Here is a 57671-nt window from a genome sequence, read left to right on the forward strand (position 1 = left end):
AGGTTTGGCACATGGAGCACGCGTCCGGCGGAAAACTTCCCGATCTGGAACGTCTGGAGCGGGCAGCAAAAAACACGTTTTGGGATTTTATCGGTTGCGAAACCGTCGAAGTGAGCGATAAGAAAGTTGTCGTTGCGTTTGACATCCTGCCGCATCATTTGAATCTGATCGGGATCTTGCATGGAGGGATGCATGCCTCGGTCATCGATTCCGCAATGGGCATCGTCGTGATGCTGGCAAGGCCTGAAGCAAGCGTTGTTACCGTCGGTTTGAACATGAATTACGTAGCCCCGGTGTCCGAAGGCCGCGTCCTGGTCACAGCGGAGCTCATTCATAGCTCGCGCAAGCTGATGACCGCCCAGGCGTTTGCGCATAAGGAAAACGGCGATCTGCTCGCATTCGGCACGGGAACCTTCCGGGTAATGGAGCATAAACCCGTACCGACGGAACATTCCACATAAGGAGGTGACATATGTCTATTCGTGAGGAACTGAAGCAGCTCGCAGGCCGAATGAACGCCAGACCGGATGAAATCGAGTCGCTTCATGCGGTCTATCAGTTTAATATCGGGGAGTTTGATCCGATTCAAGTCGTTTTCGACAACGCGAGTGTCGAGGTCCTTGAAGACGCATCCGAAACGGCGGACTGTACGCTCACTTTATCGGAGAAAAATTTCCGCAAATTGCTCGAAAACGACCTTAATTCGACGATGGCTTTTATGACCGGCTCGCTGAAGGTTGACGGCAAGCTTGGTTTGGCCTTAAAGCTGCAGGAAATATTAAAGCAATTTATGGCGTGAATTTTTACCTTCTACGTCCATATTTGGACAAATAAGCAACCAAAGATCAAGCCCAGTTTCTTTGAAATCTTTCGGGAAACTGGGCTTGAAAACTGTCGAATATTAGTTAATGGCACTAAACATTAATAAGGTGAATAACGACAAAATAATATAAGTAATGCCATGAACTAATAAATATCGACGGCATCCGTCGGAAGTGAACGAACATGCTCCAAATAGGCCGTGACACGCTGATCATCTTGACGCAGATATGTAAACCCGAAATGTCCTCGACGAAAAGCGCGCTGTTTCGGAACAAACGGCGCATCGCAAACAAGGCGTTTCATGCCTCTTCGCAACTTCCGCTGCGGTATGTAAATATCGGCTCATCCTTTTGAGCAACGGATAAGGTGATGTCGATCATTTCCTTGTGCATTCCCATCTTATTTTCCTTTTCTGGTCAATTGGGCAAGGACGTCCCACTGCTCCTCCGTGACGTGACGGAGATCGTTGAATTGTCCCGCTCCTTGAAGCCATTCGCCGCCATCGATCGTAATCACTTCGCCGTTGATGTAGGCTGCGTAATCGGAAATGAGGAAAGCGGCCAAATTCGCAAGCTCTTCCGCTTCCCCGACCCGGCCGAGCGGAACCCGGTCCAACATTTTCGCTTCAAGTTCGGGCGTTGGAGAGAGCCGAGACCACGCTCCATCGGTCGGAAAAGGACCCGGGGCGATGGCAACCTGACGGATGCCGTATTTGGCCCATTCGACCGCAAGCGAACGTGTGAGGGCCAACACGCCGGCTTTGGCGGCTGCGGACGGGACGACGTAACCGGAGCCGCTGGAGGCGTATGTCGTCACAATGTTTAGCATGGCGCCAGGACGTTTGCGCTCAATCCAGCGTTTGCCGACTTCAAGCGTCGCGTAAAAGGTGCCGTGCAGCACGATGTTGAGCACCGCGTCGACGGCACGGGGGGAGAGGCGTTCGGTCGGACTGATGAAGTTGCCCGCAGCGTTGTTGACGAGGACGTCCAGCCCGCCGTAATGCTCCTCAACGGCATCGATCAAAGCGCTGATTTCCGCGGGATCCCGTACGTCGCAAGATTTGTACATCACCTCGTAGCCGAGCGAGGCGAATTCGTCCGCCGTTTGCTTTAGCACTTCTTCCCGGCGCCCGGCGATGACCAGCTTTGCGCCCAGCTTCGCGAATTTTTCGCCCATCGCCTTGCCAAGCCCGGTTCCGCCTCCCGTAATCAAAACAACCTTGCCTTGTAGCAAATCGCTCGTAAACGCTTCCATACGAAAGTCCTCCTTCAACGTGGTTTTGAATACTGAAACAAGTTTGAATTCCGGGCACGCCAGACCCAGGCATAAGACCGGAAAATTAAGCAAGGAACGGGAATGGATGCTTTCAAGAAAAATATCCCAATAACCTTGCATGTCACCATTGTACCTTATGCCGATTCGGTTCGAAAGGAAGGAATCGAAGTCCGTCAAACCGAATGATCGAACTCGTCGGATGTGCAAGCTATCATTTCAAACGTCATCTGAAAAGCTCAACAAGAATAACTCTAATGCCGTATTAAAAACGCTTGCATCATGACCAAAACGAATGGTTTTTGCCCGTGAAGCTATAAAAGCCGCAGCCCTCATCCGATTGCTGAGAGGGTGCGGCATTTTTGCGAAGTTTATCAGGCAGCAACATCAGCTGCCTTCCGGCGGTCAAATGCTGTCATACGAATCTAGCTGTCTGCATATCTATTACAATAAAGAAGAGGACAAACGTAAAACTGAATGCTTAATAGATCAAGAGACGATTATTTCAACAACCAAAGCGCAGGCACGTTCGGCGGCTCCCACCCAACGATCGATGTATGCGCTTGGCGGCATTCATACGTTTGGCCGCCATAGCTGACAAGGGTGCCCGGCGTGTAAGCGACGTTAGGCGCCCATGGAGCTGCTGACGAAGCTGGGGCTGTGGTCGCCGTTACGGCGTTGCTGTCGGCAGATTCGTTGCCGGCGGCATCAATCGCCCTTACGGTGAATGTATATGGGGTGTTTGCAGCCAAGCCGGTAACGGTGTAGCTCAGCGTCGTTCCGGAGACGGTTCCTGCAAGTGCCGTTCCTTTATAAATACGATATCCGGTTACGCCGACATTATCTGTGGCCGCATTCCAGGACAAAGAAACCGAAGAGGAGGTCGGCGTTCCGTTCACCTTCAAGCCCGTCGGAGCGGTTGGGGCTTGATTGTCGGCCGGAGGATTGGAGGCCGTCGTGAACGTAACCGGATTGCTGGCTGCGGAAGTGTTGCCTGCGGCGTCAACGGCTTTAACCGTAAACGTATAGGACGTGTTGGCGGCAAGTCCTGTGACGTTATAGCTAGTTTGGCTTGTTGTCGTTACCAGCGCAGAACCGTTGTATACTTTGTAGCCCGTTACGCCGACGTTATCCGTGGAAGCTCCCCAGGTAAGCGTGGCGCCCGAGCTGGAAATGTTGGAAACCGCGAGGTTGGAAGGCGCGCTTGGAGGCGTTGTGTCGGCAGGATTGCCGCCGCCGCCAAAGTCTGCGTCAATGACATTGTAGAAAGCATTGGCCGTGTCTGCGATTTCCCATACCGCGAGAATGACTTGATAACCGGTTCTGTTCGGTACCGTGCATGTATCCGAATAGGTGCCCGGAGGTTGTTTTCCGCCGTACCCAACGGAGCAGAACGGTGTCAGATCAAAGGAATCGCGCGTCAGCGGGGCGTTTGGATTCCAGTTTTGTTTGGTAATGTAGTATTTCCAGCTTGTCGTGGCATGTGCGGCCGACAAATGCCAAGTAAAGGTGTTCGTGCCGGGAGTCATGCTGACTTTCGTCCAACGTGTGGCGGATTGCTGGTCCAATTCCGGAAATGCGCCGTTTGCGCTGGCGATTTTGCCGTCTTCAGGTCCCGCTGCCGGAAATCCTTTTTTGGCTTCAAGGCTTTGAGGCTCATACTGGATCGCCCCGCAGTTGGTATTGGCGCCTGTTTTGCATAGATAACCACGGCTGCCCGGCGATTCGATGTAGCCGTGTGCGGAAGCGCGGTCGGCGATCAGAAGCATAAGGGCAGTCATCACGAAAAACATTCCACCGACAATCAGCCATTTCATAACGCTGTTGTTCGGCAAACGAAGCGTTGTCATCGAAATCTCCTCCTATTTTTGGCATTGAATGAACAAGACGGCAAAAGACAACTAGAAACCAATGTGTAAAAGATCCGTTTTTACGCAACACCTCCTTGATTTGTACGAAGACGAAAAGAAGGACCGGGAACGTATGCTTCATGGATGAAAGATTTATATAAACTCATAAAATGAGTCTATATCGGATAGTTAAAGCGGTTACATTTTGGACCGGGATGGATGATTCCGTATGAAAGAATTTGATGATGCGAATCAATGCAATTAGAAGCAGAAGTGATCCATGATTGTGTTACGTTAACAACGAGCGCGGGGACTGAAGGGACTTGTAGAACCCGTTGACTCTTCTTTCTTTTGCCGAAATGATTAATATAATTAAAGTTATTTTTGTCAATTAATAGTATTTGCAATATTAAAATAAACCATATTTCCAGGATCTACAATGATATAAAACTACGATTTCGTATACTATTCGACGATTTTCAATGTTTGTGCAGCGAAAGTTCCAAATTTGACCATGAAGTAGCTCGATCATCAAGTAAACAACATAAATGTTATGTAAACCATTGTTTAACGTCTAAGATCTTATACATTAAAACGGGTCGGGATTGGAACGATCTCCGGTGTCGACACATGGCGAAAGAACCCTTTTTCCAGCCGCTTTTCATGCGGTCCGATGCTGAAACTTGTTCATCCGCTCAATTCAAGCTATAATATAGCAGTGTATTTATTAGACCGAAGTCAAGAATCAATAGCGAAAGAGAGCGGAAAAGTATGGGTCGTAAGTGGAATAATATCAAAGAGAAAAAAGCTTCAAAAGACGCAAATACAAGCCGGGTTTACGCTAAATTCGGCCGCGAGATTTATGTCGTGGCCAAGCAGGGCGAGCCGGATCCCGAATCCAACCGCGCGTTGAAAGTCGTACTGGAACGCGCGAAAACGTATAACGTGCCGAAAGCCATCATTGACCGTGCACTCGAAAAAGCGAGAGGCAACTCCGATGAGGTATATGACGAGCTTCGTTACGAAGGTTTCGGACCAAACGGTTCGATGGTCATCGTCGATGCGTTGACCAACAACGTCAACCGCACGGCATCCGAAGTGCGCGCCGCATTCAGCAAAAACGGCGGCAACCTCGGCGTGAGCGGTTCCGTTGCATACATGTTCGACCAAACGGCCGTCATCGGCATCGAAGGCAAAACGGAGGAGGAAGTGCTCGAGCTGTTGATGGAAGCCGACGTCGACGTGCGCGATATCGTGAGCGAAGAAGACGCCGTGATCGTATACGCCGAGCCGGATCAATTCCAGGCGGTTCAAGATGCGTTCAAAGCGGCAGGCATTACGGAGTTTACGGTTGCGGAAATTACCATGCTGGCGCAAAACCATCTGACGCTTCCGGCAGACGTCCTGCCGCAGTTTGAGAAAATGATCGATGCGCTCGAAGATCTGGACGACGTGCAGCATGTGTATCATAACGTCGAATTCGAAGAATAAACTCCTCATTGGATGATTCTGACTCACCCGGAAGGCATATTGCCGGTGAATCGAAAGACCCGCAGCGGATAAACCGCTGCGGGTCTTTTTTTAAAGAGATGAGAAGGTTTCGATCTGCCCCCTTTTCTTGTGGACGGCCTAACACTTGCTGGATTCATGCATCATCGTATCGTTTAGAAAGTGTGTTTTCTTTATGAAGATCATCGAAATTTGTAGTTCTCCCGAATTTTTGCATCTTTTCGCAAAGCAAATTATGATATGATCTAACAAGAGGAATTTTTGGCTCCAAAAATAGACAAAGAGAGGAGAGGGAGCATTGGCGAAACTAAAGGATATTGCAGAGCGTGTCGGCGTTTCCATTTCGACCGTTTCCCGGGCGATCAGCAACGATACGAGCCGGCCGGTCAATGAGGAAACCAAGCGGAAAATCCGCGAAGCGGCGCAGGAGCTCGGATACCCGCTTCAGGAAGAAACGGTATCCGGCCGGCCGGGACACGCCTCCCATAAACGGATCGCCTGCGTCGTGCCTCAGCAGTTGATCGAAAATCATCCGTATTTCAGCGAGGTGCTCGCAGGTTTCCATGACCGGATGAACGAGCTCGGACATCCCCCGGCGATCGTGCGGACGCTGGATGAAGTGAGCGATGCGGAGCAGATCAGAAATCTTATCAAGGAAAACGGGATCGAGGGCGTCGTCATCATCAGCTGGTATGACCAATCGCTGATCGAGCAGCTCGAAAAAGAATCCGTGGCCGTGCTTGGCGTAAGCCTGAACGATGAACGTTTAACGGTGCCGGTCGTCGATTGCGACCGCATTTTTTCGGCCCGAACCGCGGTTCGCCACCTTATTGAGCAAGGACACCGCCGGATCGGCTTTATCGGAGGACCCGCTTATTCCCGGAAAATGGACAACGACGAACGCTATATCGGCTATAAATTCGCGATGATGGAAGCAGGCCTTTCGATGCCGGAGGATTTGATCATCAATACCAACTGGACCGTGGATTTAAGCTACAGCATGCTTACCGAGCTGCTTACCGGCCGTCCGAAAAGCGAATGGCCGACGGCTATTTTTTGCGCGAGCGACATGCTGGCCATTCCGGCCATGCGCGCCGTGGTCGAGCAAAAAGCGCGAATCCCGCAGGATATCGCGTTTGTCGGCATGGACGACATTTCGTTTGCGCAGTACACGAATCCGCCGTTGACATCGGTGCATGTCCCTAAATACGAAATCGGGAAAGCGGCGGCCCAATTCATGATGGATTACCTGGACGGCGATTATCCGGCGCTGCCGAAAATACTGCTGCCTTGCCGTCTTGTCGTCCGCGAATCTTCCGATTACGTCAGACAGCAGGCGTAGATGATGTAATGTGACGTAATTCCCCCCATAGATCCTCAAAGAGAGCCTGATACGAAATGGAGTGTCAGGTTTTTTTGCCGTGTATTTTTCCTCGCATCAAAACAATCTCCAATTCAATTTGCAAATAAACTCCAAAAATAATCCAAATTAATGTTTGACAATCCAAATATCCCTGCATTATGATGAAAAAATAAAAACGGTTTGGCTAATTATCCAAAAAAACCATGGAATCAGCAAATCATGAATTATTTTCGATATGAATTGGTTGCGCTTACATTACGTGTGATATGGCGAATATAACGTTTTCGAAAGATCCATCCCGAACACTTCTTCGCATTACACGATGAGAATCATATCCAAATTATTATCCAAAAACGATTCATATTTGCTGTGAAATTCTATTTTTCCACGTGATCATGAACCTTTATATAGAGTTGTCACATCGTAATATCGGTTTCATGAACGCTTTCGCTTAAATCGGGAAAGGAGGGAATTGATTACAGTCTAATTATTGCGTCTTGATAATGACTTGACGAACTCATGTCCAAGCTCAAGGGGGGATCCATGTGGCCAATGCCAAAGTTTCCGCAATGACCGGCACGGCGCCGGAACCGAAAAAGGAATCCCGATTGAAATGGAGCCGGATCGCCCGGAACTGGCAGCTGTACCTGCTCGTTTTGCCCGTGGTCGCGTATTACATTCTTTTTCACTACGTTCCGATGTACGGCATCCAAATCGCGTTCAAGGATTTTATCGCCACGAAAGGGATTACCGGAAGCCCGTGGGTCGGAACCGAACATTTCAATCGTTTTTTTCACAGCTATTTTTTCTGGCGTTTGATCAAAAACACGTTGGGGCTCGGGCTGTACAGCCTGGCCTTGGGTTTTCCGATTCCCATTCTGCTCGCCCTTCTGATGAATGAAGCCAAGTCGGCCAAATTCAAAAAATTCGTTCAAACCGTCACGTACGCGCCGCATTTTTTGTCCACGGTCGTCGTCGTCGGCATGATGATGATTTTTCTGTCCCCCCGATACGGGATGGTTAACCACGTCATCTCTTTATTTGGCGGGCGTCCGATCGATTTTATGGCCCAACCGGGCTGGTTCAAATCGCTTTACGTTTTTTCGGACGTGTGGCAGACGATGGGTTGGAGCTCGATCATCTATTTGGCCGCGCTGGCCGGCGTGGACCATCAGCTGCATGAAGCGGCCCGCGTCGACGGTGCCGGCAGAATACGACGGATCTGGCATATTAACCTCCCCGGCATCCGTCCGACGATCGTCATTTTGCTCATTTTGAACATCGGCAGCATTATGGGCATCGGCTTTGAAAAGGTGCTCCTCATGCAGAACAACCTGAACATGGAAACCTCGGATATCATCGCGACCTACGTGTACCGTGCCGGTATACAGGGCGCCGAATACAGCTTCTCCGCAGCGATCGGATTGTTTAATTCCGTCGTGAACTTCATTCTGCTCATTACCGTCAACTGGGTAACCAAACGGATGGGCGAAACGAGTCTATGGTAAGGAGGAAACGGCATGCTTCTGGAATCCCGCGGAGACCGCGTGTTCAATGTGATGATCTATATCATTCTCAGCCTTGTCGCCGTCATCGTGCTGTATCCGCTCCTATTCGTTCTCAGCGCCTCGTTCAGCGATCCGCAGACGGTGCTGCGCGGCGAGATGCTGCTATGGCCGAAAGGCGTCAACCTGAACTCTTACGCGAAAATATTCCAAAACCAGGACATACTGACCGGTTATTCGAACACGCTCCTGTATACCTCCATCGGCACCTTGATCAACCTCGTGATGACCGTGCTCGGCGCATATCCGCTTTCGCGCAAAGATTTCGTGGGCAAAAATGCGATTATGGCGCTTTTTGTGTTTACGATGTTTTTCGGAGGCGGACTTATTCCAACCTACCTGCTGATCAAAGACCTGGGCATGCTGAATACCTTCTGGGTTATGGTCATACCGAATGCCGTGTCCATTTGGAACATCATCATCATGCGCACCTTCTTCCAGCAGTCCATCCCGTACGAGCTGCAGGAGGCGGCGACGATCGACGGCTGCTCCAACATCCAGATTTTGACCCGCATCATTTTGCCTTTGTCGATGCCGATCATCGCCGTCATGATCCTTTTTTACGCGGTTGGACACTGGAATGCGTTTTTTAACGCGCTGCTCTATTTCTCGGATAAAGACAAGTTCCCGCTCCAGCTGATTCTGCGCGAAATTCTCATTCAAGGCCAAACGAACGACATGGTCAAAATGTCCACCGAATCGGCGATCAAGCAGCAGCGGGAAGTGGAAGGCATCAAATACGCGGTGCTTGTCGTCGCCAACATTCCGGTGCTCATCCTGTATCCGTTCCTGCAAAGGTATTTCGTAAAAGGCGTCATGATCGGTGCCATCAAAGGGTAAACCCTTGATTGGATAAAAGAAGAGGCAAAGGGAGGAAGGTTAAGATGAACAGAAGCAAAAGGGGGAACATGCTGCTAGCCTGCCTGGTTTCCATTACATTGCTTGCGGGGTGCAGCTCAGGCAAATCGGCCGATTCGGGAGGCGGAAAAGCGCAGGACGCGGCGGACGCCAAAATCAACCAGGAGGGTTTCCCGATCGTCAACGACAGCATCACGGTCAAAGCGTTTGCCGCCAAATTTTTCGCGAACGCGGATTGGAACAACATCAGGCTGTGGAAGGACTATGAGAAAAAGTCGAACATCCATGTCCAGTGGGACACCGTCCAGACCGAAACGTTGAAGGAAAAACGGAACCTGCTGCTCGCCGGCAACGACTACCCGGAAATGTTCTACGCTTCGGCTTTTTCGAGGTCCGACCTGCTGAAATACGGGAAACAGGGCGTCTTCATTCCGCTTAACGACCTGATCGACAAATATGCTCCCAATTTCAAAGCCGTGATGGAAAAATATCCGATCATCGCCAAAGGGCTCACGATGCCGGACGGAAACATTTACGGCCTGCCGACCATTTACGATCCCGAGTTCAAATCCGTTTTGTACGGCACGCCGTGGGTAAAGCAGGAATGGCTGGATAAGCTCGGCCTGAAGCAGCCGGAGACGCTGGACGATTTTTACAACATGCTGAAGGCGTTTAAGGAAAAAGATCCGAACGGCAACGGCCAAAAGGACGAAATCGCATGGGGCGCGGTCGGCACGGCCGGCATCGTCAATTATTTGCGGGGTTCCTTCGGACTGAACAACCACGGCACGTCGAACATAAACGTGGATACGGATCCCGGAACCGGCAAAATCCGCTTCATTCCAGCCGATCCGCGTTATAAGGAACTGCTCCAGTTCGTGAACAAGCTATATAAAGACGGGCTGCTTGAGCAGGACATCGTTTCGGTTAAGAGCACCGAAGTCGATGCCAAAGGCATGCAAGGACTGCTCGGCGTGTCCGACAGCGTGGATCCGGTGGCCATCTACAACCAAAAAGGGTATGTAGGACTTTCCGTATTAAAAGGGCCGCATGGCGACCAGCAGTATAACGCTTACGGTTCCCCGCTCGGCAACATCGGCATGTTCGTGCTGACGGATAAAGCGAAACATCCGGAAGCGATGATGAGATGGATGGATTATTTCTACAGCGACGAAGGCATCAAGCTCTTTTTCATGGGCTGGAAGGATGAAACATATACCGAAGACGCGAACGGCAACGTCGACTATACCGACGAAATCAAAAACAATCCGAAGGGTCTCAACCTGGATCAGGCAGTGGGGCAATATTTGATTTGGCCGGGCGGATATTATCCGGGATTCGTCAAACAAAAGTTTTTTAAAGGGGCCGAAGGCCTTTCGACTTCGGTCGAAAACGCCAAAAAAGCCGAACCTTACGTGCTGCCGCAGGATCAGGTCTGGCCGCCGTTCAACTTTACGCAAGAGGAGCAAAGCGAGCTGACGACGATTCAGACGGACATCGAAACCTACGTCACCGAAATGCGGGATAAGTTCATCACCGGCAATGAGTCGTTCGACAATTGGGATCAATACGTCGCGGCTTTGAAAAAAATGGGCGTCGACCGCTATGTGGCGATTTATCAGTCGGCATCCGAACGTTACGCCAAATAACAAACTAAGTCGGAAAATCCGTATACGCAGGAGTCTCGTATTCTACCGAAGGCATCCCTGTAAGGATTTCCATCAACCAAAGGGTAGGGGAGAACAAACATGAACAAACTGACAGCTGTATTAATCGGAGCGGGGGCAAGGGGAGGGGCGTATGCCCGGTACGCGCTTGATTATCCGCATGAACTGGACGTCGTAGCCGTGGCCGAGGCAGACCCGGTGCGCAGGGACAAGTTCGCGCAGGATCATAACATCCCGCAGGAGCGGTGCTACGAATCTTGGGAGCTGCTGCTGAAAGAGCCGCGGATGGCCGACATCGCCATCATTTGCACGCAGGACCGGATGCACCATGGGCCCACGATGCGGGCATTAAAGCAGAAATATCACGTCTTGTTGGAAAAACCGATGTCGCCGTCGCCGGAGGAATGTCTCGATATGGAGCGGATGGCCGCCGATCAGGGGCGTTTGCTGACGATTTGCCACGTGCTGCGGTATACGCCGTTTTGGAGCACGATTAAAAAAGTGATTCAGGAAGGGCGGATCGGGGAAATCGTCTCCATCCAATTAAACGAAAACGTCGGTTATTGGCATATCGCCCACAGCTTCGTTCGGGGCAACTGGAACAATTCCGACAAATCGAGCCCGATGATCCTGCAGAAGTCCTGCCACGACATGGATGTCCTCTCCTGGCTTATGGATCGTCCTTGCGTTCGGGTCAGCTCCTTCGGGTCCTTGAAGTATTTTCATGAAGGCAATGCGCCGGAGGGTTCGGCTGCCCGCTGCCTGACCTGCGCCGTGGAACCCCATTGCGCATATTCCGCGCCCCGCTTTTATCTAAGCAACGAGTTCCGCGGGTGGGCAAGGCATTTTACGCCGGATTTGTCCAGGGACAACATCGTCAAAGGATTGCAGGAGACGGATTACGGCCGCTGCGTGTTCCGGAGCGACAACAACGTCGTCGACCATCAGGTCGTCAATTTGGAGTTCGAAGGCGGCGCCACGGCGATGTTCAGCATGTGCGGCTTTACGTTCGAGCAGGAACGGCGGATTCAAATTATGGGGACGCAGGGCGAGCTGCGCGGGGAAGAAGACAAAATCACGCTGTATGATTTTCTTACCCATCAGAAGACAACCATCGAAATTCCCGTCCAAACCAGCGGCCATGGCGGCGGGGACAGCGGCATCGTGCGAAGCTTCATGAATCAGGTGAGAGATTACAGCGGCGGAGAAGGGTTAACGTCGGCGTCGGTTTCGGTGCGCAGCCACATGATCGCCTTTGCCGCGGAAGAATCCCGGCTGAACGGAGGGCAGGTCATCGAATTAAACGATTTTATGGAAAAATGGCAGCCTGCCAACGCCGATTCCGTCCAATAATTATGACGTCCTAATTCATAAACAGGTTGTATAAAAAGATCTGCTTGGCTCCGATAAGGGGCTGATGCAGATCTTTTTTTTTGGCATTTAGGGCGAAACGGGGATGCCGATTAGGAGCTGGGCGCTTAAAGCCTTTCTTCGAGCACGTTCATCGACGTGATATGATTTTTCGTTTCCTGCGTCCCAAGGCGGTACAACAACTGATAAATATCCTTCAGGTCGCGCTCGAAATAATCGTTATCCCTGTCATAATGCTCCGGAATCCCCGGATAATGCATACGGTAATAGGTTTCCATGTCAAAATGGTGCATCGAGTCGAAAAGTCCGCGAAGCGCCGTAATTTCTTCCGGGGTCGCTTCGATGACGAACTCGTAAGCCGAATCGCCTTCGGATTGCATGATCGTTCGGGATTGAACGGATACGTAATATCTTTTCTTTTCCAAGTCGAACACTCCTGACGAATTAAGTTAGTCCCTTGATTTCGAAATACCACCAAGCAAGCGCGCCGAGCACGATCAGCACGGGAATGGCCAAATACAATATGACAATGGGGTTCGCGAGAAGCGGATGTCTGGCGACCGTGGGATGGATCTGATCTTGTTCATGATGCTGTTGTTTGCGCATGATGGAAATCGACATGAACAGCGAAGCGGCGCAGACAATGACGGCAAGAACGATAAGAACGGTGTACATCATTGGATTCGTTTTCTCCCCTTTCGGCGTTCGTAAATGTATCGGTAAACGTATAAGTCGTTATGCGAAATAGGCATGTTTCCTTCGGATTTCAGCAAAATAACAACGGAGCATTGACTCTGCCATGTTTTCCAATCTTATCGTGCGCGGAATCGCTGAAATTATTCATTTTTCGATAGCCAGGTCAGACGTCATCAAGTGAAGAAAACGGGGTGTCATTCGCCTTAAAAGTGCGTAGAAATAAAGAATTTCATTTCATTATCAGGGTGTCTTAAATGAAATAGGATGTATTATATATTGATTTATTTATTTATATGACGTATTATACAGACAGAAAAATTGATCGCCACAGGGAGGAGGCCACCATTATAAAACTGACTCCGCGCCAACAGGAAATTCTCGATATCGTCAAAAAGCACGCTCCCGTCACGAGCGAGCAAATCGCCGAAATGCTCAATTTAACGAGACCGACGATCCGTTCGGATTTATCCATCCTCGTCTGTCTCGATTACATTGCAGCCAAACCGAAGGTGGGTTACTTTCCGGGAACCAAAAAAACCGCGGCCGAAGAAAGCAAATCGTCTCTCCTTGATCTGAAGGTTGGCGATATTCACGGCGTTCCCGTGATCGTGCGGGAAACGACGACGATCCATGATGCGGCGGTGACATTGTTTCTGGAAAACGTGGGCCATCTCATCGTTACCGATGAAGAAGGCAAACTCGTTGGCATCGTGTCACGCAAAGACATGCTGAAAGTGACGCTTGGAAATGCGGCAGCTTCCAACATGCCCGTGAGTTTTATCATGACCCGCAGAGCTAATGTGGTGACCGTGTCTCCGGAAGACACCGTTCTGGATGCGGCCCGAAAGATCATCACGCACCAAATCGACAGCCTGCCGGTCGTCGTGCCCGCGGAGTCCGGCGTTGACGGGGAGGTTCGCGTGGTCGGACGGATTTCCAAAACGAATATCATTCGAAAGATGCTTGAGATATTAGCACCGGAATAGTGGGAGGAATGGGATGAAACAGGCGTCAACTCGTGTTATAGCCATATGCTCGGATGCCATCGGCGAAACTGCGGAAGCAGTCGCCATGGCAACCCTTCGGCAGTTTGAGCTGACGAACACGGAGATCAAACGAATCATGAATGTGCGGCATGAAGATGAAATCACGCGGTTGATGGAGGAAGTGGCCGTACGCGGCGGGCTTGTCGTCTATACGATCGTTCAGCCGGAGCTTCGGGAGGCCATCAAGGAGGAATCCATTCGTCTCAACGTCCGGACCGTCGATATTATGGGGCCCATGATGCAGGCGGTCATCGATACGTTTAACGATACGCCGAAACGGCTGCCGGGCCTTTTGCACCGATTGGACGAAGACTACTTCCGCCGCATCGAGGCCGTTGAATTTGCGGTCACCAACGATGACGGCAAAGATGTGGGAGCAATCCTCAAAGCGGACATTATCCTGCTTGGCGTATCCAGAGTATCGAAAACGCCGCTGTCGATTTTTTTGGCCCATAAAGGGAAAAAGGTCGTCAATTACCCCGTCGTTCCCGAGCTAGCCCCACCGGCGCAGCTGCGCGAGGTGACGACAGGCAAAATCTTCGGACTTCATATCGACGCCGGGCAGCTGGTCAAAATCCGTTCCGAACGCCTCAAATCGTTGGGCCTTCCCATCGAAGCCCATTATGCATCCCTGGAACGCGTGCAGGCCGAATTAAAATACGCGCAGTCGTTGTATGAATCGTTAGGCTGTCCGGTCATCGACGTTACGGATAAAGCGATTGAAGAAACCGCAGGTCTTATTATGCAATATTTCTAATTCAAGATTTTAAAAATGTTCAAATATACTTTCATGGATAGATGGAGGGAAAAAGAAAATGGAACATCAAATAGCTTTGGAGCTCGTTCGCATTACGGAGAAAGCTGCGCTTGAGGCGGCTCGCTGGACGGGAAGAGGAGACAAAAACAGCGCAGACGAGGCTGCCACCACGGCGATCCGGAGTCATCTGAACTCCGTGGCTATTGATGGGACCGTCGTGATCGGGGAGGGCGAGATGGATGAGGCGCCGATGCTGTATATCGGCGAAAACGTAGGGAACCGCAAAGGCCCGAAAATCGACATTGCGGTCGATCCGATTGAAGGGACCGAAACGGTGGCCAATGGGCTGAACGACGCGATTTCGGTATTGGCCGCGGCACCGGAAGGAAATCTGCTGCACGCCCCCGACATTTATATGGAGAAATTGGCCGTAGGGCCGCTGCTTGCCGGTCACCTGTCATTGGACGACCCGATCGAGACGACGCTGGCGAAAGCGTCCGGCATCTTGAACAAATCGATGTCCGAGATGACCGTATCGATTTTGGACCGGGAACGCCATCGCGGGCTGATCGCGGCGCTTCGGAAAGCCGGCGTCCGCATCAAGCTGTTGAACCATGGCGACGTCATGGGGGCCATCGAAGCGGCCACGGACAGCGACGTGGATATGTATATCGGTTCCGGCGGGGCTCCCGAAGGCGTTCTGGCCGCTGCGGCGCTGAAAAGCCTGGGGGGAGAAATGCAAGGACGTCTGCTGCCGGACGGCCCCGAAGAAACGGCCCGCGTAATAAAAATGGGACTCCCGGACCCCGGTCAGCTGCTTTACATGGATGATTTGGTTGGAACGGGAAACGTCATTTTCGTCGCCACCGGCATTACGGGAGGAGATTTTTTGAACGGCGTTCGTTATATGCAGAACCAGAAAGCTGAAACCCATTCCGTCATTATGCATTCCGAAAGCCAGATGGTCAGCTTCCTGCGTACGATTCATAAGCTCCCGTTAACGAGAGAAGTATTGACGCATGCAGCGATGTAAATCGTAGCTAACAACAAGGGATAGGTGAAACATGCCTATCCCTTGTTGGTGTTTAATGTTATTTATGCTTGATAAATTCATATCATAGTAATAAAATATTATTATATGAACATCATTGTTGGTTTCCCAAGCCTTATTGCGTACGCGTCATTTTCTTACCGTTTCCGTCGAAAGACACCTATCGGTCTTGTACGCGGCATAAATCTTCGGTCCGACAATTATTGCATTAGATCAGGTTTTCTCTTAAAAAAGAATGAAGAAGGAGCCATGACCATGACACAACCAACGATTCAGCCCATCGCAACGACAAACGCCCCTGGAGCGATCGGTCCATATTCGCAGGCCGTTCGCATGGGTAATCTGCTGTTCGCTTCCGGACAACTCGGCATCGATCCCGCTACGGGCGAAATGCCGGCAACGGTGGAAGAGCAAACCCATCAATCCTTGAAAAACGCGAAAGCGATCCTTGAAGCCGCAGGCACGGACTTGTCCCACGTGGTTAAAACGACGGTGTTCCTGAACGACATGAACGATTTTGCGAAAGTGAACGAGATTTATGCAAGCTATTTCGCGCAGCCGTTCCCTGCCCGCAGTGCCGTTCAGGTGGCCAAACTGCCGAAGGACGGACTTGTCGAAATTGAAGTCATTGCGATGATTCCGTAAGCTTGGAACAAGCAGCTCATGAAGATGGGCTGCTTTTTTTCTTCCGCTCTATGCCCAATTTAAAATGAAATGTTCGATCGCGGCAGCCAGGATGCAAAACTCAAAAGATCTGGATGAAGCTGTCTGAGATATTCCAGATCCGCCTTGTAACCTTCCCTGATAAAGAACTGGGTGGCTTTGATTCCGTCGTGTTCATGTTTCGGAACGGGGGCCGAGTGCGGATAGACGGCAGCGGTGGCAAAAAAACGGCTTATATGTTCAGCAAGCTCTTTGACCGATAGTTCATCGCCGGCAATCTCCAGCGATTGTCCGATGAATTGATCCGGCTGCTCGAAAGCTTTCCTCGCAAATACGCCTATGTCTTGAACGGCAATCATTTGTACTCTTGTATCCGCTTCACCTTTATAAGGAAGTAAAATTCGGCCATCGACTTTTTGGAGAGTAAATCTAAAGTTTTCCATGAACATGACAGGGCGAAGGATTGTTGCCGGAAGATTTAACGCTTGAATATACCGCTCAATTTTTCCCTTATTTTCAAATGAGGTAATTCCTGTATTTCGATCGGCACCAGCCGCGGAACTGTAAACAAAATGCGACACTCTCGCTGCCTTGGCGATTTCCGCTAAACGTTTTCCCTGCAGTTCTTCCTTTTCGGGATGATTTAGATCCAAGGATTGAACGCTAAACACCCCATATACGTTTTTCATGGCGCGCAGCAACGAATCGGAGTCCTCCAAATCCCCCTTTACGACTTCGATCCCCGAGTTCATAAGCGATTGCGAAGCGGGGTGGCCGGGATCGCGAACCAAGGCACGAACCTTCCACCCGTTTGCCGACAGCTGTCTTGCCACTGCGCCTCCTTGTTGTCCCGTAGCCCCAGTGACCAAAATTATTTTAGAAGACATTCCTTTTCCTCCTTAGCTTTACAAATAAGTGATAAATCCGCTGTTGATAGTGTAATTGGGATGAAATAAGATTTAAAGAAGGCAATATTTTTAAATATAGTTTCAAAAAGTGAATTTACTATCTTTTTTATAGGAGAAATGTATGAGCATAAAAACGGAAGAAGAACTGTGTCTTTACAACATCCAGCAGGCCATTGAGGTACTGGGGGGGAAGTGGTCCTTTTTGGTTCTGGGACAACTGTTTTGCCATGACGTTCAGCGTTTTAACCAGATGCGTAGAACTTTGAAGCACATCAGCACCAAATCTTTGACCGACACGCTGCGCCATTTGGAACAAAATGAAATCATTAAACGGACCGTGCTTCCCACCGTGCCCGTCACCGTGGAATATTCCTTGACCGAAAAAGGAAGGGATTTTAAAACCATTATTTCCGAAATGCGAAGCTGGGGAGAAAAATGGGGCGAGGGCAAAGAATAATCTCTTGCAATTACAGGGTTTTAAGCAGGGAATGGAGGAATTGAATGATGACGACCAAAATATTTTTTTCCTCGAATTCATTAGGCAGCATCGCCGCGGGGCAAATCCAGAGCATGCTTGACCGGTTTCATCTAGGAGAGCTTATATCATCGGAACGGACTGCGGAAGGCGTCATGAAGCAGACGATGTTTATCGCATCTACCGCAGGAGAATACGTGCTAAAAGGCAATCCTGTTTATGAAGGACAATGGGTGGAGGAGAAATTTTTTGTGGAAGGTTTGCATGAAATAAGCGGCGTGCCCGTCCCGATTCCGTACATAATCGATGAACAAAACGATATTTTTGGATGGAGCTATGCCCTCATGCCCCGTCTCCCCGGTATGCACTTTAACAATCCTGAAATTCAAACCGCGTTGTCGGATGCAGATCAGATGAGGATCGCTTCATGTTTGGCCGAAACATTAAACCAATTCCACCTTTGGAAAGCGGAACGTTTCGGTGAATATGATCCCGTTCATCGATGCATCAGACCTTTTATGGACAATTACGGAAATTGGCTTTATGGGACTATAAAATTTTGGTTGGATGACGCACAGAAATATTCCGTTATACGTGCCGAAGATCAGCGCTGGGTAGATCATGTGTTAAAGGAATCGGAGCACTTCTTCCGATCGTTGAGTAATCCGACCTTTGTGATGGGCGATTTCAAGCCCGAGAACGTTCTTATGGAGCGTTGCGCCAACGATTGGCGGGTAAGCGGCGTCATCGATTTTACGACCTCCTATTTTGGGGACGGAATCGCCGATTTGTCAAAGATAGCTTTGCATTATCTCGATCTAGGGCAGGAAGACTTGGCCAAACGGTTTATTTCAGATTATATGAACTTGACAAACGCAAGCACACCTGAGATTCATAGATTAAAGGTTCACCTTCTTCATCAACGAGTGCTAGACTGGGGATGCGCCTATGCCACCGATAGCGTAACCTGGAACAAGCGGTTTTCGTTTGCGGAATGGGCAGATCGTTTTGTTCAGTTTGCTTCAGACATGAATTGAATACCCGTTGTCTGCGCGAAACAGCCTGGTGCATCCAGCATGAGGCTGTTTTGCTGCGTGTAAAGGATTCAAACGGAATAAAATAATAAAATGTTTTTTAATCGTTTTTCGGAGCTGAAGCGTCTTACATATGTTAGTGAGAGTTGAAAGACTTCCATCTCATACCGGAATAAAGAGAGAAGGGGGGCGGTGATGGTTGGAAAACACGATGAACAAAATCAACGTCGCAAGTTTAGGGGTTATGGACGAGGAAGCTTTTTTCAAATGCCTGGCGGAGGAGCAGCGCAAATTGTATTCGATCGCTTACAGCTACATGCGGAACGAAGCGGACGCGCTTGAAATCGTGCAGGAAGTGTCCTGCCGGGCATGGATGAAACGCAAAAAACTCAAAAACGAGCAGGCTTTTACGCCGTGGCTGATCCGGATTACGATCAACTGCTGCATGGACGAGCTGAGGCGCAAAAAACGCGTTTTCCCGTCGGAAACGATCAAGGAAGAAGCGGTTCAGGAAATGAAAAGCAGCGACCGGATCGACTTGGAGCGGGCCATGGCCAAGATGAAGAAAAAGTACCGACACGTCGTGATGCTGAAATATTACCAGGACATGACGACAGCCGAAATCGCCAAGGTGCTTCAAAAACCGGAGGGCACCATCAAAAGCTGGCTGCGCGAAGGGCTAAAACAGCTTCGTAAATATCTGTAAAGACAGGAGGCGATGGATACATGCTGGAAAAAGAACAGCGCATTCTGGAGCGGGATTCGGACGACGTGAGCGGAAGAGTTCATCACCTGCCGGAGATGAAGCTATCCACGGCGGTACGAAAAGGCATTGCACAAGGGAGGAGCCGGGAAATGAGAAGACGAAAATTATTCTACGGAATCGGGGCCGTCGCCGCAACCGCGGCAGCGATACTCATCACCGTGTCTTCGCTGGGAGTCGCGCCAAAGGAAAAACAATACGATCTCGTGCAAACGACAAGCATACCGCAACCGGCAGATTTGGAATCTTTCCGCCCGATTGCCAAACACGATCAAGGCATCGCTGCCGCACTCGACAAAGGCATCGTAAAGCCGATCAATCAAAGCGTGGAGCGTAAAGGGTTCCGCATCGATATTGCGGGCGCTTTCACGGATGGACGTAAAGCATATATCATGTACAGCGCGACAAATCATACGGATCATACGGCCTATTCTTTAATAGATTTTCTCGAATTCGGAGGAGTCGAAGCATCCTCTATAAGGGCGGAGTCGAAGCATGCCATGGGCAGTAATGCACTCATGCCGGGACAGACAGGTTATTATGTGTATACGGCAAACCTAGTGCCAGCTGCTCCTTATAAGGAAGGCGCGACGATAGGCGTTAAAATTTGGGACGCCACCAGCGGCGATTACCGGGATCAATTCAAATTTACGCTTCCACTCGAACCAAACTTGTTCAAAAACGAAGAGCGAATTTACCACCCGGGCAGTACGCTGATCGTCGACGGGCAAAAAATCAACGTGCGCCAAGTGCAGTTTACGCCGCTGAACACCTACGTGGATCTTGAATACGACAAGAGCAACGACAAACAAATTTTTAAGCTGCTAAATCCCGTTTTGATCGGAAAAAGCGGGGACGAAACCAAAAAAGTATATTATCCGGATACGATGTTTTCCGACGATACGAAAGTCACGCTGGTGTTTAAAACCAATGAATTTGACCGGCTGGACCGCACCGAACTGAAAATCGCCGGCATGGCCGCATTGGATAAAAACAAAATGAAAATCGTGGTCGATTTGAACAAAAAGCAAATTATTGAGGCGCCCGATTCCCACATTCAAATCATTGAACCGGATAAGCCGCCAGGAGCGGGTGAAATTTTGTTTCATTTCAAGCTTGAAAAAGCGCAAGCGTCGGAAAGCTTCGGGATGTGGCTGGAGGACAGCTTCACGGATGCCAATGGCGTAAAACATAAAATGCTATCCCCGGAAAACATCACACAAGGCGGGCATATGGTTTCGAGAGCTGCGGATGATTACACGGAAGACTACAACCCTTATAATTTCGGAAAAGAAGCCCTTAACTATCCGCAGCCGTTGACCATCGGAGTGAAGAAATATTGGAACCCCATCATGGAATCGCAATCCGTAGAGCTGGTTACCAACCACCCGAATAAGTGAGATAAAAACCGATATAAAGGCAGGAAAAAGAGCGCTTCAGACATTCTTTTCCCTGCCTTTTTCGTTGCTCCCGGATATCTTTTCATCCTATACTTGGATCAAATCGGAATTATTTTTCAGGAGGCGAGAAGTTTTTGTCAAAAGGATTGTTTTCAAAGGGATAAAAAATAGCAGCGAAGGGGGAGGGTAAAGATGATGGACGGGAAACTGTATCGAATCACAAGCCGTTTTGGCATCGATCGGCCGGAAATTACGTTTCTTAGGCACAACGAAAATCGCACGTACCGGGTTCGTGACGCCGGCGGCAGCTCCTATTTGCTGCGCATTCATGAGCCGGTAAAAGAAAGCATGGCAGGACTGCAGCATACGTACGACGGCCTGCTCGGTGAACTGGAAATGCTGGAGGCTTTAGCGGGTGGGAGCAGCCTGGTCGTACAAAAGCCCATTCGCAATGAAGAGGGAGAATTGATTACGGTCATTGAGCATGATGGAAAACGCCTGAACTGCTCGCTGTTGACGTGGCTGGAAGGAAGAGATATTTGCAAAGAGGACGTCCAGGATGCAGGGCTGGTTCAAAGGTTTGGCCAACAAATTGCAGAACTACATTCTTTTTACCGTCAATATCAATCCAAGACTGTGGAAAACCGCCCCGCCCAAGGAATTGCTTATCATACTGAAATGGCGAATAAAATTCGGGTTGGTCTGCGGCTCGGTCTTTTTACGCCCGCCGACGTCGACGTCATCGAACAAAGCATCCTTTTGATCAACGCCAGGCTCGGGAAGATCGGTACATCGCCCGCTTCATGGGGGCTTATTCACGGCGATTTGGGAATGGGGAATGTGATCTTATCTCCGGAAGGGAAACTGCATCTGATCGATTTTGGCTTTTTCGGACCCGGATATTACTTGCTTGACGTGGCTATGGGGGCGTTAATGATTCCAGCGGAGCACAGAGACATCTTTTTGCGAGGATACTTTGGACATGACGACCTGCATGAAAGGGACTTCGCTCTACTGGAAGGGTTTATGCTCGTCGCGATTATCGGATATTACGCCTTTCAGATGGGGAACGAATCGGTGCATGCCTGGATGGAGGAGCGAATGCCGCGGCTTTGCGCCAACTACTGCATCCCGTTTTTAAACGGCGAACGCATTTTTTATAAAATAACCTGATCCTGTCCTATAGAAATGGATGTTACCCACTGAATCGAATCCGACTTGAATACAATGCTTCAGCTTATATAATAGAATGCAGCCTGAATCTACCGTGGGATGGGCTGCTTTTTTATGGAGCGAGGCAGGTATTCGGTTTTCAAAAAAAGTAAAATTTCGTTTTACAACGTAACAATGTTATGTTACATTATTTGTGCGGAAGAGATCATCGGGCAGGAATACGTTCAATTCGCTGATAAGCTACAAGCACAAGGCTATTCCATCCTATCTCTAAGCAAGTAGAGTGTTGGTCGCGTTCTTTGTTTATTCGTTTAAAACAGCATGTAATGGAAAAACAAGGGGGATAACGAAGAATCGAAAGAAAAATGTGTAACATTGTTCTGTGATGAAGGCTTGTTGCTACATGAACAAGGCAGCGTTACGGCATTATCCAAGGAAAGGGAGAGAAAAAAATATGAATGCCAAAGCATCGGCATCATCCCTGCTGAGCAACCGTTTCGTGCAGGTGATTTTGATGTCCACCTTGTTTTTACAGATCGGGATTTGGGTACGAAACATCGCTATACTGCTGTACGTGAAAAAAATGACCCATGATGATGCGTTTGCCGTCTCCTTGATATCCGTCGCGGAATACGCGCCGATCTTCGTGTTTTCGTTTGTCGGAGGAACCTTTGCGGACCGCTGGAGGCCGAAGAGGACGATGGTAAGCTGTGATTTGCTAAGTGCCGCTTCCATTGTGGCCATATTGCTTGCCATGATGTTCGGTTCATGGAAAATCGTATTTTTCGCCACGTTCGTGTCGTCCATCTTGTCCCAGTTTTCGCAGCCTGCCGGATTAAAGCTATTCAAGCTGCATGTGCCGGAGCATTTGCTGCAAAAAGGGATGTCTGCCTACCAAACGCTGTTTGCCGTTTTCATGATATTCGGGCCGGTGGTGGGCATGTACGTGTACCAAACCTACGGCATCGAGACGGCCATCAGCATCATGGGGATTGCTTTCCTGCTATCGGCCGCTTCGCTTTCGTTTCTGCCGCGGGACCGCAAGATGGATGGCGAAGGCGAAAAAGCGCGGGTATGGGAAGACATTAAAGCAGGGGTTCGGTATATCCGTTCAAGCGTAATTTTGCGGAATCTCGGCGGTGCTTTTTTTGCGGTCGGACTTGGCTTTGGGCTGATCCAACCGCTGAGCATCTTTCTGATCACGGAGCGGCTTGGACGTCCGGAATCCGATCTGCAGTGGTTCTCCTTGATAAACGGCATCGCCATGATCATCGGCGGCGTCGCGGCTATGAGCTTTTCCAGCAAAGTATCACCGCAAAAGCTGCTCACGTTCAGCATGGCTGCCGTCGGTTTGACGACTGCTGCCATGGGACTATCGACGAATTATGCGGTCACGCTTGCGCTGCAGTTCATTAGCGGCCTGGTTTTTCCGTGCGTCAATATCGGGATCAACACGCTGATGATGCAAAATACCGAAGAGTCGTTCCTCGGCCGGGTCAACGGGATTTTGAGCCCGCTCTTTACGGGTTCCATGGTCGTGACCATGATGGTTTCCGGAATCGCCAAAAACGCGTTTTCGCTTGTCGCTGTTTTTATCCTTGCCGGTATGTTCATTTTGGCGGGCGTGCTGGCTCTCATTCCGCTATTTAAGGTGAAGGACGGTTTGAAAGCCAAAACGGCCGATTTGCCGGATCGGGTTTGAACGAGGCTTTATGTTGAATTAATTGCGATAAAGAAGTCCTCATTCGTTAAAGCAGGGCTGAGATCGAAAAAGTCAAAAGGTTCAAAATGGTCTGCATGTTTAATGCAGGCTTTTTTATTTTTCATGGAAGCAGAGCATCGATGATATAAAGTCTTACGTTACATAATATTGCAACTATTTTAGCTTCTGAAAATGCAAGTTTCGCCAATCTGGTCAAACTAAATATCTATTTCGTTCGTGGGAATGACCCGCAAATTGGTTACAAAGCGTTTCAAGAGGTAGCCGGTTCATTAGATAAACCACCGTTGGTCACCGTTCTATTTGTATCGGAATTTCCGCGTCCATCTTGCCTTCTTGAAACAGATGGAATTGCAGTCATTGAGGACAAAGTCTAACATTTTATCTTATAATCTATGGTATAACTTGCTAGTGAGAAATGAACGAGCAACTTCATCGATGGTTAGAAACATGCAAAACTAACGTTTGCACAGATGAACAATACCAAAATTTGTTTCATTTTTGAAGAAATGAGGATATTCCCTATGGCGAAATGGGATAACATGCTGTCCATGCTTTGGATGCTGCGTTCCGGAAGGAAGCTCACCGCCGCGCAGATCGCGGAGAGTTTGGAGATCAGCGTCCGCACTGTGTACCGGTATATCGACGCATTAGGTGCCAGCGGCGTGCCGGTCGTCGCGGAATCGGGACATGACGGAGGCATAAGCATACTGGAAAGCTTCAAGGAAACACCATTGTTCTTCAACAGCGTAGAGCTGAAGGCGCTTGTGGAAGCGTTCAAGTTTGCGCAAGGCGCCGGCTATCCGTATACAGAGGAACTGGAAAGCGCGCTTGCAAAGGTGGAGAACGGGCTGCACGAAGAGCAGCGCAACGATCTGTCCCTTCAGACGGGCGGTTTGGATGTGATTTCTCCTGCACGTCCACCTTCCGTTATTCCGTTGCTCAGGGACCTGGAACAGGCGGAGAAGGTCAGGCGGACGATCCGCATCGCCTATCGCAAAGCGAACGCGGAGCAGGCCGACGAACGTAAAATCGATCCGTACGGGTTGGCGTACGACCGAAACGAATGGTACGCTGTCGCGTTCTGTCATCGGTCGCAGGCAGTGCGGACGTTTCGCGTGGACCGCATCGCGCGGCTGGAACAGACCGAAGCGTCGTTCGAAAAGCCGGAGCGATTTTCCGCGTCCGACTTTTTCCGCGATCAGTCTGAACAAGCACGGGAGGCGGACGGACCGCTGACAGTTATCCGTATCGAGGGAGAACCTGACACGCTGAACGCGCTTTGCGCTCACTGGCATTTGCGCCACTATTTGACGGAACGGACCGATCGGGAGGCGCGGTTTCTGCTCGACGTTCCGACGATGAACAAATACCTTCCGATGTATCTGATGAGGTTCGGCACGGCCATCCGCATTCGGGAGCCGCTGGAGCTGAAGCATCGGATACGGGAAATGGCATACGAAATCGCGAAACATTATCAAAACGATTCTGATTGAACTTGGCTGACAACACTTGTCAGCTGAGCTTATGCTGGCATCGGAAAAGAAAGCAGTGGGAATATAGGGAAGAAGCAGTACAATTATTGAGGAGCAGGGTGAAACCTAACGACGTGATTTTGTTAAAGGGATCAAGAGGGCCAAAGGGGACGGATTTACCAAGTTAATTGCAATGAGAATTTAAAGCGATAAGACAAAAGATGTCGGATGATATGAGCATAGATGCTTAAAAGTCGCGTGGTTGCGGCTTTTTTTGTTTTACCGTAAATGAGGTACCGGAAAAAATGCTGATGATATTATATTGTCTAGATCATGAAGTCTTGTTTGACAGTCGCAAATTCAAGACGATGGGGGACATAGGTAAGCTGTTGGAGGATCGATTAATCCGTTTAGCTTTTTTATAGAGGCTCCTAAACAGTATCATTTTTTGACATCATTTAAGACTATGATAAACCCATCAAGTGAAAAGGAAAAATCGTTTGATTCATTTAAAAAGGAGGAAGGGATCTAGGATGAAAATAAAAAGGAGGAAGGGATCTAGGATGAAAACGAATGGAAAAAAGATTGCTTATTGGACAGTCACATCACTACTTGTGGTAGCTATTATGTTAAGTGGTATCGGGCAACTCATGCAATATGGGGGGAACGTCGAGTTAGTGACGAATCTTGGTTACCCATTATACATCATGACCATTCTCGGGATATGGAAAGTACTTGGGGCCATCGCTCTCCTCGTGCCAGGTTTTCCTCGTCTTAAAGAATGGGTTCACGCCGGAATCTTCTTTTTAATGACTGGTGCGGCTTTATCTCATGCGTTTGCTAATGATTATGGTGATTACGGTTTTAATATGATTCTTCCTCTTTCGTATGCCGCACTTAACATCGCTTCATGGGTACTGAGACCACAAAGCCGAATCTTAGGGAGTTTGTTTGGCAATACTGCAGAACGTGCAAAAAAACAAAGTTTAGCCTTCAAATAAATCAAAGCTTACGCATTATAAAAACGCATTTTCCGTACGGGTACCCCTATATCAAATATTAATGGAATTTTCATGTGACAAGAAGTGTTAGTATAAATTGAAAATGCCGGGTAATGCTCACGATTCCGTACCTTACTTATCTCGATTGAATCGCCAACGAGAGCGATTTGGTTTCGAAGTGGAGGCGGTTGCTCTGGACTCGGGTTATTTAACTACGCCCATTTGCAGAGGTTTGAAGAGCAGAGCCGGAATATTTTTGCTGTTATTGCTCACCGTGCAGAACATGAAGAAGATGGCGATCCACCTGGATCGCCTGGAAAGACAAGGGTAATCCCTTTCTTTCTGAGTTCTAGGGTCCTAACAAAGAAAGAAACCCTGTTCCTTTGATAAAAGGACAGGGTTTCTCAACAATCTGACCACTGATTCAAATCAGTGGTTTTTCTTTTTTAACAAAGTCAGTATTAGGAAGCTTAGCCAACGAGCTCTTGACAAATGCATACAGACAGGAATATAGTTTAAAACATGTTATTCGTAATTATTACGATTTATAAATCCACCAGATAATCTTCCATTGAGGAGGAGATGAGAATCGTGACAATGCTCAAACCTAAGGAAAAGAATAAAATTCCTGTTACGGTGTTAAGCGGGTACCTTGGCGCGGGTAAAACCACCATTATGAACCATGTGCTCAATAACCGTGAGGGACTTCGTGTTGCAGTGATCGTCAATGATTTGAGCGAGGTCAATATTGATGCCGACCTGATCCGTGATGGAGGAGGCTTATCCCGCACGGACGAAAAGCTGGTCGAGATGTCTAACGGATGCATCTGCTGTACGCTGCGTGAAGATCTGTTGGTTGAGGTAGAGCGTCTGGCCCAAGACAAGAAATTTGACTATATCCTGATCGAGTCGACTGGCATCGGCGAGCCTGTTCCGGTGGCTCAAACGTTCAGCTACGTTGACGAAGAGAACGGAATTGACCTGACGAAGCTGACGAGACTGGATACGATGGTAACGGTCGTTGATGCTCCTCAATTCTGGAAGGACTATTATTCCAATGAAAGCTTGATGGATCGGGGACAGGCCGTCGGGGAAGGAGACGTACGCGGCGTCGTTCATCTGCTGACAGATCAGGTAGAATTTTGCGACGTGCTGATTATTAATAAGGTCGATTTGGTTTCCCATGAAGAGCTGGAGCGACTCGAGAAAGTACTTCGGGCCATGCAGCCGGATGCCAAGCTCATTCATTCGACGCATGGCCGGGTAGATCCCGCTGAGATCTTAAATACCGGAAGATTCGATTTTGAAAAAGCGAGCCAGTCGGCCGGATGGATCAAAGAGCTGCTCAAGGAGGAACATACGCCGGAGACCGAGGAATATGGCATTCAATCCTTTGTCTACAAGCGAAAAATTCCGTTCCATCCGGAAAGGCTCATGCGCTGGATGGCTAAATACCCGGAATCCATTGTCCGCTCCAAGGGACTCATGTGGCTGGCAACCCGAAATCAAACGGCAATTTCTTTCAGTCACGCAGGGACTTCCAAGCAGTTGTCCCCCGCTGGATTGTGGGTCGCCTCATTAAGCAAGGAAGAGCTGGCGTATCACTTTGGCAATGAAGTTCCGAAAACTCCGGATTGGGATGACGAATGGGGCGATCGCGTTACCAAGCTCATATTTATCGGGATCGAAATGGATCGCGAACGCATCGAACGCAGCCTTGATGAGACATTGCTGACGCCGGAAGAAATGCAGGGGGATTGGCGCAAACTGAAAGATCCTTTTCCCAAATTCAGATAATATAGGAGTGATTGAAAATGGCTAAAAAATCCAAAATCGTGCGGCAGCAGCAACGACAAGCCATGGTGGCCAAGTACGCTGATTTGCGCCGGGAATTGAAAGAAAAAGGAGACTACGAGTCACTGCAAAAATTACCGCGCGATTCCTCGCCTACGCGGCTAAAAAGCCGCTGCGAACTGACAGGTCGGCCAAGAGGATACCTCCGCAAATTTAAGATGTCCCGCATTGCTTTCCGGGAATTAGCCCATAAAGGCCAAATTCCAGGCGTAACCAAATCCAGCTGGTGACCCTCATGGAAGAGCGTTATGATTGCCTGATTGTTGGAGGAGGAGCAGCCGGGATTGGAATGGCCACGGTCCTTCAGGATCTGCAAGTGAGCCGGTTTACTGTACTCGAGCGGAATCATGTGGGCTCCACGTTTCACTCCTGGCCCAAGGAGATGAGGTTCATTACCCCGTCCTTTACGAGTAATGCCTATGGCATGATGGATTTGAATGCCGTGGCACGCAATACGTCGCCGGCCTTTACGCTCGGTACAGAGCATCCTTCCGGACAAGAGTACGCGGCTTATTTACAAGCAGTTGCGGATTTTAAGAAGCTGCCCGTAAAGACGGGGGTTGATGTCACAAGCGTCCGTCCTGTTGATGGCGGATTTTGCCTTGAGACATCGCATGGTACCGTGTATGCCAAATTCGTTATATGGGCGGCAGGCGAATTTCAATACCCCAAGCTGGATCCATTCCCTGGGGCCGAATATGGAATCCATAGCAGCCAAGTGAATAGCTGGTCTCACCTCGAGGGGGAACGGTTTATTATCGTCGGAGGGTATGAGAGCGGCGTCGATGCCGCGATCCAGCTCAGCAAGCATGGAAAAAAAGCCATTGTAATCGACCGTCATGATCGCGGACTCGATAAGGGCAGCAGCGATCCAAGCGTGGAACTCAGCCCATACACCAAAGACAGGCTGCGGAATGCCATGGAAACCGGCCTGATCGAATTTGTCTCGGATTTTGACGTGAAATGGATCGAGCCGAGTGGAGAAGAAGGGTTTATCGTATATTGCGAGAATGAGCATGGCATTTCTCATCTTCTGCAAAGTGAGCATCCGCCCATTTTGGCAACAGGTTTCCGCGGCAGCTTATGCGTCATCGAAGATTTGATCGAGCGCAGTCCGGATGGGGAACTGCAGCTGACGTCTTCCGATGAATCCACCGCGACTCCCGGATTGTTCGTAGTCGGTCCCGGTGTTGTGCATGGAAATCTAAAGTTCTGCTTTATATATAAATTCAGACAACGTTTTGCCGTTGTCGCCCAGGCAATCGGCACCCGGCTCGGACTGGATTTGACGCCGCTTGAACCGTACCGACAAGACGGTATGTATCTGGATGATCTCTCATGCTGCGGAGAGAACTGCACATGCTAGCAGAATCTGCTTCTTTCGAAGCAAATCCAGAACTAAAAACCGCTGTACTTGTGGGCTTTGAATCTGCCGGCAAGTCGGCGCTTTTTCGGGGACTGACCGGTCAAAACGTTGGTGAAGAAGCTAATTTCAGAGGTTCAACCGTGATGGCTCGAAGAGCCAAGCTTCCGGATTCGGCTGTTGAGTTGGTGGATACACCTGGAATTCGGCTGAAGGATGACAGCCAGACAACCATGGCAGCCCTTGACCAATTATCCGATGGCGACACCGTCATCCTGGTTGTGCGCGCTACGCATGCTGGCCTGGAGCTTCCTTTACTAATCGAGACTTTGGAATTAAAGAGGAAAACGGTTGTGCTGGTTCTAACCTTTGCGGATAAAGCCGCGCAGCGGTTGCAAAGCCAAGTGGATTTATTTCGTAAAACCCTAGGGATATCCGTCATTCCGGTGAACTCCCGTGATTTGGATGCGGGATCCCGCACGTTGCTGCTCAAAGCGATTCCTCATGCGGCTCGCATGAAAAGCAATCCAAATCTCCAGGGCATTTCCGATTTGCCAGCAATTGAACCGGGACGAACCTTATTTGAACATTCCGTTTGGGGACGATTCCTCTCATTGTTTGCTCTTCTTCTGATGTTTGCGGCTCCGGTTTATATCGCTTATTTATTTTCCGGCTGGGCTCAGCCGCTTGTGGACAGATGGCTGCTCGATCCGTTGCGTAGTTCCCTGATGAATGTTCCGGACATGCTTTGGGATGTCACCGTCGGTGATTATGGCGTCGTTAGTTTGGGCCTGTATTCTTTTATTTGGGCTTTTCCGGTTGTGCTGCTGGTTGGATTGAGCGTAGCTATAACCGAAGAAAGCGGGTTAAAGGATCGTATCACGGATGCGTTGGATGGTTGGATGAGAACATTGGGTCTGAATGGGAGAGACCTCATTCCGGTTTTAAGCGGATTCGGCTGCAATGTTGTCGCCATTTACCAAAGCCGTACCTGCAGTTCCTGCACCCGGAAGTCATGCGTTTCGCTGATCGCATTCGGTTCAGCCTGCAGTTATCAGATCGGCGCATCCCTGTCTATTTTCAGTTCCGGAGGACGTCCGTGGCTCTTTATTCCGTATTTAGCGCTGCTGATTTTCGTCGGGGCTCTGCATACCCGATTATGGAATCGGAGCTCCGTATCGAATACGGTCCCGTTGTATACTAATCGGACCTTTTTGCAGACGCCATCGTTGACAGCCGTGCTGTGGCGCGTTCGGTCCGTAACGAAGCAGTTTTTCGTGCAGGCGATGCCCGTTTTTATCGGGATATGTCTGGCGGCCACTTTTCTGAAGTTAACCGGAATTCTAAATGTATTAACAGGCATGCTGGCTCCATGGTTAGGCTTATTCGATTTGCCGGGGGAGGCTGCTGGAGGAGTTTTGTTTTCCATTCTTCGCAAAGATGGGCTTTTGGTCCTCAATCACAATGAAGGGGCTTTTGCCGCCGGTTTGAATGCAGGCCAGCTGCTGATTCTCGTGTACCTGGCTTCAACATTAACAGCTTGCCTTGTCACATTATGGACCTTGCGACGGGAAATGGGGGCTTCATTCGCAGCCAAGTTAGCCGGCAAGCAACTGGCAACCTCGTTGGTTAGCGCTTTGTTGATCAGCGTAGGGGTACGCCTATTTTAAAAAAATGATTCCAATGAGGTAAGGAGGTACATATCCTTTGGATCCATTTACCGAGAAGCGGGTTCATTCCATTCTAAACGGATACATTCATGTAAAGATTCCGGCGAGAATGCGCACATCCGTCCAATTGCTCTATGAGATGAGAGATCACGAGCTCACGTTGCGTGAAAAGAGGCTGTCATGGGACGGAAAGTCATGGGAAATGACCGATATTGCCAAATTCAAGCTGGAGCCTGAAGGATGGAAGGTATACGCGAAAAATCGTCAACAAGGAAATTGGCTGGGTGTGAACTCGATTATGCCGAACATGGATTTTGAGAATCAGCTGGAGCAAGTGGAAAGGGATCCCGCAGGGATCTTTTGGCCGGCATAAAGCGAATATAGTGACAAATGAGGGATTCACGATTTTATGAGTAAAAATAAACAGAACAGCGGGAGAATGCCTTCTTCCAAGGGGATGGATATGGCTTCGGTCTATTCAGTCCAGGAGTGCGAATGTAAGGCGAAGCAGATCGTATTTTCGAAGGACAATAGACTGATCATTGAAGAATTTATCCACATCAGAGATATGAAGGGCAAGTTCGCGGAGCACGATGTTCCGATGCCTAACAAGCTCATGATGTTTGGTCCGCCGGGGACGGGAAAGACGCTGACGGCATTTTATTTGGCCGGCCGCCTTGGCCTTCCTCTGATTGTCGTCCGGTTGGATTCGATCATTAATGCTCATTTGGGCGAAACCGGGAGCAATGTCAGGAAAATTTTCGAATATGCGAAATCGGCGCCCTGCATCCTGTTTGTCGATGAGTTCGACGCCCTTGCGCGGACACGCGATACCAATGATGAAGTTAAGGAAATGGCACGCGTAGTCAACACGCTCTTGCAGTGCATCGATGAATTTCAAGGGGACAGCATCCTGATGGCAGCTACTAATCTGGAGAATGAGCTGGACCATGCGATTTGGCGCCGCTTTGACACGAAGCTGGTCTACGAGGCTCCTGACGAATCCAGCAGGCTGGAATACATTGACTTGATCATCGGGAGCTTTCACAAAGAGGATGGCATACAGGAGCGTGCGACCCGAATGCTTGCCGGATGCAGCTACGCGGATATCGAGCAGATCTTGCTTAAAGCCAAACGCAAAGCGATCGTCGATGATTTGGTTTTGTCGCAGCAGCTTATTGAATCTTCCATTCAGGAATATCGACCGGTTCATTTGCGTATTGAAGATCAGGCGCTGGGAGGAAGTTCCGCTTAACAAATTCTAAAACGAAGAAGCTTGTGATTTGATACGAAGCCAGATCACAGGCTTCTTTTGCGTTGGTCTGGAACAGCGACGTTCTCCAAAAAACGTCCTATCCGGTTGACAAGAGGAATATGAATCAGTAAGATTATTAAATCGTAATTATTACGATTAAGGGGGTGATATAGATGAGAGTCGTCATTACGCTGGCGTGCACCGAAACGGGAGACCGTAATTACACGACCACCAAAAATAAGAAAGCTCATCCCGAGCGGCTGGAAATGCGCAAATATTGCCCGCGTCTGCGAAAATACACGCTGCATCGCGAGACGCGTTAGCAGGGTTAACGCCAATCTTTTATTTTTGCCTTAATTCGCTTGTAGTTGTAGTAATCGATGTATTTCATGCATGATTGGCGCGCCAAATAAAATATTATACGATTCGCTAAATAGTAATAATTATGATTAACGAAATTTCATCATCCTATTTTCCACGTAAGGGAATAGTATACGCGATTTTAAATCGTAATTATTACTATTTACAAGAAAGGGGGAGCATCTATGATCAACAGGAATAAATTCCAGCTTTTATGTTGTGGGTGCGATGGTTAGGGAGCAAAACAAACGGGACATACCCTCAAATATGGAGTTATGAATCGCACGATAATAACCAAACGTTAACGCAAGCATCGTTCAAGCTATCTGTTAATCTCAATACATAAAAGGGGACACCGTAAGATGAAAAAACGTTTAGGCTCCGCAGTACTGTGCACAATGATCACTTTATGCCTGTTTTTCGTGAGCGCCTGCTCCAGCAGCTCGCCTCAATCGGGAGAAACACTTTCCAAGAACAATCCGGCTGCATCCGGGAGTGCGGAGGCATCATCGCCTGCCACATCGCAAGCCGAAAAGGGCGGAGAACAAGTCGTCATCCGGCATACGATGCACGATCACGAATTTACTCCCGAGATGATCGCGGAGTTCGAGAAAGAACATCCGAATATTAAAATCGAAACCGTACCGGCCGATTACAACAAGTTGATGTCGATGATCACGGCGGGGAATGTTCCTGACATTATTCGCACCGATTTGTCTGAGCTGCCAGGCTATGTCAACAAAGGGATGGCGCTTGATTTAACCGATGATTTCAACAGCAGCACGGTGCTTCAACCGGACGACTTTCTGCCCATCGTCAACCAGTATCGCTACGATCCCGTGAAAGGAAAACAAGGGGAAGGGGCGCTATACGGATTCCCGATGGACGTTTCGCCCGATTTTACGATTTTTTATAACAAAAAGTTGTTTGAAGCTGCGGGAGTGCCGTTTCCCAGCAGTACGGAAGCGATGACATGGAGCGAACTCGTGGAGTTGGCCAAAAAGCTGACGGTGAAAAGCGGAGACAAGGTGACACAATACGGTCTTACCTATTACAAAGGCAATATCGCGGCTAACCAGGATCTGCTCAACCTGCAGCTTCTGCAGATGGGAAGCAACGCTTACAGCCCCGACTTCAAATCGGCGGATTATACAAAGCCTGAAGTGAAGAAACTGCTTCAGTTCTGGGCAGACACGACGAAATCGATGATCGGACCGAACCCGCTGCATCCGGCAGCAGATTGGGTCGGCCAACTGTTCGTCGAAAACAAAGCAGCGATGATGATGATAGGGTACCGGGGCTCAGGCTTCCTGAAAGCCAATCCGTTGACAAAGGACCGTCTGGCCGACTTCGGTGTGGCACCGGCGCCTGTGACCGATGGCGGAACCCGGATTTCGCCGACAGCCTTTGGGACTGGTGCGATGATCTACAGCCAAACGAAGCATCCGAAAGAAGCCTGGACGGTGTACGAATGGTTTCTTGGCGGCAAGCCGGAGGAGGAACAAGTCAAGGCGGGTCTCGCCCTACCCGGGACGCGCAAACTGATGGAACTGCTGCCGAAAGAGACGGATTTTGACAAAATGAACTTCGAATTCATTCAGAACGAATTAAAGTACAACAACGGGACCATGCCGTTCAATCCTTATCTGACGTATCAGGCCGTGGACTCGGTGTTCGATAAATACTTTACGCCGGTCTATTACAATAAGGATACGGTTGACGGAGCTGCGAAAAAAATGACGGAAGAACTGAACGTCCTCATACACGAAGGCATTCAGTTGCTTGGCACCCGCTAATCGAAAATAACCCATGAACAGAAGGACAAAAGAAGCACTGGAGTTCTACCTATTCATTTCTCCCTGGTTTGTCGTGTTCATCCTGCTCGGTCTACTCCCGCTACTGTATGGATTATATTTGAGCTTTACGAATTTTGCAGGCTTTAACATGCATGCGGTCAAATGGATCGGACTTGAGAATTACATCAAAGTGTTCACCGACAACGACGCCATGTACGCGCTAGGGCGGACGATCCTGATTACGGTCCTGATTGTCCCGTCGAGTCTCGTCGTCGGATTTATGCTGGCCGTGCTGCTGAACCAGAACATGAAGCCTATCGGCATTTATCGCGCTTTGTTTTTCATGCCGTCTATCATTCCGGTCGTGGCGACCGGAACGATGTGGCGTTCTTTGTTCGTGCAGGACGGTCTAGCCAACCAACTGCTGACTGGATTGGGAATGAAGCCAATTGACTGGCTCGGCTACGACTATGCGATGCTGTCCTTGTTGATTATGCTGCTCTGGGGGAGCGGCGGGGGCATTCTGATCAATTTAGCCGGATTGAAGGGCGTACCCAAGCATTTGTATGAAGCGGCTGCTATCGATGGCGCCTCGACGACACAGCGTTTTACCAAAATTACGATTCCGCTCATGACGCCCGTTCTGTTTTTTCAATTTGTGGTGCACATCATCGGCTCGCTGCAAATTTTCGTCCAGCCGGTCCTGCTCGCAGCCAATTCGAACAGTTTGCTGTCTTTGCCGATTCGTCCCAATTATGTGTTCTCGGTGCACGCGTTTCAACAAATATTCGCCTTCAACCGATACGGGTACGGACTGGCGCTCCTTTGGGTCATGTTTAGCCTGATATTGCTGCTGACGACAGTTGTATTTGTCACAAGCAAGCTTTGGGTGTTTTACGAAGCTGGACAGGAGGGAAAATAAATTGGTACAAACCGGTTTCCGCTCCAAGGCTGTACATGCGGGACTATACGGCCTGCTCATCCTGTTGTCCATCCTGTTTGTAATGCCTCTTTATTGGCTTGTGACGAATTCGCTGCAGTTGGCAGGTTCTTCGATGGTCTTTTGGCCGAAGGGGTTTCATTGGGAAAACTACGTTTTCGCAGTTACGATGATTGACTACTGGAAATATACTCGGAATTCGATCATCATTACGTCGATATCCGTCGTGATTCCCACCTTTACGAGTGCGCTTGTCGGTTTCGGTTTCGCCCGGCTCCGAGGTCCCGGCAAAAACGCACTGTTTATGCTGCTGCTATCGACGATGATGCTGCCGGAAATCGTGACGCAAATTCCAACGTATGTGATCTTCTTTCAAATCGGGTTCCTCAATACGTTCTGGCCCTGGCTGTTCTGGGCGATCGGCGGCAGCGCCGTCAGCATTTTTCTGTATCGCCAGTTTTTCTCCGGCATCCCCAAGGACTTGGAGGAGGCGGCAAGAATCGACGGTTGTTCGACGTTCCGCATCTTCTGGAACATCTTCCTGCCTATCTCTCTGCCCGTGATTGCAACGGTGTCCATCCTCTTGTTCAACAGGGCTTGGGGCAACGACTACGTGACGCCATTTATGTTCTTGCAGATGGATCGATACCCGCTGTCAACGGCTCTTTTCTCGATCGGCTACACATGGCCCAGCGGACAAAATATCCCGATCATCCAAAGCGCCGGCATCGTTCTGTTCATCCTGCCGATCATCGTTGTGTTTTTTGCAGGTCAGCGATACTTGGTAGAAGGGATCGTATCTCCTAGCGTTAAAGGGTGAGACACAAGATTAAAAAAAGAAAAGGTGAACAGTTATGACTAACGATATCCTCGACGCAAGCATTTGGGAGGAGGCTTGGAAGTCGGATCCGACCACATTCGCCAATCGGGTGAAGAAATCCGGCTTAGATCCCGCGCACGCATTCGACGATAAAGCGAAAGCTTTTGACGAGCAGGCGTTCAGCGAAGAAGGCATTCGAAGACGAGAGCGGATTATCGGCTGGTTGAAGGATCAGAGGGTAGCGTTTAAAGGTGCTTCCGTGCTCGATGTTGGCGCGGCCTCGGGCGGATTCTCTATTCCTTTTGCCGAATGCGGGGCGGACGTTACAGCTGTGGAACCCTGCGTTCCGCTCGCCGATTTACTTCTGGAGCACGCAGGAAAGCTCAAATCCGGCAGCGTCACACTGGAGCGTGAAAAGTTTGAAACGATCGACCTCGATACAGCGGGGTGGCGGGGTGCTTTCGATCTTGTTTTCGCTTCCATGTGTCCAACAGTATCGGACTGGCAAACTGTAGAGAGCCTGATCAGCTGCGCACGAGGGTACTGTTATATCAGCCTGGCTGCAGGCGGGCGGGAACACGGATTATTGGATGAGATTTGGCCTCTGATTACAGACCGGCAGCGCGATCCCGATCATTCTGAAATGGTTTACCTGCTTCAGCTGCTTTATCTCAAAGGCTACTCCTATGCCTCGCTGGTTACCCGAGAAATGAAAACAACCGAGTTATCGACCGATGAGGGTATCGAAGAAGTGATGGTCTTGCTGCGCCTGCAGCAGATTCCGGCGGATGAGCAAACTCGTCGCACGGTTACGGAATATATGCAACGCACCTATCCGGACAATAAGGTTGTGTTCCAACAAGGAGGACGCTTCGGCAAGGTTCTCGTTCAAATAAGAGATCGTCATATGTACAGCAGGGAAATCCGGAAGACCTGATATCGTGCTGCGTGTCGCTTACGTATGTGATCGATCCGGAACACAACATGTTATGGCTACAGATGTTCAAAGAAAACAAGAAACCGTAGACAATAAGCAACATCTGTAAGATGACAAGAACATACATGCTTAATAGCCGCGTGGCAGCGGCGTTGATTCCCTTTGTGGAGAGGGAGGCACGTTCCGCTTGCATTGGTCATCGTCTCAGCTGCATTCGTCGCCATTTCGGCTGCATACCACGTGGAATGATTCGGATGTATGTTCATATTTTCATGAATGCAGAAAATAGCAACCGTTAGTGGAGCGATTGTAGTTTTTTTACTTGATAATCATGTAGTACCTCATCTTAATAATCAGTGGCAGTCTGGGATGCGATTTTCTTGCCCATGGCTTGCTGCTGTTTTTTATTGTTTTGGCTATATTAAAACGAATTTAACGAACACTTTCTTCTAAAGAAATTGCGCAGATTTCAAAAGGAATAACAAAATAAATGCATATTGATGCGATACAACACATCCGTGTATAATTGAGTTCTACATGTAAAGAAGTTACTCGATTAATGCAAAAGTGCATCATTCAATTAATCATGCGATTAATTCCAAAAGAAAGTGTGGTATTCTCAACAATGGCTAAAGTGGATCGAAGAATACTCAGATCACAGGAATCGATCAAAGGAGCTTTTATTGCGTTGCTGTCGGAAAAAAGCTTTGACGATATTACGATACAGGATATTGCCGACAGGGCAAACGTAGGCCGAAGAACCATTTATCTTCATTATCTGGACAAGTATGATCTGTTGGACCGACTGATTGAAGAATATCTTAATGAATTAAGGAGGCTCTGCCAATCGTCTTCGGATTTGAGCTTTATAGATGCGATGCGGATATGGTTTCAATTCTTCGAAAAAAATTATTCCTTCTTTGCGACCATTTTAGCGAGCAAAGGCGCTGCTTCTTTCCGCAGCGGATTTCTCAAACTCGTCAGTGAAGAATTCGAGGAAGAGTTGGATGTATCTGAAGGAGTAAACAAGGGATTCAGCAAAGAAATCATTCGCAAATTTATGGTATCGGCAACGGTCGGCATTATAGAATCCTACTTCACCAAAGAAATAACAGATCCGATCGATGTTGTGGCAGAACAAGTCGGGCTCTTGTTGGAGCGAAATTTATAAAGAGGAGAAGCGGGGTCCGAACCATCTGGTCGTGAGTTATATCGAGACGACCAGATGGTTCGAGGGCTTCGCTGGCCATGAACGGCCAAATCGTAGCGGTGGGCGGCATTATTTTTATGGCTTGGCAGCGGCCGTTGGATGTAAAGGATTGATCGTATTTTACCAAGCAAAAGTTGTCTCATAAGTCAAGGTAAGTCGGATCGTTGAAGTCAGCAGGGAGATTCATACCCCTCCTAATGTTAATGGATGACCCCGACTTTTCTACTGATGGCTTATAGGACAGCTTTTTTTGTTTACATAGAAAATTTCATACTTCATTCAACAAAATTACACGATTCCGCTTTTTTTGTGCATTAACACACAAAGCATCCTCATTTGGTCATTGAAAACACACTGTTCCCGTTTATAATAATACACATGAAGTATTTATTGCTCACATGAGCATTAACTACTGTCTTTTAATTCACGAAGGGGGGCGCCAAGAAAAGCAAGCCGGGTATCATAACATAGCGGCGGTAATAATACTTGCATATGTTGGCCGATCCTTGTTCGATCGAAAGCAGTTGTTGAAGCAGGACCGGCCGAATGATCGGATCCGGAATTGCATGAGCATTAAACTGCTCAAATTATAGAGTTTCCAGACTAAAAAACATGTAATTGGAGGAATATAGACGATGAAAAGCGATGTTAAATTCAAAAATAATACAATACTATTGGCAGGCAACCTGTATGTTCCCTCTGAATTCGATGAAGCCAAGAAGTATCCGGCTATTGTCGTCTCGCATCCGGGCGGAGGCGTCAAGGAACAGGCTGCCGGGCTTTATGCGGACAAACTTGCTGAATTGGGCTTCGTTACTTTGGCATTCGATGCATCCAACCAAGGAGAAAGCGAAGGAACGCCTCGTTATTTCGAAGATCCTTATGCCCGTACGGAAGATGTTCGTGCTGCGGTTGACTATCTTACTACGCTGTCCTATGTAGACACGGATAACATCGGAGCATTAGGCATTTGTGCCGGCGGAGGATACACTGTCGCGGCTTCGCAGACAGAGCGCCGCATTAAGGCAGTCGCAACCGTGAGCATGGTCGATATCGGTTCGCTGTTCGGCGAAGGTCTAGGACGCGTCGTGTCGGTTGAAGAGCAAATCAAGCTTCTGGAGCAAGTGTCGCAGCAACGGACGGCTGAAGCAGGCGGGGCTGACACGCTCTATGTCACTTATGTGCCGCAAGAGCTGGAAGAAGGCATGACGGGTACGATGGCCGAAGGACATGATTACTATGTTACCCCTCGCGGCTGCCACAAAAATGCGCCAAACCGTCTAGTGTTCACCAGTTTCGGACCAATTTTAACGTACTCGGCCTTCAGCCACATCGATAAGTTTTTAACGCAGCCGTTCCTGGCGATTGCAGGCAGCGAAGCCGATACGTTCTATTTCAGCCAAGAAGCCGTTGATAAGGCGGCCAGCCAAAATAAAGAACTGTTTACGATTGAGGGCGCCACGCACGTTGGCCTGTACGACTTGCCGGAATATGTGAATCCAGCCGTCGACAAGCTCGCTGCATTCTTTTCGCAAAATCTGAAATAATCCAATTCAAGAACAGGGGGGTTTAAGATGACCAATGTACTGATTTCTGGGAGCCGGCGGGCAAATTGCGCGTCAGGCCATCGATCTGTTCCTTAGCGGCACCGACGCGCGGCTGACGCTTTATTTGCGAAATTCCAGCCGGCTTCAATCCTATGCTTCCGATCGCGTGCGTATCGTCGATGGCGACGTTCTCGATCGACCAACGTTGGAAGCAGCCATGGCCGGACAAGATGCGGTCTATGCGAATTTGTCCGGCAACGACATGGAAGAACAGGCGAGAACGATCGTGGCTGCGATGGGCGCGACCGGCGTGAAGCGTCTGATCTTCATCAGCTCGCTGGGCATTTATGATGAGGTGCCGGGAGAATTCGGCAAGTGGAATAACCGCACCATTGGCGAATATTTGGGCCCGTATCGTAAATCGGTCGATGTGATTGAGACATCGAAGCTCGACTACACCGTTCTCAGACCTGCGTGGTTGACCGATACCGACGAGATTGAATACGAGATTACCGAAAAAGACGAGAAATTCAAAGGTACGGAAGTATCGCGCAAGAGTGTCGCGGCCTTGGTCGTCAAATTAATCGAGTCGCCCGGTTTACATGTTCATGGAAATCTGGGCGTATCAAGAGGGCGGCTTGCGAATGAAAGATACTTTCGAAAATAAATCGGCTTATTGAAGAGGATGTCGATTATGTACATGCTTCGTTGGCCAATGCCCTTTCTTCCAAGCCGGTCGACAGCCAAGATGAAAAAACATACCAGATATGCCTCCTATACCGGTGCATCAAGTGGAATTGGACGAGCGACGGTAACACTTCTTGCGGAAAAAGGTGAAAACCCAGCAGTCTTCTCATCTGAAGGTAGCTGGGTTTTTAAAATTGGTTGTTCGAGATGAATGTGAGCACTATCATTGAATAGGTACTTTTATCTAATTTGATGTCATTAAGCATAAACATAAATAAGGGCGATCCATTCATTCTTAGAACACACTCATTAAAGGTTGATGGGATTATGACCGAAGGAGATTGGGTATTTGCCTGCTACAGAGGGCAGAAGGTAACCGGCTTTTTGTTGCTGATGCGGGAGTCCAAAGTTTTAGTTCAAGCCACAATTCTACATGATTTGGGAATTATCGAAGTTTCAACGGATCGGGTTTATTCGAATAGACGTCAGGCTTCCTGGAAATTTTAGACGGTAAAAAATTACGTAAAATAATAATTTTACGAATAAATAGATAATGGTTATACTGATAGTAAGGGGGGTTTAGCAGGAAATGGATAAAAACGCAAGGCTGCATTACATGAAACGCGTTGATCAGAAATGCAGCGAACTTCCATGGTACGTTACCGAATTTATAGATAGCCGCAAACGGAAGCTATCGCACATGACGCTGTTGAATTACTGCCATGATTACCTCATTTTTTTTGATTGGCTTGTCGAGGAAAAATTGGCATCAAATCACCGCAAAGACATTGATTTATCCGTGTTGGAATCGCTGAAGGTGCGCGAAGTGGAAAATTTCCTTGCTTTTTTGGAATATCGATTGGGAAACAACAAATATACGATTAACCGAAAAATATCTGCATTAAAATCGCTTTTTGATTATCTTCAGAACAAGGCTGAAACAGCGGATCTGAAGCCGTATATTCAGCGGAACGTCATGGCCAAAATCGATTTTAACTCGATTAAAGAGAGCCAGGAGACGATCGCCAACCGAATTGAAGGAAAAATTCTCCGGGAAAACGATTTTGAGAAGTTCCGCCAGTTTGTATCGTATGACTTCGGTGAGCTGATCAAAACAAACAAAAGGATGCTGCGTTTCCATGAATTTAATCGTGAACGCGATACGGCTATCGTGTCGTTGATTCTTGGATCCGGACTGCGTTTATCCGAAGTAGCTGGAATCAACCTCGAGGATGTGGATATGAACAAGGGCCAAGTGCGCGTGCTGCGTAAAGGCAATAAAGAGCAATACGTATATTTTAGCCAGCAAGCCTTGATGGATCTGGAGAGTTACTTGAAGATCCGCGAAGCTCGATATATACCGAAAAAATCGGAAAATTACTTATTTATAGCAGCTCCGATCGGTCGTAAAGGCCAAAGCCGGCGACTGACGCCGAGATCGATCGAAAAGCTGATCGAAAAGTACGCTGCAGCGTTCGGAAAACCGGCGTTGACCGTGCATTCGTTAAGGCATTCATTTGCGACGCGTTATCATCTGGAGAACAACGACGTACCGAAGCTGAAAAATCAGCTCGGGCATTCGTCGATCCAAACGACGATGATTTATACGCATTTAACGGATGAAGAGATGAGAAAAGCCGTCAATAATATGGATAGATAAAAAATGGATTTTTACGTGGAAATGGCCTTCGGTCGGCAGTTTCGTTAATACATTTTCACAAAACTCGTATTTTGTACATATGTATGAAAATCGATGTAATCCCTTCATAGTTGAACCCCGTAGCCCAAACGACTCATCAGTTCCACCCACGCCTTTGCTACACGACTGGTGTTCCAACCAGGTATCGTCGTTGGACCGGACAACCCGAAGCCTGGAATCGAAGGGATGACTACGTGAAAAGCGTCCTCCGATCGACCGCCATGCGCCTTTGGATCGGTTAGCGGACCGATGATATTGATAAATTCGATAATGGACCCCGGCCACCCATGGGTAAGGATCAGCGGCATAGCGCCTTGTTCAGGAGATCGCACGTGGAGGAAGTGTATTTGTTGTCCGTCAATCGTAGTTGTATATTGCGGAAATCGGTTCAACGCTTCTTCATACTTTCGCCAGTCGTATCCAGTCCGCCAATATTCGGCAAGTTCGGCAAGATAACGGACAGGTACACCATAATTCCAGTCAACTCCGTCTAATTCGTCAGGCCAACGGGTGCGTGCCAAGCGCTCACGTAAGTCGTCTATCGATTGCTCAGGAATAACATTGATCATGAACCTATGGTAATCCATCCTTGTTGACAACGGGCTGTCAACAACCCCGATATATTTCGCTAATTTCTAATGCGGCTTTTTTTACAGCAGAAGCGATCCTCGTGGGTTCTACCACGCACACCCCTGTTCGGAAACTGAGCAGAAAGCCAATCAACCAGTCGTTGTCCGGGTAGTGTACGCGTACGATTAACGACCCATCGGTCTGCCGTTCGATTTCGGACTCGTCGAAATGATCTTCGGCTTGAACTCTAGCAGCCCCATTGAATTTGAGAACCAAATCGATCATGTTATCTTGGCGCTTTGGGCCCCATTGCTCGTTTAATTCAGATAAAGAAACCGCCCGTCGCTCAAACTTATCATGGAGCGCTGATAATCCGCGGATCCTCGAAAGTCTGAAGTTGCGAAAATCGTTTCGTTGTAAGCAGAAGCCGTACAAATACCAGGTATACCCCTTCAAAACAAGACCCATCGGTTCAATCCGCCGCTCGGTTTCATTTCCCTGCATGTTTGTATAGGTGAAGACAACCACCTTGGTTTCTTCAATGGCTTTGCTCAATTCTTCGTATTTTAACTTTTCGGCGTGACTCTTTCGCCAAGGGTTCAGGTCGATCATGACGGGTTCCGTCTTACTGAAACCCTTCCTCTCTGCTTTCGACACTAATGCGCCGACTTTTTCCAATAATACGTCAAGTTTCCCGCCATTATATGCTTTTGCTGATTGAAGTCCATGCAAGGCAGTCGTGAGCGTGGATAGCTCATCCATGGATAATATCTGCCTGTCCAGGCGAAAGCTCTCCATGATTTCGAAGCCACCTTCTCCGCCTGTATAAGAAACGATCGGGATCCCCGCCATATTCAATCGTTCCAGATCGCGGTAAATTGTGCGCAAAGATACTTCCAATCGGTCGGCCAAATCCTGCGCTTGCACCCGTTTTCGATTCAATAACAAGATCGTAATGGCCATAAGTCTTTCAAGGTTCACAACCGCTTCTCCTCTCTGACTCTCTTCTTTCGATTATGAAATGTGGATTTTCAATTAATTAATGATTATTATATACAAGCCATCATTATTAATGGATATCAACTTGGTTATTGCACTGATGCCGTTTTTTGTATAGCTATTTTTAAGAGCCAGTTGACCGCCTCTAGTACATTTGTGGCTACATAATCCGGAGCAGCTTCAAGCCATTCTCCAAAAAATTGATTGTTGCGATATTGGGCCAATTCCTTCTCGCCAGAACCTGTTTTTACTAACACCTTGATACACCCTGCTCTTTGGGCAGCAATCATATCGGTCCACCTATCTCCAATAACAGCACAATACTTCAACTCCAGATCGTTATCTATTGCTGCTTGAATAAGCAAAGCCGATGAGGGTTTGCGGCAGGTACAGCCCTCCTCATGTTGGTGTGGGCATATGTATACATGATCAAAGCCAAAGGAAGTGAGTTCATCCTGAAAGTCGCCAATCGTTGCATCTCCACGAGAAATACCAGGTTGATTTGTAAAAGCGTAGATTGGTACCTCAGCACTCCAAAGGATATCAAACGATTGTTTTGAGAAAGGAAATAATTTAAAAGCACCAGGGTAAATAACCTCTTCAGAACTACCAATAGACCCATCCCTGTCAATAATTATATTCGAAGTTGACATGTAACCGCCACCAAATTGGTTTATAGAAGTTATATGATACTTTTCATTAAAACTACCCAATCAAGTAATTTAAAAGTAGCCGGTTATTCTGGCGGCTGTCATCTGTCATCTGTCATCATTGAACTATCGTTTCCCGTTAGCTTAACCGTGTGTATTGCTTATCGGTTTATTCAGGACTATTTCAAATAATAACGATAATACTTAAAATCATGTCGCTCATTCATCATATGAATCAGCAAATTTTGCTCATTAACAAGCTGGAACCCGCAGTATTCAAGAACCTTTTGAGAAGGGATGTTGTCGATCGCAACTGTTCCAATGATATATGGAATGTCGTACTTTCCCTCTATCCATCCAAGGGTGCCTTTTGCAGCCTCCTTAGCATATCCTTTCCCTCTTGCATATGGGAGGATCCCATAACCAAATTCGGGTTCATTCAGGTCATCATGTTCTTGTACAGCAACCTGACCAAGAATTTCACCTGTTTCCTTTTCAAAAAGACCTAAGCATATTGTTCCAGTTATAATATCCATCTTCTCATAATTAGAAAGGTGCCAATCAAAAAACTCTTTTGCTTTTGGCTTCTGCCTTTGCCAACCTCCATACAAATCCAAAAGCCTTTTAAATTGCTCAAAATCCTGTTTGCCAAAAGATCTGACGACCAGCCTTTCTGTCTCGATATAAACAATGTTTAAATCACTCATTAATAAAAACCTCTCTCAAAGTGTCTGTTTATTTAAAAGTATCCGCACTTATACACGTTGCTGTTAATCCGCCCGTCAGCGTAGCCGTTTTACGACTTCCAAGACTCCTTCATCCATCCACCAACAGGCTCAAGAACGTATGAACAAATGTTTTGTAACTCTTCTGTCGAACCAAGCGAGCTAATACATTTACTAAGATGACTGGCCATGATGAGGTCATGTGCTTTTAATTCTTCAATTTGATATTTAGTTTTGACTGCCCACCTGTTTTGGAAGATAAAATGTGCCTCTACACACTTTTGAAGAATATCTAACGCGAGCCATAGGCGGACTTGTTCTTTTTCGGCGTCACAGAAATCTTCCCACAAATCAGTAATTCGAACTCGTATTTTTCTTATTTCATCAATCGATTTTTTTAGGTCCTCTGTTATAATGGGAAATCGCAAGGGAATTTAGGGATCGCCATTTTTCGGTGTCTCCAATTAAACATACACCTGTAGCAAGCATTACAGTAATAGTGCCGATGTTATTGCCATTACGTTCAAATTCTGACACCACATGTTCATACCAAGACCAAGGGCCAATCATTAATTGAAATTCATGGCCTTGAAAATTAATACTCTCTCGTTGAAATCCTGAAAATTGCCCTATGTAGCACAGATCAATGTCACTATGTTTTGTAGCTTTACCCGTTGCAAAAGAGCCGCTAAGGACGACAGTTTCCACATTTCCCCGTTGTACTAAATCCTCTTCGAGAAAGTCGTTAATCACGTCTTTTATATCCTCTGCATTCAAAAATATCACCCTCTTCCTTTAACATGTTCCATTTACTTATTGCGTTATCCTGCCCGTTATGCATAATGAGATTGCATGGAAACAATGTTAGATACTTATCTTATCGGTAATCGGCTCATGTTCTTGTCCATTACGGCAATCGGTACAAGTTCTTGTCCTGGGCTCGGGACGAGAACTTGTACCGATAAAACAAAAAAGCCGCTAAAATAGCGACTTTCAATGGGACTATGTTCTTGTCCTTCGACAGATACGTATAAACCTTTTCTGTAAAACCGATTAACGTATCCATGTTTGTTCCATCGCCGGCACTGTACGCATGAGATTTCAGGTTATCCGGTTTGCCCAGCATCTGTTCCATCTGATCTTCATTCGCTGTATCCGAAATCGCAATGGTGTGCTCATTATAGACAAAAGCAAGCTCCTTTCAGCACCACATTGCCTTCCTTCTCCATCGAACCTTCCTTAATAGCTTCAGCACTCTGTCCTTCCGAATCTTATACTAGTCCTTCGATTGGTTACCACTGGATAAAGACCTGAAATATTCTACAACTACCTTGCGGAATTCCATAGCAGCACGTGATATGTACCGATCTTTGTGCCAAAATAAAGCAATCTCGATTCCCAATTCGTGTTCCTCTATTTGGAGATAGTGGATATGTTCCCGTGAATTCATTGCTGAAAATGGTGTGAAGGCAATGCCAATCCCGGCTTCCACAAGATCTCTTAGCCTAGCAGTCTCATTTCCCTCATATACATATTTAGGTACAAATCCAGCCGATTTGCAAGCGGAGTCTACTAAATCGCGACCACGGTAGCCCCTCTTTGCTCCGACAAACCATTCATCCTTAAGGTCTTTCAAAGATACACTGCTTCGGTTTGCCAGCCGATGCCCCTTTGGAACAGATACAATGATGGGGTCGATGAACACGATTTGGCATTCAATGTCTTCCCCTTGGATTGGCGGGGAGGACAAGCAGAAATCGACCTCTCCTCGATGAAGAAGTGTAATCATTTCCTGCGTGGTCAGCATTTGGACATGAAATTGGATATGGGGCCACTTTTTCCGAAACTCACGAAGGATATTTGGCAACGTACTTGCGGTGGTCACCGCCAATTCGATTGTGCCATGTTCCGGGCTGGACAAATCACTAATCTCCTGCTTCCCTTGTTCTAATTCAAACAAAGCTCTTTCCGCTCTGCGAAGGAATCTGCTTCCGAACACGTTGAGTCGCAGCTTCCTCCCTGTTCGATCGAATAGAGGGACCCCTAGATCCTCCTCCAGGCGTTGAATCGTTTTGCTTAGTGATGATTGAGTAACGTGCAGGCTTCGTGCAGCTTCGGTCATATGTTCCAATCGAGCTACCGCGAGAAAATATTGCAGTTGAAGAAGTTCCATTTCGCACCCTCCATTCATTCCCTCAAGTCAATGAAATCATAGCATAAAATGCGTTGGAGTAAATGTCCGATTTCGATTACGATCAATTCAAAACACTTTGGGGGGGACTCAAAATGAATGCTCGCAATTGGTGGTTGATGGTTTCCGTTGGACTGGGGATCTTATTGAACCCATTAAATTCTTCGATGATTTCCATTGCGATACCCAGGCTGCAAAATGTGTTCCAACTTGACATAACCGTTGTATTCTGGATTATTTTTTGTTTTTATATTGCAAGTGCTATCTCTAGTCCTGTCATGGGAAAGGCCAGCGATTTATTCGGTCGCAGGAAGATATTTCTTACTGGGCTTGTGGTAGCCTTCGTTGCCTCCGCAATCGCTCCGCTGTCCCCTAACTTTGGGTGGCTCATCTTGTTCCGCATTGTGCAATCCGTCGGAACGAGCATGATAATTTCAGCGGGAATGGCCATTATTCGAATGAATATTACAGAGAAACAAGCTACGGCGGTGTCTGTTTTGACCATCTTTCAATCCGGAGCTGCAGCCATTGGGCCCTTTGTTGGCGGGGTTTTGATTCACCTGTGGGATTGGCCCGCTATCTTTTTTGTCAATATCCCGTTTGCAGTGGCGAGTTTTCTATTTTCTTGGTTGACGATTCCGAAGGACGAAAAGCCAGCATCCGCTACACATAGCATGTCCTTTCGAGCATGGTTGGATTTGATTGATGCCTCTGGGACCCTGCTCTTCACAGTGGGCCTGGTTCTCCTACTTGTTGGATTGCTGTCGGTAAAGTCATCCGGGCATGTCTCAATCATTCAAGTCATTGTCGGGCTGATCAGCTTCGTTGCACTGGGGGCTTTTGTACGTCATGAGTTAAAAACGGTGTCGCCCTTCATTCCTTTGCGCACATTAGCCGAATATCCTGAAATCACTTGGGTTAATGTTCAATCCATAATCGTTAACTTAATTTTATTCACTCTTTTTTATGGGGTTCCGTCTTACTTGCAAATGGTACGTCATGTCAGCGAGTTTCATACAGGGATTCTCATGTTAAGCTTGGGTTTATGCTCGTTCGTTGCATCTCCACTAGCAGGACGATGGATCGATAAATCAGGACCCAGGCCGGCATTGAACGTGGCCGCAGTCCTGATGACATTGGGTTCGGTGTGGATCGTGACTTTGAATCAAACTTCACCGGTTATTAGCGTGTGTTTGTCGTTAGCGGCATTTGGTATTAGCAACGGGTTGAACAGTGTCGGTCTGCAAGCGGCGTTGTTCAAAAGCTCTCCAAAAGAAATCATAGGTGTAGCCTCCGGATTGTTCACTACATCAAGAATCCTGGGAGCCATTCTCTCTTTGTTGTTGATAGGCGTCATAGTGGGGGCTAAATTCAGCTTTGGTGGATTTCGAGTGCTTGGGATTATTCTTACAGTAATTTCATTGTCTTTGGTATTTATGAGTCGGCGACGTCGGGAGCTCAGGGCAATCCGGAGAGAATAGTTATCAAACAAAGACATGAATTTACCCAAATTCAACATACTAAACGTTGCTCAACACGAACACGACTTTGCGAACGGAAAAACGGGTATTATCATTCGACAGGTTCAATGCCATAAGCCGGTATTCCACAAATGCCGGAACCTATCGATATGGATGGTTGCCACGATTAACGGGGAAGAATTGCCTTGGATTGATATGCCCGAGGATATGCTGATTAAAAGAATGCTACCGACCTCGATCATGCCAATCAAGAATGCCAACTGGAAATTACTTTTGGCCATACCGGTATAAGCGGCTTGATTGGATTTGCCGATCCGGAGAGTCAGTTCTCTTTTGCCCTACTCCAAAACTCCTTTTCCATTAATCGTGGGATAAAGGATACGGACGTTTGATAGCGAATAAAGTGTGTGAATGGCTGAATCAGTTGGGCTGATGCCCCCCCTTCCTTAACGCAGCCAATCATCGTCTGCTCGCGACGGGTCACGATTCAAATCGAAAGCTCGGGGTAACGAACAATGAGAGAAAGGACTGAACAGCAATGCCGTTTCTGACCTATTCCCCTCGACCTCCTTTGTCTTCCTTCATCTCCTACTTCTGGTCCTACACCGGAAAGAATCCGCCACGGTCGAGAAGGCTCACCTTACCGGACGGCTCGATTGATCTCGTTATTGATCTGTATGATCGTAAAACTCGTATACACAATCGATATGACACCGAAGCGATACTTGCATCTTCCGTGATTAGCGGGCCTCATACTGATTATTATATAACGGATTCTTCAAGCGAGCGGTCCATGATTGGCGTACATATCAAGCCCGGCTGCGCTGGTCCCCTTCTAAAGTTGCCTTCTATTGCGTTAAAAGATATGCATATCTCGTTGGATGATTTATGGGGGTTAGCGGCTATAGATCTGCGCGATGAGCTGCTCTATTCCAACACGGTAGAAGATCGATTTCATATCCTTGAAAAATACTTTCTGTTACGAAGCGATTGGTCGAGGCCATCGCATTCTGCCGTTCAGTTTGCGATGGCCTCGTTTCAGCAGCCACAACACCCCGAATCTATTACGTACATGGTTGAACAGCTCAACATGAGCGCCAAACGATTCATTCAAATTTTCAAGGATGAAGTGGGACTAACACCCAAAAGGTTTAGTCGTTTAATGCGTTTTCAAAAGGCGGTACGTCTAATCAGACAGAGCAACGATATCGATTGGGCCGATCTTGCCATGTCTTGCGATTATTATGATCAGTCCCATTTCATTAAAGAATTTCAGTCCTTTTCCGGCCTCACTCCGACCGAGTATCGCGCTATAGAAAGCCTGCACCCCAATCACATCCCTCTCACGAATTAGATCTCGGGAAAAAATATACAATACAGTGTCTTGTTGGTTCCCTTACAATGCAGAAAGCAGCTATTACATTCTGTATTGAAGGGGGAGATCAGCAATCATTACTCCATACAAAATCAATGTTCCACAATCGGATCTTGAAGACTTGAAAATGCGGCTGGATCATACGCGGTGGCCCGACGAAGCGGCTGGAGAAAACTGGAATATGGGTGCAGATCTCGGTTATATGAAAGAATTAATCGATTATTGGCGAACGCAGTATGACTGGCGTATTCATGAAGCCAGATTAAATGCCTTACCGCAATACAAGACTGTTATAGAGGGTACGACCCTTCATTTCGTGCATGTTAAAAGCGAAAATCCACACGCGGTGCCGCTATTGCTCGTTCATGGTTGGCCTGACAGCTTCTACCGATTTCACAAGATGATCCCTCTGCTATCTAACTCCTTCGATCTTATCGTGCCTTCGATTCCCGGTTTTGGATTTTCGGATCGAAAAACCACAACACCGAGGCGAGTTGCCCGCCTGTTTGCCAAGCTGATGACAGAAACACTTGGATACGAGGGCTTCGCGGCTTGCGGCGGGGATATCGGCACTGGAGTCGTGACAATGCTATCCACACATCACTCCGACGTTGTGAAAGCGATCTTGTTGACGGACGCTGGTTATCCAACTGGAAGAGAGGATATTACTGAGATGTCCTCTGCCGATCGACAGTTTATGTTAGACACGCAGGCCTGGGTTCAGTCAGAAGGCGCCTATCTGAGGCTGCAAGCTACCAAACCGCAAACGCTGGCCTATTCGCTTAACGATTCGCCGGTTGGCTTGGCATCTTGGTTCGTCAGCATGATCCGTTCGGGGGCTGGGGACGAGACCGTAGATGATGCATTCGGCGGAAAGGACGAACTTCTCACGAATATCATGATCTATTGGTTGACCGAGACGGCCGGATCTGCCGCACGTATGTATCGGCTAATTGCAATGGCCAATCAAGCGAATGAAGATAGCGCTCCGCCTATCACAGCGACACGTAGAGTACCGGCAAGTATCGCGCTCTTCCCGCGCGAAATCCAGTTCCCCGCAAGTTGGGCTGAACGTTCGATACATGTGCGAAGCTATAACAAAATGCCCCGTGGCGGTCATTTTGCAGCGCTGGAGGAACCCGAGCTCCTGGCCAATGAACTGATCCGATTTATCCCTATGCATTATTCTGATTCTGGAGGAAGTCCTTAATGGAATCCATGAGGGAACGAAGCAGTCCCTATCGGCGTATGCATAATCTGTGCTCATAGCTAGAGACTAGTGGAATTCATAAACAACCAAGGAGGAACTTATGAAATACGCTTATGTTTATGTACTGGATACGATGGCGGACTGGGAGCTTGGATTTGTAACTGCGGAGCTCAACTCCGGTCAATATTTCAATAATCGCGGGAGTCGTCTTCCCGTACGAACTGTCGGAGCTTCCAACCGTCCTATCACGACGAAGGGCGGGTTGACAATTGTGCCGGATCTGACAGTAGATGAAATAACGCATGAAACATCGGCGATATTACTTTTGCCGGGTGCTGACAATTGGAAAGATCCCATAAACGGGCCAATCATCGAAAAAGCAAAACAACTGCTGAACGTCGGTGGCAATGTTGCAGCCATATGCGGGGCAACGCTTGCTCTTGCGGATGCCGGGTTGCTGGATGACCGTCAGCATACGAGCAACAGTCTGGAATATTTGAACTTATTTAGCCCCGCGTACAAAGGCGCTGCTCGATATAAAGACGATAACATCGTGACAGATGGCAATCTGATCACAACCGGTTCAGCTGGCGCACTACTGTTGGCGCGCGAGGTTATTGCGCTGCTGGACCTGTTTGCGGAAGAAACGTTAGAAGCTTGGTATAACTACTTCACTTCTGGCGAACCGAAATATTTTTATGCGATGATGGAGACGCTGCAAGATAGAAATTCATAACTTGCGGGGGTGACTAAGACGTTGGTATTTGGTCACCCTGTTTTTATTCTCCTAAATAAGAACTACCCTCGGATACGACTTCCCGCTCCCAGCAGTTGTAAAGTCAATATTTCGCTCTACTTGCGATACGGTTCACCGTAATGGATCTAAACACAAAGTACAGTTTGACCATAAGATATACATCAGTATATAAAGACTAAACCACTCCTGGCACAAATAGGAGTGGTTTTTTTAAATAGAACTCTTACTCTTTTATAGCACACTCACAGGTTTGTTTAGTGCTTAAGTAAGGCATTTTCACTTTTTAACTTTTTATTTTCAGCCAAGGTAACACAACCAGTGCTCTAATCGTGGGGTCACGCATATTACATGATCAATTGTTTTTTACTTTGTATTATGCTCATTTTGTTCGCTCTACAGAATACAGAAAAAATTCCATATCTATATTCCTAAAATTCTTAGTATCTTTATCAATAATATTCATACCGTTTCGAACAGCAACTTTTTGAGAGGCTATATTTGTGTCCCTAATAATAGAATAAACCCTATCTGCATTAAGAACCGAGAAAGCGTATTCCTTGCAAGCAATTGCCGCTTCTGTTGCGTAACCTTTGTGCCAATACGCTCTTTGAAACAAAAATCCTATTTCCAAAATTTCTTTTTCTCTCCAGCCCTGCATTGTCAAGCCACATTGACCAATCATTTCGTTTGTTACTTTTAATACAACAGCCCAAAGTCCAAAACCATACTCTTGATATCTTTTAAGGTGTCTGTTAAGCCAATTTTGTGCTTCTTCTAAGTTGAATGCACTACCATAAGCAGCACGCATTACTTCCTCATCACACAATATTCCGCACAATGCATCATAATCGGACTGCACCATTTCTCTAATTATAAGACGTTTTGTTTCTATCAAAAATCTCCCCCCTTTTATTTCAATAACCTTGCTTCATCAGTTGTTTTGACAATCCCTTACCCCGATGTTCAGGATGAGTCATTACAGTTCCGATTTGAAGAGCCCTTATGTCACCCTTAATGACCAAATTCATTTTACTTACTGAAACATTAGCAATTACCTCGTCATCGGCTACAAATGAATGGCATATATAACGGTCGTCCCAGGCTCCCTTTTGGTAAATACCAAATACTAACTTGGAAAGTCGATTGAAGCTTGCTCGGTACTCGTCATGGTATTTGTAGTCATAACTATGTATGATCACGAAATATGTTGTCCTTTCTAAATAGAATAATTATTTATTACGTGCTCCGCTATGTAGTTCCACGCACATCACTCCCTTAACCAAGCTACAGATAATACCTTGAGCTTACCATTAACCCCCAGATTTTGGCACGTAAAGAATACTTATAATTAAGCTATCGTGCCCGTTAGTTGAGAAAAAGGCAGCCGAACAAAAAAGCCGGCTACCTTCAAATGTCTTCATTGAACTATCGTTTCCCGTTAACGTAATGAGCCAATTTGAGGCCAACCTCACGGGAGACCCAATTTGCCCTAAGAGTTTGGTTTCGCGTCATGGAAGATCCGTTCGCTGATCAGCCGGAGAAAATGCGACCACTTTTCCTGGAACTCTGGATGATCTGGTGTTAGTCCTGTGATCATCCGAGTTACATTGCCGAAGAGAAGCGGATAGACGGTAAGACTTGAAATCATGAGAGTAAGGAATGCGGGATCCAGGTCTTTCGGCACCAATCCGATTTCTTGCTTGGCTCGCATGTCTTCATTGTAAGAATGGAGCACCTTTTCTCTTCGTTCTTCACCGTTGAGGTCGCTTGGAAAAGTTTCGATCGCCTCCCAAGCTGTGAACTTTAGAAAATCCATCAAATACTTCAGATTTACGTCCAGTCGGAATTCAGCAATATGAGCTGGATTTACCGGTAAAACAAGACCGCTGGGCGGAGCGTCAGACATCAAGTCCTCGATGGTCTCCATGATGAGTTGATCTTTGCTGCTGAAGTAATGATAAATTAATTGTTTCTTTACACCGGCTCGTTGAGCGATGGATTCAATTCTTGTTCCCGCATAGCCTTTCTCCAAGAACTCCCCTCGGGCTGCTTGTAAAATCGACTTGCGCGTACGCTCCGCATTTCGAATTTTCCCCATTCATTTAATTCCCTTTCCCTTTGTAGACTTCTTTTTATACTATTACTACGAGTTCAGTATGTCAAACTCAACTTTCAGTAAGTCAAACTAAATTTTCTATAAGTAAAATATTACTTGACATTTATAAAGTTAAAACAGATACTGAAAGCGTAACTTTACAAAAGTAAAATTAAAGAACCGTTAGGAGGAACAGAATGGGAAAAGTATCAGCTTCAATTTATGTGTCTATCGATGGAGTTATGGAGGAACCTGCTTGGACCGGGCCTTTCTGGAATGAAGAACTGGCTAATTTTCTTTTCCGGGTTGCGCCATGCAGCCGGGTGGGCCATCTGGGTTTTGCGAATCACCGTAATCCCGGTTGGCGCGTCCGTACCAGCATTGCGTCCGCATGTGGCTGATGGCTTCATTGCGTTGCTTTTCAACGATTCGCTCTGGCAAGGATTCGGTATGACGATTTTGCTGAGTTGCCTGTTGGCGGATGGCTGGCTGTTCACGCGCAGAAGGCCTTTTTGAACTGATCCGGACATCGAATCGCACGGCAGGGTTCAACGGGTAACGGTCCAGTCAATTCAAAAAAATGGATTATGTTTACGGGGAGGATCAAATGATGGTTACAGAAAAAAATCAAATAGGTAATGAAAAGGAACAAACACGGGAAATAAAAACCGGGGCGCGGGGACCGGTGCAGCGTACCGAACGCACATTGGCGCCTGATCTAGCCCGTGGGGCAATGCTTTTGTTCATCGCACTTGCCAACAGTGTAGGCTTCTTCATGCCGTTCGAGCCCGGCTTCGATACGACGCCACATGGAGTCGAGCGGGGCTGGAACTTCTTAATGAACGTGTTGATCCATGCGCGTGCATTCCCGATGTTCGGCGTCATGTTCGGGTACGGGTTGATCCAGCTCACCCAACGCCAGGACGCCGCCTCGGGTAACCCGTTAGTGGCGCGGAAGGTGCTGTTGAAGCGGAACGGCTGGCTGATCTTGTTCGGGTTTCTGCATGCAGCTCTGCTGTACTATGGCGACTTCCTCGGTGGTTATGGCATCGTCGGCATCCTCATCACCCTCTTGTTGTTGCGGCGCGGTGCTCGCGTACACGCGATCGCCTTATGGATCCAGGGCTTATACCTCTTATTCACGATCGTGCTTGCCGTGCTGGTGGTGCTCGGTCTCACGCACGACACGCACGGTACAGCCACGTTGCCAGGTAACACTATATCGTCGCTGTCGTCACCGGACTACCTGTCGTCGGTCATGGCGCGACTGTCCGAATGGCCTATCCACACGCTGACGCTCCTCGGGCTCATCCTCATCGTCTGGCTCGGTGTGTGGGCGGCTCGTCACCGGATCCTTGAGGAACCGGCTAGGCACGTCGGGAAGCTCGTAGTCGGCACGATGCTCGGGCTCGGCGTCGCCATCGGGGGTGGTGTGCCAATGGGGCTCTTCAGCGCTGGTTACCTACATCCGGACGAACAGACGCTGCAGTTGATCACTATACTTCACCAAGTATCGGGAATGTTTGGCGGTATGGGGTTCGTGTCGCTGTTCGGTCTTATAAGCCTGGCATTGATGAAGCGCAGCGCCGCACCGCGTGCAAACCTGTTCGTCGGAGCGCTCGCAGCGCTGGGCCAGCGCTCCTTGTCGGGATACCTCTTTCAGTCGCTATCATGGGTCTTGCTGGCGTCACCATACACCCTAGCGCTGGGGTCGAAGACTTCAAGCCCAACGTTCGTCGCGGCAGGATGTTCGGTGGCCGTATGGCTAGTCACGGTCGCTGCTGCTGGGCTAATGCAACGCTGCTCTTACCGGGGACCGGCCGAAACGCTGCTACGGCGTCTCACTTATGGCAAGCAGCACACACCTAGGCCAAGCAGCCAAGTACAACAACACCTATGAACTGTCGCGCGATTATGAAGTTGTAACTGGGGTCTCGCCAACTTTATATCACTTTTTCAACGTAAAGGAGTTTCGAATACAAAAACAGCCGGTTTTCCCCACGCTAAGGGTGTAACCGGCTTTATTGCTATCCTTTGTTGGGATATCGCCAACCAAATGACATAAAATCCACGTTAATAGTGGCACTAACAGCAAGCTGAAAATAAGACTTATCCAGACGAATTCCTTTTTAGAGAGGTTCACTCTTTATCCCTGCACAATAAGAATAAGCAACCTTACGGGAATGGCGGGTATCGGAACTCAATACCAAGTTATTTTTCAAAATTTACGCTTCCGAATCCATGAGACCGATGAATTCACGGATCGGCCGTCGTCTATATAAACGAAGGCATAAACATGAACACAAACTAATTTGACGAAGAGGTGTTTTGAAAATGGCATTAACGTCCGCATTCACGAGCTTCAACCTGCCTGTAAAAAACGTAGAACAATCGAAAGCGTTCTTCACCGGACTCGGATTCGAGCTCAACCCGCAATTTCCCGAGAACGACAATTCGGTAGCCATCCTGATCGGCGACAACCTGCAAGTCATGCTGATCACTCAAGCATTTTTTAATACGCTCACGGAGAAGGAATCCGTCGATACGAGCAAGTATGCGCAGATGACGATCGCATTGGCCTTCAAAAGCCGGGAAAAGGTCGATGAAATCGTGAATGCCGCGGTCTCCTTGGGCGGGAAATTGCACGCTGAACCTGAAGATCATGGGCTCATGTATCATTGGGGCTTCGTGGACTTGGACGGCCATCTGTGGGCCATTAACTACATGAACATGGATGCGGCACAAGGTTAAGGCTAACGAAGAGCACGCTCGTACTAGGGTTCAAAAAGAAAGACGCCGGGCAACTTCCCCGGAGTCTTTTTCGCGATGATTAGTTTTGCTCGGTATAGGCTTTGAAATGGTCCAAGATCGCTTGCCAGCCTGCTTGCTGGTACTCGACGGGGTTGGAGCTTTCCGCGTCGAACGTTTCAATGACCTTCGTCTCATTCCCTTGATCGACGAAAGCAATATCCACTCTTCTTCCGTCCTCCATGGTGTAGCCGATCGCCTCATGCCGATTCACGACATCGTAGACGCCGCCA

General features: G+C 48.1%; 55 protein-coding genes and 4 pseudogenes (1 of these 59 only partly in view). 44 read left to right on the forward strand and 15 right to left on the reverse strand.

Annotated elements, in window-relative coordinates; translation table 11 throughout:
- Positions 1-11 precede the first annotated feature (11 nt).
- Entirely contained in the window at positions 12-461 is a 450-nt protein-coding gene (locus RJP21_RS17235; RefSeq protein WP_310860371.1) for a PaaI family thioesterase, read from the forward strand.
- Between the two features lie 11 nt (positions 462-472).
- On the forward strand, positions 473-799 hold the full coding sequence (locus tag RJP21_RS17240) for an SCP2 sterol-binding domain-containing protein (protein WP_310860372.1): 327 nt from the start codon (positions 473-475) through the stop codon (positions 797-799).
- Positions 800-1221: 422 nt separating this feature from the next.
- On the opposite strand, the gene RJP21_RS17245 is transcribed toward RJP21_RS17240, so the two are convergent.
- Entirely contained in the window at positions 1222-2076 is an 855-nt protein-coding gene (locus RJP21_RS17245) for an SDR family oxidoreductase (protein ID WP_310860373.1), read from the reverse strand.
- A 518-nt stretch (positions 2077-2594) separates the two neighbouring features.
- On the reverse strand, positions 2595-3944 hold the full coding sequence (locus tag RJP21_RS17250) for a lytic polysaccharide monooxygenase (protein WP_310860374.1): 1350 nt from the start codon (positions 3942-3944) through the stop codon (positions 2595-2597).
- A gap of 771 nt (positions 3945-4715) precedes the next feature.
- Here RJP21_RS17250 and RJP21_RS17255 point away from each other — a divergent pair.
- From RJP21_RS17255 to RJP21_RS17280, 6 genes are all read left to right on the forward strand, one after another.
- The gene (locus RJP21_RS17255; protein ID WP_310860375.1) at positions 4716-5435 is read left to right on the forward strand and encodes a YebC/PmpR family DNA-binding transcriptional regulator; all 720 of its coding nucleotides are present in this window, start codon (positions 4716-4718) and stop codon (positions 5433-5435) included.
- 316 nt (positions 5436-5751) lie between these two features.
- The gene (locus RJP21_RS17260) at positions 5752-6795 is read left to right on the forward strand and encodes a LacI family DNA-binding transcriptional regulator (RefSeq protein WP_310860376.1); all 1044 of its coding nucleotides are present in this window, start codon (positions 5752-5754) and stop codon (positions 6793-6795) included.
- Between the two features lie 590 nt (positions 6796-7385).
- On the forward strand, positions 7386-8324 hold the full coding sequence (locus RJP21_RS17265) for an ABC transporter permease (RefSeq protein ID WP_310860611.1): 939 nt from the start codon (positions 7386-7388) through the stop codon (positions 8322-8324).
- Between the two features lie 12 nt (positions 8325-8336).
- Entirely contained in the window at positions 8337-9221 is an 885-nt protein-coding gene (locus RJP21_RS17270) for a carbohydrate ABC transporter permease (RefSeq protein ID WP_310860377.1), read from the forward strand.
- A 44-nt stretch (positions 9222-9265) separates the two neighbouring features.
- Entirely contained in the window at positions 9266-10888 is a 1623-nt protein-coding gene (locus tag RJP21_RS17275) for an extracellular solute-binding protein (protein ID WP_310860378.1), read from the forward strand.
- 99 nt (positions 10889-10987) lie between these two features.
- Positions 10988-12259 (forward strand): Gfo/Idh/MocA family protein, encoded by a 1272-nt coding sequence (locus tag RJP21_RS17280; protein ID WP_310860379.1) that lies wholly within the window; start codon positions 10988-10990, stop codon positions 12257-12259.
- A gap of 125 nt (positions 12260-12384) precedes the next feature.
- Here RJP21_RS17280 and RJP21_RS17285 read toward each other — a convergent pair whose 3' ends face one another.
- Both RJP21_RS17285 and RJP21_RS17290 read right to left on the reverse strand, forming a co-directional pair.
- Positions 12385-12702, reverse strand: a complete 318-nt coding sequence (locus RJP21_RS17285) for a hypothetical protein (protein WP_310860380.1) — start codon at positions 12700-12702, stop codon at positions 12385-12387.
- A gap of 19 nt (positions 12703-12721) precedes the next feature.
- Complete coding sequence (locus RJP21_RS17290) at positions 12722-12955, reverse strand: hypothetical protein (RefSeq protein ID WP_310860381.1); 234 nt, start codon at positions 12953-12955, stop codon at positions 12722-12724.
- Between the two features lie 311 nt (positions 12956-13266).
- Here RJP21_RS17290 and RJP21_RS17295 point away from each other — a divergent pair, with 311 nt between their 5' ends.
- From RJP21_RS17295 to RJP21_RS17310, 4 genes are all read left to right on the forward strand, one after another.
- Positions 13267-13959: a CBS domain-containing protein gene (locus RJP21_RS17295; protein ID WP_310860382.1), complete on the forward strand. Its 693-nt coding sequence runs from the start codon at positions 13267-13269 to the stop codon at positions 13957-13959.
- A 13-nt stretch (positions 13960-13972) separates the two neighbouring features.
- Positions 13973-14776 (forward strand): pyruvate, water dikinase regulatory protein, encoded by an 804-nt coding sequence (locus RJP21_RS17300; RefSeq protein ID WP_310860383.1) that lies wholly within the window; start codon positions 13973-13975, stop codon positions 14774-14776.
- Between the two features lie 58 nt (positions 14777-14834).
- Positions 14835-15809 (forward strand): class II fructose-bisphosphatase, encoded by a 975-nt coding sequence (glpX, locus tag RJP21_RS17305; protein WP_160041935.1) that lies wholly within the window; start codon positions 14835-14837, stop codon positions 15807-15809.
- 273 nt (positions 15810-16082) lie between these two features.
- On the forward strand, positions 16083-16472 hold the full coding sequence (locus tag RJP21_RS17310; RefSeq protein WP_160041933.1) for a RidA family protein: 390 nt from the start codon (positions 16083-16085) through the stop codon (positions 16470-16472).
- 59 nt (positions 16473-16531) lie between these two features.
- Here RJP21_RS17310 and RJP21_RS17315 read toward each other — a convergent pair whose 3' ends face one another.
- On the reverse strand, positions 16532-17377 hold the full coding sequence (locus tag RJP21_RS17315; protein ID WP_310860384.1) for an NmrA/HSCARG family protein: 846 nt from the start codon (positions 17375-17377) through the stop codon (positions 16532-16534).
- A gap of 142 nt (positions 17378-17519) precedes the next feature.
- Here RJP21_RS17315 and RJP21_RS17320 point away from each other — a divergent pair, with 142 nt between their 5' ends.
- The 25 genes and pseudogenes from RJP21_RS17320 (at position 17520) to xerS (ending at position 42538) form a co-directional block, all read left to right on the forward strand.
- The gene (locus tag RJP21_RS17320) at positions 17520-17855 is read left to right on the forward strand and encodes a winged helix-turn-helix transcriptional regulator (protein ID WP_310860385.1); all 336 of its coding nucleotides are present in this window, start codon (positions 17520-17522) and stop codon (positions 17853-17855) included.
- Between the two features lie 44 nt (positions 17856-17899).
- The gene (locus RJP21_RS17325) at positions 17900-18910 is read left to right on the forward strand and encodes a phosphotransferase family protein (RefSeq protein ID WP_310860386.1); all 1011 of its coding nucleotides are present in this window, start codon (positions 17900-17902) and stop codon (positions 18908-18910) included.
- A gap of 208 nt (positions 18911-19118) precedes the next feature.
- Positions 19119-19613, forward strand: a complete 495-nt coding sequence (locus RJP21_RS17330) for a sigma-70 family RNA polymerase sigma factor (RefSeq protein ID WP_160042292.1) — start codon at positions 19119-19121, stop codon at positions 19611-19613.
- A gap of 20 nt (positions 19614-19633) precedes the next feature.
- Positions 19634-21070 (forward strand): DUF4179 domain-containing protein, encoded by a 1437-nt coding sequence (locus tag RJP21_RS17335; protein ID WP_310860387.1) that lies wholly within the window; start codon positions 19634-19636, stop codon positions 21068-21070.
- 192 nt (positions 21071-21262) lie between these two features.
- Positions 21263-22243 (forward strand): phosphotransferase enzyme family protein, encoded by a 981-nt coding sequence (locus RJP21_RS17340; protein WP_310860388.1) that lies wholly within the window; start codon positions 21263-21265, stop codon positions 22241-22243.
- Between the two features lie 454 nt (positions 22244-22697).
- Positions 22698-23945 carry an MFS transporter gene (locus RJP21_RS17345; RefSeq protein WP_310860389.1) on the forward strand — a complete coding sequence of 416 codons (1248 nt, stop codon included), beginning with the start codon at positions 22698-22700 and terminating at the stop codon, positions 23943-23945.
- Positions 23946-24487: 542 nt separating this feature from the next.
- Positions 24488-25459: a helix-turn-helix transcriptional regulator gene (locus RJP21_RS17350; protein ID WP_310860390.1), complete on the forward strand. Its 972-nt coding sequence runs from the start codon at positions 24488-24490 to the stop codon at positions 25457-25459.
- 542 nt (positions 25460-26001) lie between these two features.
- Positions 26002-26439 carry a DoxX family protein gene (locus RJP21_RS17355; protein ID WP_310860391.1) on the forward strand — a complete coding sequence of 146 codons (438 nt, stop codon included), beginning with the start codon at positions 26002-26004 and terminating at the stop codon, positions 26437-26439.
- 106 nt (positions 26440-26545) lie between these two features.
- A pseudogene (locus RJP21_RS17360) lies at positions 26546-26683 on the forward strand (IS5/IS1182 family transposase); the annotation flags it as partial.
- A gap of 353 nt (positions 26684-27036) precedes the next feature.
- A complete protein-coding gene (locus RJP21_RS17365; protein WP_310860612.1) occupies positions 27037-28236 on the forward strand; it encodes a GTP-binding protein in 1200 nt (399 codons plus the stop codon).
- A 17-nt stretch (positions 28237-28253) separates the two neighbouring features.
- Entirely contained in the window at positions 28254-28523 is a 270-nt protein-coding gene (rpsN, locus tag RJP21_RS17370; protein ID WP_310860392.1) for a 30S ribosomal protein S14, read from the forward strand.
- 5 nt (positions 28524-28528) lie between these two features.
- A complete protein-coding gene (locus tag RJP21_RS17375) occupies positions 28529-29659 on the forward strand; it encodes an NAD(P)/FAD-dependent oxidoreductase (RefSeq protein WP_310860393.1) in 1131 nt (376 codons plus the stop codon).
- Complete coding sequence (locus RJP21_RS17380; RefSeq protein ID WP_310860394.1) at positions 29653-31326, forward strand: FeoB small GTPase domain-containing protein; 1674 nt, start codon at positions 29653-29655, stop codon at positions 31324-31326. Before RJP21_RS17375 ends, RJP21_RS17380 begins: the two co-directional genes overlap by 7 nt.
- A 37-nt stretch (positions 31327-31363) precedes the next feature.
- The gene (locus tag RJP21_RS17385) at positions 31364-31699 is read left to right on the forward strand and encodes a DUF3024 domain-containing protein (protein WP_310860395.1); all 336 of its coding nucleotides are present in this window, start codon (positions 31364-31366) and stop codon (positions 31697-31699) included.
- A 36-nt stretch (positions 31700-31735) separates the two neighbouring features.
- The gene (locus RJP21_RS17390) at positions 31736-32581 is read left to right on the forward strand and encodes an AAA family ATPase (protein ID WP_310860396.1); all 846 of its coding nucleotides are present in this window, start codon (positions 31736-31738) and stop codon (positions 32579-32581) included.
- Positions 32582-32754: 173 nt separating this feature from the next.
- Complete coding sequence (rpmG, locus tag RJP21_RS17395) at positions 32755-32904, forward strand: 50S ribosomal protein L33 (RefSeq protein ID WP_310860397.1); 150 nt, start codon at positions 32755-32757, stop codon at positions 32902-32904.
- A 399-nt stretch (positions 32905-33303) separates the two neighbouring features.
- A complete protein-coding gene (locus RJP21_RS17400) occupies positions 33304-34737 on the forward strand; it encodes an ABC transporter substrate-binding protein (RefSeq protein ID WP_310860398.1) in 1434 nt (477 codons plus the stop codon).
- A gap of 148 nt (positions 34738-34885) precedes the next feature.
- Positions 34886-35659: a carbohydrate ABC transporter permease gene (locus RJP21_RS17405; RefSeq protein ID WP_310860399.1), complete on the forward strand. Its 774-nt coding sequence runs from the start codon at positions 34886-34888 to the stop codon at positions 35657-35659.
- Position 35660: 1 nt separating this feature from the next.
- The gene (locus RJP21_RS17410) at positions 35661-36497 is read left to right on the forward strand and encodes a carbohydrate ABC transporter permease (protein WP_310860400.1); all 837 of its coding nucleotides are present in this window, start codon (positions 35661-35663) and stop codon (positions 36495-36497) included.
- A 34-nt stretch (positions 36498-36531) separates the two neighbouring features.
- Positions 36532-37434 (forward strand): class I SAM-dependent methyltransferase, encoded by a 903-nt coding sequence (locus tag RJP21_RS17415; protein ID WP_310860401.1) that lies wholly within the window; start codon positions 36532-36534, stop codon positions 37432-37434.
- Positions 37435-38059: 625 nt separating this feature from the next.
- Positions 38060-38605: a TetR/AcrR family transcriptional regulator gene (locus RJP21_RS17420; protein ID WP_310860613.1), complete on the forward strand. Its 546-nt coding sequence runs from the start codon at positions 38060-38062 to the stop codon at positions 38603-38605.
- Positions 38606-39279: 674 nt separating this feature from the next.
- Entirely contained in the window at positions 39280-40191 is a 912-nt protein-coding gene (locus RJP21_RS17425) for an alpha/beta hydrolase (protein ID WP_310860402.1), read from the forward strand.
- A gap of 27 nt (positions 40192-40218) precedes the next feature.
- Positions 40219-40822 (forward strand): annotated as a pseudogene (locus tag RJP21_RS17430) (SDR family oxidoreductase); the annotation flags it as partial.
- Positions 40818-40953: pseudogene (locus RJP21_RS17435) on the forward strand (NADH:flavin oxidoreductase); the annotation flags it as partial. The pseudogenes RJP21_RS17430 and RJP21_RS17435, both read left to right, overlap by 5 nt.
- Positions 40954-41467: 514 nt before the next feature.
- Positions 41468-42538: a tyrosine recombinase XerS gene (gene xerS, locus RJP21_RS17440; RefSeq protein WP_310860403.1), complete on the forward strand. Its 1071-nt coding sequence runs from the start codon at positions 41468-41470 to the stop codon at positions 42536-42538.
- A gap of 104 nt (positions 42539-42642) precedes the next feature.
- Here the strand turns inward: xerS and RJP21_RS17445 are convergent, their stop codons facing one another.
- From RJP21_RS17445 to RJP21_RS17470, 6 genes are all read right to left on the reverse strand, one after another.
- Positions 42643-43146 carry an epoxide hydrolase family protein gene (locus RJP21_RS17445; RefSeq protein ID WP_310860404.1) on the reverse strand — a complete coding sequence of 168 codons (504 nt, stop codon included), beginning with the start codon at positions 43144-43146 and terminating at the stop codon, positions 42643-42645.
- A 37-nt stretch (positions 43147-43183) separates the two neighbouring features.
- Positions 43184-44128, reverse strand: coding sequence for a helix-turn-helix transcriptional regulator (locus tag RJP21_RS17450; protein ID WP_310860405.1), 945 nt, complete (start codon positions 44126-44128; stop codon positions 43184-43186).
- 107 nt (positions 44129-44235) lie between these two features.
- The gene (locus tag RJP21_RS17455; RefSeq protein WP_310860406.1) at positions 44236-44799 is read right to left on the reverse strand and encodes an HAD-IIIA family hydrolase; all 564 of its coding nucleotides are present in this window, start codon (positions 44797-44799) and stop codon (positions 44236-44238) included.
- Positions 44800-44975: 176 nt separating this feature from the next.
- Positions 44976-45503 (reverse strand): GNAT family N-acetyltransferase, encoded by a 528-nt coding sequence (locus RJP21_RS17460; RefSeq protein ID WP_310860407.1) that lies wholly within the window; start codon positions 45501-45503, stop codon positions 44976-44978.
- Between the two features lie 402 nt (positions 45504-45905).
- Positions 45906-46298, reverse strand: a complete 393-nt coding sequence (locus tag RJP21_RS17465) for a nucleotidyltransferase family protein (RefSeq protein ID WP_310860408.1) — start codon at positions 46296-46298, stop codon at positions 45906-45908.
- A gap of 499 nt (positions 46299-46797) precedes the next feature.
- The gene (locus RJP21_RS17470; protein WP_310860409.1) at positions 46798-47694 is read right to left on the reverse strand and encodes a LysR family transcriptional regulator; all 897 of its coding nucleotides are present in this window, start codon (positions 47692-47694) and stop codon (positions 46798-46800) included.
- A 113-nt stretch (positions 47695-47807) separates the two neighbouring features.
- On the opposite strand from RJP21_RS17470, the gene RJP21_RS17475 reads away from it, so the two are divergent.
- The 4 genes from RJP21_RS17475 (at position 47808) to RJP21_RS17490 (ending at position 52514) form a co-directional block, all read left to right on the forward strand.
- Entirely contained in the window at positions 47808-49193 is a 1386-nt protein-coding gene (locus RJP21_RS17475; RefSeq protein WP_310860410.1) for an MFS transporter, read from the forward strand.
- Positions 49194-49731: 538 nt separating this feature from the next.
- Positions 49732-50547 (forward strand): DUF6597 domain-containing transcriptional factor, encoded by an 816-nt coding sequence (locus tag RJP21_RS17480; protein ID WP_310860411.1) that lies wholly within the window; start codon positions 49732-49734, stop codon positions 50545-50547.
- A gap of 97 nt (positions 50548-50644) precedes the next feature.
- On the forward strand, positions 50645-51778 hold the full coding sequence (locus tag RJP21_RS17485) for an epoxide hydrolase family protein (protein ID WP_310860614.1): 1134 nt from the start codon (positions 50645-50647) through the stop codon (positions 51776-51778).
- A 100-nt stretch (positions 51779-51878) separates the two neighbouring features.
- A complete protein-coding gene (locus RJP21_RS17490) occupies positions 51879-52514 on the forward strand; it encodes a DJ-1/PfpI family protein (protein ID WP_310860412.1) in 636 nt (211 codons plus the stop codon).
- A gap of 400 nt (positions 52515-52914) precedes the next feature.
- On the opposite strand, the gene RJP21_RS17495 is transcribed toward RJP21_RS17490, so the two are convergent.
- The 3 genes from RJP21_RS17495 to RJP21_RS17500 all read right to left on the reverse strand — a co-directional run bounded on the left by RJP21_RS17495 (position 52915) and on the right by RJP21_RS17500 (position 54633).
- Positions 52915-53430, reverse strand: a complete 516-nt coding sequence (locus tag RJP21_RS17495; RefSeq protein ID WP_310860413.1) for a GNAT family N-acetyltransferase — start codon at positions 53428-53430, stop codon at positions 52915-52917.
- Between the two features lie 19 nt (positions 53431-53449).
- Positions 53450-53734: a GNAT family N-acetyltransferase gene (locus RJP21_RS31285; protein WP_397386234.1), complete on the reverse strand. Its 285-nt coding sequence runs from the start codon at positions 53732-53734 to the stop codon at positions 53450-53452.
- Positions 53735-54024: 290 nt separating this feature from the next.
- A complete protein-coding gene (locus RJP21_RS17500) occupies positions 54025-54633 on the reverse strand; it encodes a TetR/AcrR family transcriptional regulator (RefSeq protein ID WP_310860414.1) in 609 nt (202 codons plus the stop codon).
- A 273-nt stretch (positions 54634-54906) separates the two neighbouring features.
- Here RJP21_RS17500 and RJP21_RS17505 point away from each other — a divergent pair, with 273 nt between their 5' ends.
- The 3 genes from RJP21_RS17505 to RJP21_RS17515 all read left to right on the forward strand — a co-directional run bounded on the left by RJP21_RS17505 (position 54907) and on the right by RJP21_RS17515 (position 57381).
- Complete coding sequence (locus RJP21_RS17505) at positions 54907-55146, forward strand: hypothetical protein (RefSeq protein ID WP_310860415.1); 240 nt, start codon at positions 54907-54909, stop codon at positions 55144-55146.
- Between the two features lie 91 nt (positions 55147-55237).
- Positions 55238-56530: a DUF418 domain-containing protein gene (locus RJP21_RS17510; protein WP_310860416.1), complete on the forward strand. Its 1293-nt coding sequence runs from the start codon at positions 55238-55240 to the stop codon at positions 56528-56530.
- A 434-nt stretch (positions 56531-56964) separates the two neighbouring features.
- On the forward strand, positions 56965-57381 hold the full coding sequence (locus tag RJP21_RS17515) for a VOC family protein (protein ID WP_310860417.1): 417 nt from the start codon (positions 56965-56967) through the stop codon (positions 57379-57381).
- A gap of 79 nt (positions 57382-57460) precedes the next feature.
- Here RJP21_RS17515 and RJP21_RS17520 read toward each other — a convergent pair.
- Positions 57461-57671: pseudogene (locus RJP21_RS17520) on the reverse strand (SRPBCC domain-containing protein); its annotated part runs 107 nt beyond the window's last position; the annotation flags it as partial.

It is taken from the genome of Paenibacillus sp. VCA1 (genome assembly GCF_031583795.1).
GTDB lineage: Bacteria > Bacillota > Bacilli > Paenibacillales > Paenibacillaceae > Paenibacillus_AQ > Paenibacillus_AQ albilobatus.

Bases quoted from the DNA above. Each gene is read 5' to 3' on its own strand.
- RJP21_RS17445 (WP_310860404.1), bottom strand. From the start codon at position 43,146: ATGATCAATGTTATTCCTGAGCAATCGATAGACGACTTACGTGAGCGC.
- RJP21_RS17335 (WP_310860387.1), top strand. From the start codon at position 19,634: ATGCTGGAAAAAGAACAGCGCATTCTGGAGCGGGATTCGGACGACGTG.
- RJP21_RS17340 (WP_310860388.1), top strand. From the start codon at position 21,263: ATGATGGACGGGAAACTGTATCGAATCACAAGCCGTTTTGGCATCGAT.
- RJP21_RS17475 (WP_310860410.1), top strand. From the start codon at position 47,808: ATGAATGCTCGCAATTGGTGGTTGATGGTTTCCGTTGGACTGGGGATC.
- RJP21_RS17400 (WP_310860398.1), top strand. From the start codon at position 33,304: ATGAAAAAACGTTTAGGCTCCGCAGTACTGTGCACAATGATCACTTTA.
- RJP21_RS17505 (WP_310860415.1), top strand. From the start codon at position 54,907: ATGAAGAACTGGCTAATTTTCTTTTCCGGGTTGCGCCATGCAGCCGGG.
- rpmG (WP_310860397.1), top strand. From the start codon at position 32,755: ATGAGAGTCGTCATTACGCTGGCGTGCACCGAAACGGGAGACCGTAAT.
- RJP21_RS17500 (WP_310860414.1), bottom strand. From the start codon at position 54,633: ATGGGGAAAATTCGAAATGCGGAGCGTACGCGCAAGTCGATTTTACAA.
- RJP21_RS17245 (WP_310860373.1), bottom strand. From the start codon at position 2,076: ATGGAAGCGTTTACGAGCGATTTGCTACAAGGCAAGGTTGTTTTGATT.
- RJP21_RS17375 (WP_310860393.1), top strand. From the start codon at position 28,529: ATGGAAGAGCGTTATGATTGCCTGATTGTTGGAGGAGGAGCAGCCGGG.
- RJP21_RS17240 (WP_310860372.1), top strand. From the start codon at position 473: ATGTCTATTCGTGAGGAACTGAAGCAGCTCGCAGGCCGAATGAACGCC.
- RJP21_RS17250 (WP_310860374.1), bottom strand. From the start codon at position 3,944: ATGACAACGCTTCGTTTGCCGAACAACAGCGTTATGAAATGGCTGATT.
- glpX (WP_160041935.1), top strand. From the start codon at position 14,835: ATGGAACATCAAATAGCTTTGGAGCTCGTTCGCATTACGGAGAAAGCT.
- RJP21_RS17235 (WP_310860371.1), top strand. From the start codon at position 12: ATGGAGCACGCGTCCGGCGGAAAACTTCCCGATCTGGAACGTCTGGAG.
- xerS (WP_310860403.1), top strand. From the start codon at position 41,468: ATGGATAAAAACGCAAGGCTGCATTACATGAAACGCGTTGATCAGAAA.
- RJP21_RS17425 (WP_310860402.1), top strand. From the start codon at position 39,280: ATGAAAAGCGATGTTAAATTCAAAAATAATACAATACTATTGGCAGGC.
- RJP21_RS17380 (WP_310860394.1), top strand. From the start codon at position 29,653: ATGCTAGCAGAATCTGCTTCTTTCGAAGCAAATCCAGAACTAAAAACC.
- RJP21_RS17290 (WP_310860381.1), bottom strand. From the start codon at position 12,955: ATGATGTACACCGTTCTTATCGTTCTTGCCGTCATTGTCTGCGCCGCT.
- RJP21_RS17365 (WP_310860612.1), top strand. From the start codon at position 27,037: ATGCTCAAACCTAAGGAAAAGAATAAAATTCCTGTTACGGTGTTAAGC.
- RJP21_RS17510 (WP_310860416.1), top strand. From the start codon at position 55,238: ATGATGGTTACAGAAAAAAATCAAATAGGTAATGAAAAGGAACAAACA.
- RJP21_RS17390 (WP_310860396.1), top strand. From the start codon at position 31,736: ATGAGTAAAAATAAACAGAACAGCGGGAGAATGCCTTCTTCCAAGGGG.
- RJP21_RS17460 (WP_310860407.1), bottom strand. From the start codon at position 45,503: ATGAGTGATTTAAACATTGTTTATATCGAGACAGAAAGGCTGGTCGTC.
- RJP21_RS17420 (WP_310860613.1), top strand. From the start codon at position 38,060: ATGGCTAAAGTGGATCGAAGAATACTCAGATCACAGGAATCGATCAAA.
- RJP21_RS17515 (WP_310860417.1), top strand. From the start codon at position 56,965: ATGGCATTAACGTCCGCATTCACGAGCTTCAACCTGCCTGTAAAAAAC.
- RJP21_RS17415 (WP_310860401.1), top strand. From the start codon at position 36,532: ATGACTAACGATATCCTCGACGCAAGCATTTGGGAGGAGGCTTGGAAG.
- RJP21_RS17320 (WP_310860385.1), top strand. From the start codon at position 17,520: ATGAGCATAAAAACGGAAGAAGAACTGTGTCTTTACAACATCCAGCAG.
- RJP21_RS17315 (WP_310860384.1), bottom strand. From the start codon at position 17,377: ATGTCTTCTAAAATAATTTTGGTCACTGGGGCTACGGGACAACAAGGA.
- RJP21_RS17255 (WP_310860375.1), top strand. From the start codon at position 4,716: ATGGGTCGTAAGTGGAATAATATCAAAGAGAAAAAAGCTTCAAAAGAC.
- RJP21_RS17470 (WP_310860409.1), bottom strand. From the start codon at position 47,694: ATGGAACTTCTTCAACTGCAATATTTTCTCGCGGTAGCTCGATTGGAA.
- RJP21_RS17265 (WP_310860611.1), top strand. From the start codon at position 7,386: ATGACCGGCACGGCGCCGGAACCGAAAAAGGAATCCCGATTGAAATGG.
- RJP21_RS17295 (WP_310860382.1), top strand. From the start codon at position 13,267: ATGACGTATTATACAGACAGAAAAATTGATCGCCACAGGGAGGAGGCC.
- RJP21_RS17480 (WP_310860411.1), top strand. From the start codon at position 49,732: ATGCCGTTTCTGACCTATTCCCCTCGACCTCCTTTGTCTTCCTTCATC.
- RJP21_RS17330 (WP_160042292.1), top strand. From the start codon at position 19,119: ATGAACAAAATCAACGTCGCAAGTTTAGGGGTTATGGACGAGGAAGCT.
- RJP21_RS17490 (WP_310860412.1), top strand. From the start codon at position 51,879: ATGAAATACGCTTATGTTTATGTACTGGATACGATGGCGGACTGGGAG.
- RJP21_RS17355 (WP_310860391.1), top strand. From the start codon at position 26,002: ATGAAAACGAATGGAAAAAAGATTGCTTATTGGACAGTCACATCACTA.
- RJP21_RS17350 (WP_310860390.1), top strand. From the start codon at position 24,488: ATGGCGAAATGGGATAACATGCTGTCCATGCTTTGGATGCTGCGTTCC.
- RJP21_RS17325 (WP_310860386.1), top strand. From the start codon at position 17,900: ATGATGACGACCAAAATATTTTTTTCCTCGAATTCATTAGGCAGCATC.
- rpsN (WP_310860392.1), top strand. From the start codon at position 28,254: ATGGCTAAAAAATCCAAAATCGTGCGGCAGCAGCAACGACAAGCCATG.
- RJP21_RS17455 (WP_310860406.1), bottom strand. From the start codon at position 44,799: ATGTCAACTTCGAATATAATTATTGACAGGGATGGGTCTATTGGTAGT.
- RJP21_RS17345 (WP_310860389.1), top strand. From the start codon at position 22,698: ATGAATGCCAAAGCATCGGCATCATCCCTGCTGAGCAACCGTTTCGTG.
- RJP21_RS17280 (WP_310860379.1), top strand. From the start codon at position 10,988: ATGAACAAACTGACAGCTGTATTAATCGGAGCGGGGGCAAGGGGAGGG.
- RJP21_RS17405 (WP_310860399.1), top strand. From the start codon at position 34,886: ATGCATGCGGTCAAATGGATCGGACTTGAGAATTACATCAAAGTGTTC.
- RJP21_RS17310 (WP_160041933.1), top strand. From the start codon at position 16,083: ATGACACAACCAACGATTCAGCCCATCGCAACGACAAACGCCCCTGGA.
- RJP21_RS17300 (WP_310860383.1), top strand. From the start codon at position 13,973: ATGAAACAGGCGTCAACTCGTGTTATAGCCATATGCTCGGATGCCATC.
- RJP21_RS17275 (WP_310860378.1), top strand. From the start codon at position 9,266: ATGAACAGAAGCAAAAGGGGGAACATGCTGCTAGCCTGCCTGGTTTCC.
- RJP21_RS17270 (WP_310860377.1), top strand. From the start codon at position 8,337: ATGCTTCTGGAATCCCGCGGAGACCGCGTGTTCAATGTGATGATCTAT.